This is a genomic window from Pseudomonas sp. Irchel 3A5, from assembly GCF_900187575.1.
In the GTDB taxonomy this organism is placed as follows: Bacteria; Pseudomonadota; Gammaproteobacteria; order Pseudomonadales; family Pseudomonadaceae; genus Aquipseudomonas; species Aquipseudomonas folii.
In genome coordinates, this window is record NZ_FYDU01000009.1 from 57672 (window position 1) to 115342 (window position 57671).

The 57671-nt window shown below is 58.6% G+C and carries 53 protein-coding genes and 1 pseudogene (1 of these 54 only partly in view); 26 read left to right on the forward strand and 28 right to left on the reverse strand.

What is annotated here, in order from left to right; genetic code table 11:
• Positions 1-512: the 5' end (the start) of a glutamate--tRNA ligase gene (gene gltX / locus CKW31_RS16390; protein WP_095097050.1), read on the reverse strand. Its footprint begins 970 nt before the window's first position; the window shows 512 of its 1482 coding nt (coding positions 1-512); the start codon lies at positions 510-512; the stop codon falls past the left edge of the window.
• Between the two features lie 220 nt (positions 513-732).
• Positions 733-2748 (reverse strand): excinuclease ABC subunit UvrB, encoded by a 2016-nt coding sequence (gene uvrB / locus CKW31_RS16395; protein WP_095097053.1) that lies wholly within the window; start codon positions 2746-2748, stop codon positions 733-735.
• Between the two features lie 386 nt (positions 2749-3134).
• Between uvrB and CKW31_RS16400 the strand changes: the two genes are divergently transcribed.
• The 5 genes from CKW31_RS16400 (at position 3135) to CKW31_RS16420 (ending at position 8966) form a co-directional block, all read left to right on the forward strand.
• Positions 3135-4331 (forward strand): amino acid aminotransferase, encoded by a 1197-nt coding sequence (locus CKW31_RS16400; protein ID WP_095097056.1) that lies wholly within the window; start codon positions 3135-3137, stop codon positions 4329-4331.
• 402 nt (positions 4332-4733) lie between these two features.
• Positions 4734-5483, forward strand: a complete 750-nt coding sequence (locus tag CKW31_RS16405; RefSeq protein WP_095097562.1) for a response regulator — start codon at positions 4734-4736, stop codon at positions 5481-5483.
• Entirely contained in the window at positions 5480-6538 is a 1059-nt protein-coding gene (locus tag CKW31_RS16410; protein ID WP_095097059.1) for a HAMP domain-containing sensor histidine kinase, read from the forward strand. The genes CKW31_RS16405 and CKW31_RS16410 overlap by 4 nt, the downstream gene beginning before the upstream one ends.
• A 115-nt stretch (positions 6539-6653) precedes the next feature.
• A complete protein-coding gene (gene xopAW, locus CKW31_RS16415; RefSeq protein ID WP_095097062.1) occupies positions 6654-7388 on the forward strand; it encodes a XopAW family type III secretion system calcium-binding effector in 735 nt (244 codons plus the stop codon).
• 315 nt (positions 7389-7703) lie between these two features.
• Positions 7704-8966, forward strand: coding sequence for an arsenic transporter (locus CKW31_RS16420; protein ID WP_095097065.1), 1263 nt, complete (start codon positions 7704-7706; stop codon positions 8964-8966).
• 12 nt (positions 8967-8978) lie between these two features.
• Here the strand turns inward: CKW31_RS16420 and CKW31_RS16425 are convergent, their stop codons facing one another.
• The 3 genes and pseudogenes from CKW31_RS16425 to CKW31_RS16430 form a co-directional block, all read right to left on the reverse strand.
• The gene (locus CKW31_RS16425; RefSeq protein ID WP_095097068.1) at positions 8979-10463 is read right to left on the reverse strand and encodes a chemotaxis protein CheW; all 1485 of its coding nucleotides are present in this window, start codon (positions 10461-10463) and stop codon (positions 8979-8981) included.
• The gene (locus tag CKW31_RS30395) at positions 10460-11068 is read right to left on the reverse strand and encodes a methyl-accepting chemotaxis protein (protein ID WP_371856760.1); all 609 of its coding nucleotides are present in this window, start codon (positions 11066-11068) and stop codon (positions 10460-10462) included. The genes CKW31_RS16425 and CKW31_RS30395 overlap by 4 nt, the downstream gene beginning before the upstream one ends.
• A gap of 33 nt (positions 11069-11101) precedes the next feature.
• A pseudogene (locus CKW31_RS16430) lies at positions 11102-12598 on the reverse strand (PAS domain-containing protein); the annotation flags it as partial.
• Between CKW31_RS16430 and CKW31_RS29860 the strand changes: the two are divergent.
• Entirely contained in the window at positions 12531-12899 is a 369-nt protein-coding gene (locus CKW31_RS29860) for a hypothetical protein (protein ID WP_176469902.1), read from the forward strand. The pseudogene CKW31_RS16430 and the gene CKW31_RS29860 overlap by 68 nt on opposite strands.
• 211 nt (positions 12900-13110) lie before the next feature.
• Here CKW31_RS29860 and pcaC read toward each other — a convergent pair whose 3' ends face one another.
• The 8 genes from pcaC to CKW31_RS16475 all read right to left on the reverse strand — a co-directional run bounded on the left by pcaC (position 13111) and on the right by CKW31_RS16475 (position 20799).
• Positions 13111-13509 carry a 4-carboxymuconolactone decarboxylase gene (gene pcaC, locus CKW31_RS16440; protein ID WP_087266202.1) on the reverse strand — a complete coding sequence of 133 codons (399 nt, stop codon included), beginning with the start codon at positions 13507-13509 and terminating at the stop codon, positions 13111-13113.
• 14 nt (positions 13510-13523) lie between these two features.
• Complete coding sequence (pcaD, locus tag CKW31_RS16445; protein WP_095097076.1) at positions 13524-14312, reverse strand: 3-oxoadipate enol-lactonase; 789 nt, start codon at positions 14310-14312, stop codon at positions 13524-13526.
• A 139-nt stretch (positions 14313-14451) separates the two neighbouring features.
• On the reverse strand, positions 14452-15804 hold the full coding sequence (locus CKW31_RS16450) for a 3-carboxy-cis,cis-muconate cycloisomerase (protein ID WP_095097079.1): 1353 nt from the start codon (positions 15802-15804) through the stop codon (positions 14452-14454).
• 16 nt (positions 15805-15820) lie between these two features.
• Positions 15821-17170, reverse strand: a complete 1350-nt coding sequence (locus CKW31_RS16455; RefSeq protein WP_095097082.1) for an MFS transporter — start codon at positions 17168-17170, stop codon at positions 15821-15823.
• A 162-nt stretch (positions 17171-17332) separates the two neighbouring features.
• Positions 17333-17935: a protocatechuate 3,4-dioxygenase subunit alpha gene (pcaG, locus tag CKW31_RS16460; RefSeq protein ID WP_095097085.1), complete on the reverse strand. Its 603-nt coding sequence runs from the start codon at positions 17933-17935 to the stop codon at positions 17333-17335.
• Between the two features lie 12 nt (positions 17936-17947).
• The gene (gene pcaH, locus CKW31_RS16465) at positions 17948-18667 is read right to left on the reverse strand and encodes a protocatechuate 3,4-dioxygenase subunit beta (RefSeq protein WP_095097088.1); all 720 of its coding nucleotides are present in this window, start codon (positions 18665-18667) and stop codon (positions 17948-17950) included.
• Between the two features lie 111 nt (positions 18668-18778).
• Positions 18779-19708, reverse strand: coding sequence for a pca operon transcription factor PcaQ (gene pcaQ, locus CKW31_RS16470; protein WP_095097090.1), 930 nt, complete (start codon positions 19706-19708; stop codon positions 18779-18781).
• Positions 19709-19926: 218 nt separating this feature from the next.
• Positions 19927-20799, reverse strand: a complete 873-nt coding sequence (locus CKW31_RS16475) for a helix-turn-helix domain-containing protein (protein WP_095097094.1) — start codon at positions 20797-20799, stop codon at positions 19927-19929.
• Between the two features lie 121 nt (positions 20800-20920).
• Here CKW31_RS16475 and pobA point away from each other — a divergent pair, with 121 nt between their 5' ends.
• Positions 20921-22105, forward strand: a complete 1185-nt coding sequence (pobA, locus tag CKW31_RS16480; protein WP_095097097.1) for a 4-hydroxybenzoate 3-monooxygenase — start codon at positions 20921-20923, stop codon at positions 22103-22105.
• 373 nt (positions 22106-22478) lie between these two features.
• On the opposite strand, the gene CKW31_RS16485 is transcribed toward pobA, so the two are convergent.
• The 8 genes from CKW31_RS16485 to rutR form a co-directional block, all read right to left on the reverse strand.
• The gene (locus tag CKW31_RS16485; RefSeq protein WP_095097100.1) at positions 22479-23168 is read right to left on the reverse strand and encodes a dihydrofolate reductase family protein; all 690 of its coding nucleotides are present in this window, start codon (positions 23166-23168) and stop codon (positions 22479-22481) included.
• A gap of 331 nt (positions 23169-23499) precedes the next feature.
• Positions 23500-25398 carry a methyl-accepting chemotaxis protein gene (locus CKW31_RS16490; RefSeq protein ID WP_095097103.1) on the reverse strand — a complete coding sequence of 633 codons (1899 nt, stop codon included), beginning with the start codon at positions 25396-25398 and terminating at the stop codon, positions 23500-23502.
• A gap of 232 nt (positions 25399-25630) precedes the next feature.
• Complete coding sequence (locus tag CKW31_RS16495; protein WP_256582641.1) at positions 25631-26122, reverse strand: GAF domain-containing protein; 492 nt, start codon at positions 26120-26122, stop codon at positions 25631-25633.
• Positions 26123-26250: 128 nt separating this feature from the next.
• On the reverse strand, positions 26251-27189 hold the full coding sequence (locus CKW31_RS16500; protein ID WP_095097106.1) for an ABC transporter permease: 939 nt from the start codon (positions 27187-27189) through the stop codon (positions 26251-26253).
• Positions 27189-28310, reverse strand: a complete 1122-nt coding sequence (locus CKW31_RS16505; protein WP_095097109.1) for an ABC transporter permease — start codon at positions 28308-28310, stop codon at positions 27189-27191. Before CKW31_RS16505 ends, CKW31_RS16500 begins: the two co-directional genes overlap by 1 nt.
• Complete coding sequence (locus tag CKW31_RS16510) at positions 28303-29817, reverse strand: ABC transporter ATP-binding protein (RefSeq protein ID WP_095097111.1); 1515 nt, start codon at positions 29815-29817, stop codon at positions 28303-28305. The genes CKW31_RS16505 and CKW31_RS16510 overlap by 8 nt, the downstream gene beginning before the upstream one ends.
• Positions 29814-30905: a BMP family ABC transporter substrate-binding protein gene (locus CKW31_RS16515; protein WP_095097114.1), complete on the reverse strand. Its 1092-nt coding sequence runs from the start codon at positions 30903-30905 to the stop codon at positions 29814-29816. The genes CKW31_RS16510 and CKW31_RS16515 overlap by 4 nt, the downstream gene beginning before the upstream one ends.
• A 453-nt stretch (positions 30906-31358) precedes the next feature.
• Positions 31359-32117 (reverse strand): HTH-type transcriptional regulator RutR, encoded by a 759-nt coding sequence (gene rutR, locus CKW31_RS16520; RefSeq protein WP_371856757.1) that lies wholly within the window; start codon positions 32115-32117, stop codon positions 31359-31361.
• A 447-nt stretch (positions 32118-32564) separates the two neighbouring features.
• Between rutR and rutA the strand changes: the two genes are divergently transcribed.
• The 5 genes from rutA to rutF all read left to right on the forward strand — a co-directional run bounded on the left by rutA (position 32565) and on the right by rutF (position 36317).
• Entirely contained in the window at positions 32565-33647 is a 1083-nt protein-coding gene (rutA, locus tag CKW31_RS16525) for a pyrimidine utilization protein A (RefSeq protein ID WP_095097120.1), read from the forward strand.
• Positions 33647-34387, forward strand: a complete 741-nt coding sequence (rutB, locus tag CKW31_RS16530) for a pyrimidine utilization protein B (protein ID WP_095097123.1) — start codon at positions 33647-33649, stop codon at positions 34385-34387. Before rutA ends, rutB begins: the two co-directional genes overlap by 1 nt.
• Positions 34388-34396: 9 nt before the next feature.
• The gene (gene rutC / locus CKW31_RS16535; RefSeq protein ID WP_095097126.1) at positions 34397-34780 is read left to right on the forward strand and encodes a pyrimidine utilization protein C; all 384 of its coding nucleotides are present in this window, start codon (positions 34397-34399) and stop codon (positions 34778-34780) included.
• 216 nt (positions 34781-34996) lie between these two features.
• On the forward strand, positions 34997-35776 hold the full coding sequence (gene rutD / locus CKW31_RS16540) for a pyrimidine utilization protein D (protein ID WP_095097129.1): 780 nt from the start codon (positions 34997-34999) through the stop codon (positions 35774-35776).
• Between the two features lie 13 nt (positions 35777-35789).
• A complete protein-coding gene (rutF, locus tag CKW31_RS16545; protein ID WP_095097132.1) occupies positions 35790-36317 on the forward strand; it encodes an NADH-dependent FMN reductase RutF in 528 nt (175 codons plus the stop codon).
• 134 nt (positions 36318-36451) lie between these two features.
• On the opposite strand, the gene CKW31_RS16550 is transcribed toward rutF, so the two are convergent.
• Positions 36452-36805: a hypothetical protein gene (locus CKW31_RS16550; RefSeq protein ID WP_095097135.1), complete on the reverse strand. Its 354-nt coding sequence runs from the start codon at positions 36803-36805 to the stop codon at positions 36452-36454.
• A 222-nt stretch (positions 36806-37027) separates the two neighbouring features.
• Between CKW31_RS16550 and CKW31_RS16555 the strand changes: the two genes are divergently transcribed.
• A complete protein-coding gene (locus CKW31_RS16555) occupies positions 37028-37720 on the forward strand; it encodes a hypothetical protein (RefSeq protein WP_095097138.1) in 693 nt (230 codons plus the stop codon).
• 217 nt (positions 37721-37937) lie between these two features.
• Here the strand turns inward: CKW31_RS16555 and CKW31_RS16560 are convergent, their stop codons facing one another.
• Positions 37938-38447, reverse strand: coding sequence for a ferritin-like domain-containing protein (locus CKW31_RS16560; protein ID WP_095097141.1), 510 nt, complete (start codon positions 38445-38447; stop codon positions 37938-37940).
• Between the two features lie 297 nt (positions 38448-38744).
• On the opposite strand from CKW31_RS16560, the gene CKW31_RS16565 reads away from it, so the two are divergent.
• The 6 genes from CKW31_RS16565 (at position 38745) to CKW31_RS16590 (ending at position 43770) form a co-directional block, all read left to right on the forward strand.
• Positions 38745-39338: an amino acid synthesis family protein gene (locus CKW31_RS16565; protein WP_095097144.1), complete on the forward strand. Its 594-nt coding sequence runs from the start codon at positions 38745-38747 to the stop codon at positions 39336-39338.
• 31 nt (positions 39339-39369) lie between these two features.
• On the forward strand, positions 39370-40203 hold the full coding sequence (locus tag CKW31_RS16570) for an alpha/beta fold hydrolase (protein WP_095097147.1): 834 nt from the start codon (positions 39370-39372) through the stop codon (positions 40201-40203).
• Positions 40200-41681 (forward strand): aldehyde dehydrogenase, encoded by a 1482-nt coding sequence (locus CKW31_RS16575; RefSeq protein ID WP_095097150.1) that lies wholly within the window; start codon positions 40200-40202, stop codon positions 41679-41681. The genes CKW31_RS16570 and CKW31_RS16575 overlap by 4 nt, the downstream gene beginning before the upstream one ends.
• Before the next feature lie 73 nt (positions 41682-41754).
• Positions 41755-42240, forward strand: a complete 486-nt coding sequence (locus CKW31_RS16580) for a flavin reductase family protein (RefSeq protein ID WP_095097153.1) — start codon at positions 41755-41757, stop codon at positions 42238-42240.
• A gap of 212 nt (positions 42241-42452) precedes the next feature.
• Positions 42453-43205, forward strand: coding sequence for a GntR family transcriptional regulator (locus tag CKW31_RS16585; protein WP_095097156.1), 753 nt, complete (start codon positions 42453-42455; stop codon positions 43203-43205).
• Between the two features lies 1 nt (position 43206).
• Positions 43207-43770, forward strand: a complete 564-nt coding sequence (locus CKW31_RS16590; RefSeq protein WP_095097159.1) for an NUDIX hydrolase — start codon at positions 43207-43209, stop codon at positions 43768-43770.
• A 427-nt stretch (positions 43771-44197) separates the two neighbouring features.
• On the opposite strand, the gene CKW31_RS16595 is transcribed toward CKW31_RS16590, so the two are convergent.
• Positions 44198-44485, reverse strand: a complete 288-nt coding sequence (locus CKW31_RS16595) for a DUF1330 domain-containing protein (protein ID WP_095097165.1) — start codon at positions 44483-44485, stop codon at positions 44198-44200.
• A gap of 94 nt (positions 44486-44579) precedes the next feature.
• Here CKW31_RS16595 and ribBA point away from each other — a divergent pair, with 94 nt between their 5' ends.
• From ribBA to CKW31_RS16625, 6 genes are all read left to right on the forward strand, one after another.
• Positions 44580-45689 carry a bifunctional 3,4-dihydroxy-2-butanone-4-phosphate synthase/GTP cyclohydrolase II gene (gene ribBA / locus CKW31_RS16600; protein WP_095097168.1) on the forward strand — a complete coding sequence of 370 codons (1110 nt, stop codon included), beginning with the start codon at positions 44580-44582 and terminating at the stop codon, positions 45687-45689.
• Between the two features lie 363 nt (positions 45690-46052).
• Positions 46053-47084, forward strand: a complete 1032-nt coding sequence (locus CKW31_RS16605; protein ID WP_095097171.1) for an ABC transporter substrate-binding protein — start codon at positions 46053-46055, stop codon at positions 47082-47084.
• Complete coding sequence (locus CKW31_RS16610) at positions 47069-48025, forward strand: ABC transporter permease (RefSeq protein WP_095097174.1); 957 nt, start codon at positions 47069-47071, stop codon at positions 48023-48025. Before CKW31_RS16605 ends, CKW31_RS16610 begins: the two co-directional genes overlap by 16 nt.
• A 6-nt stretch (positions 48026-48031) precedes the next feature.
• Positions 48032-48847 carry an ABC transporter permease gene (locus tag CKW31_RS16615; RefSeq protein ID WP_095097177.1) on the forward strand — a complete coding sequence of 272 codons (816 nt, stop codon included), beginning with the start codon at positions 48032-48034 and terminating at the stop codon, positions 48845-48847.
• Positions 48844-49998, forward strand: coding sequence for an ABC transporter ATP-binding protein (locus CKW31_RS16620; protein ID WP_095097180.1), 1155 nt, complete (start codon positions 48844-48846; stop codon positions 49996-49998). Before CKW31_RS16615 ends, CKW31_RS16620 begins: the two co-directional genes overlap by 4 nt.
• Positions 49999-50103: 105 nt before the next feature.
• A complete protein-coding gene (locus tag CKW31_RS16625) occupies positions 50104-51141 on the forward strand; it encodes an LLM class flavin-dependent oxidoreductase (RefSeq protein ID WP_095097183.1) in 1038 nt (345 codons plus the stop codon).
• 1063 nt (positions 51142-52204) lie between these two features.
• Here the strand turns inward: CKW31_RS16625 and CKW31_RS16630 are convergent.
• The 4 genes from CKW31_RS16630 to glnT form a co-directional block, all read right to left on the reverse strand.
• Positions 52205-53548 (reverse strand): FMN-binding glutamate synthase family protein, encoded by a 1344-nt coding sequence (locus tag CKW31_RS16630; RefSeq protein WP_095097186.1) that lies wholly within the window; start codon positions 53546-53548, stop codon positions 52205-52207.
• A 15-nt stretch (positions 53549-53563) separates the two neighbouring features.
• Positions 53564-54247, reverse strand: coding sequence for a protein glxC (locus CKW31_RS16635; protein ID WP_095097189.1), 684 nt, complete (start codon positions 54245-54247; stop codon positions 53564-53566).
• Between the two features lie 11 nt (positions 54248-54258).
• The gene (locus CKW31_RS16640; protein ID WP_095097192.1) at positions 54259-55164 is read right to left on the reverse strand and encodes a glutamine amidotransferase family protein; all 906 of its coding nucleotides are present in this window, start codon (positions 55162-55164) and stop codon (positions 54259-54261) included.
• A 127-nt stretch (positions 55165-55291) separates the two neighbouring features.
• Positions 55292-56626, reverse strand: a complete 1335-nt coding sequence (glnT, locus tag CKW31_RS16645; protein WP_095097195.1) for a type III glutamate--ammonia ligase — start codon at positions 56624-56626, stop codon at positions 55292-55294.
• Between the two features lie 291 nt (positions 56627-56917).
• Here glnT and CKW31_RS16650 point away from each other — a divergent pair, with 291 nt between their 5' ends.
• On the forward strand, positions 56918-57523 hold the full coding sequence (locus CKW31_RS16650; protein WP_095097569.1) for a helix-turn-helix domain-containing protein: 606 nt from the start codon (positions 56918-56920) through the stop codon (positions 57521-57523).
• Positions 57524-57671 lie beyond the last annotated feature (148 nt).

Sequence of the window (57671 nt, forward strand, 5' to 3'; positions counted from 1 at the left end):
CGCAGCATGTCCGGCACGACGCAAACGCCCTCGGTCGGCACTTTCATGCGGATCACGTGAGGTTCGCCGGCCGCCAGACGACGGGCTACTTCTTCTTTGGATAGCAACAAGGCGCGGCCGTCATAGCGCGGCGTTTCGCCACGAGCGGTTTGCTCGGCACGCATTTGATCGAGCTCTTCTGCGGTGCAGAAACACGGGAAAGCGTGACCCAGCTCTACCAGCTGTTGCGCGTACTTCTGGTAGATGTCGCCCCGCTCGCTCTGCCGATATGGACCATGCGGACCACCGACATCCGGGCCTTCACTCCATTCAATACCCAGCCAGCGCAGCGCGTCGAAGATCTGCTGTTCCGACTCGCGGGTCGAACGCAGTTGATCGGTATCCTCGATACGCAGGATGAACTCACCGCCGTGCTGCTTGGCAAAGCAATAGTTGAAAAGGGCGATATAAGCCGTGCCAACGTGAGGGTCGCCAGTGGGCGAAGGCGCGATGCGGGTACGAACGGTGGTCATGAAAAATCCCGAAATAGGTCAAACAAGCCGTGAATATTAACAGGCGCCGAGGATACTGTGGGAGCCGAGCTTGCGCCGGGCGATGTCGTGGGACCGGCTTTAACCGGGAAGAGGCCAGTACAGGCGCTGAAAACGGGTCGTCTGAAATAACGCCTTCCCGGCTAAAGCCGGTCCCACGTCAGCTTCTCCCACATGATCCCGGCTTCAACAGGTCGAATCGCTAAACCGTCAGCAACCGCTCCCGCAGCTTGCCGATTTCGTCGCGCATCTGCGCTGCAGCTTCGAACTCCAGATCGCGGGCCAACTGGTACATTTTCTCTTCCAGTTGCCGAATACGCTTGGTGATCTCGCTCGGTGAGCGCAGCTCGTTTTCGTACTTGGCGCTTTCTTCCGCCGCCTTGGCCATGCCTTTGCGCTTTTTGCTGCGCGAGCCCGGCACGGTGGCGCCTTCCATGATGTCGGCCACATCCTTGAACACGCCTTTTGGCGTGATGCCATTGGCCAGGTTGAACGCGATCTGCTTGTCGCGACGCCGCTCGGTTTCGCCGATGGCACGCTCCATGGAGCCGGTGATGCGATCCGCGTACAGAATCGCCCGCCCATTGAGGTTACGGGCCGCACGACCAATGGTCTGGATCAGTGAGCGCTCGGAACGCAGGAAGCCTTCTTTGTCCGCATCGAGAATCGCCACCAACGACACTTCTGGCATATCCAGGCCTTCGCGCAGCAGGTTGATCCCCACCAATACATCGAAAGTCCCCAAACGCAGATCGCGGATAATCTCCACCCGCTCCACCGTATCGATGTCCGAGTGCAGATAACGCACCCGCACGCCGTGGTCTGCCAGGTAATCGGTCAGGTCTTCGGACATACGCTTGGTCAGCGTAGTGACCAGCACCCGCTCCTCCAGCGCAACGCGCTTGGTAATCTCCGATAGCAGATCATCCACCTGGGTCAGCGCCGGACGAATCTCGATTTGCGGGTCTACCAGCCCGGTTGGCCGCACAACCTGTTCGACGATACGACCGGCGTGTTCGGCCTCGTAGTTGCCCGGTGTTGCCGAGACAAAGATCGTCTGCGGACTGACCGCTTCCCACTCGTCAAATCGCATCGGCCGGTTATCCAGTGCCGATGGCAGACGGAACCCATATTCCACCAGGGTTTCCTTACGTGAGCGGTCGCCTTTATACATGGCACCGACCTGCGGCACGCTGACGTGGGATTCGTCGATGACCAGCAGCGCATCAGGCGGCAGATAGTCGTACAGCGTGGGCGGCGGCGCGCCCGAAGGACGCCCCGACAGGTAGCGCGAGTAGTTTTCAATGCCGTTGCAGTAACCCAGTTCCAGGATCATTTCCAGGTCGAAACGGGTCCGCTGCTCAAGACGCTGGGCTTCAACCAGCTTGTTGTTGGTGCGCAGGTACTCAAGACGCTCCTGCAACTCGACCTTTATACCCTCCATCGCTTCAACCAGGGTTTCCCGTGGCGTGACGTAGTGGCTCTTGGGGTAGAAGGTAAAGCGTGGCAGCTTGCGGATCACCTCACCGGTCAGCGGGTCGAACGACGAAATGCTCTCCACCTCATCGTCGAACAACTCGATGCGGATCGCTTCCAGATCCGACTCGGCGGGATAGATATCGATCACATCGCCGCGCACCCGGAACGTGGCCCGGGCGAAATCCATGTCATTGCGGGTGTATTGCAGGTCAGCCAGGCGACGCAGCAAGGCGCGTTGATCGAGCTTGTCGCCGCGATCCACGTGCAACACCATGCGCAGATAGGTTTCCGGGCTGCCCAGACCATAAATGCAGGACACCGTGGTGACGATAATGGCGTCCTTGCGCTCCAGCAGCGCCTTGGTTGCGGAGAGACGCATTTGTTCGATGTGGTCGTTGATCGACGCATCCTTCTCAATGAAGGTATCCGACGACGGCACATACGCCTCAGGCTGATAGTAATCGTAATAAGAGACGAAATACTCCACGGCATTGTTCGGGAAAAAGGCCTTGAACTCACCGTACAACTGCGCGGCCAAGGTCTTGTTCGGCGCGAGCACCAAGGTAGGGCGCTGCACCTGAGAGATCACGTTGGCGATGCTGAATGTCTTGCCTGAGCCGGTCACACCCAGCAAGGTCTGGTGCGCCAGCCCGGCATCGATCCCTTCGACCAGCTGGCGAATAGCCTCTGGCTGATCACCAGCAGGCTCAAAACGGGTTACGAGCTGAAACTCGGACATGACGTACCTCTTTGGTGGTTTACGCGCATACAGGCTCACGCAAGTGACAACGCGAAAACCAAAGAACGGCGTGCGTCTGACCCGCTAGCGGATCAGTCGTACAGAATATGAAGTGATGAGACTACAGATGGAGTCGCCATCGCCAGCTTTCAACCCACTACTTTCAACCTGCTGAATCGGCAGGTACTAAAGCGCCTCAATGCGGAATGCCGGTGGCAATATGACCAAAGGCGGACAAACACCTGCAAAAACCCACAAAAAACCCGTCACCGGCTGTCGCCCCGGTCCGCGATGCTCTCTATACTGACTCCCCGATTGTGCACCGCTCTGGCGCATTCGGTTCAGAGCGGGTTTCCCCTTACCCCTCACACAGAGCCGCCACAAAAATGAGCCTGTTCTCCGCTGTCGAAATGGCACCACGCGATCCTATCCTGGGCCTCAACGAAGCATTCAACGCCGATACCCGCACCACCAAGGTCAATCTTGGCGTGGGCGTCTATTGCAACGAAGAAGGACGTATTCCCCTTCTGCGCGCCGTTGCCGAAGCAGAGAATATTCGCGTGGCTCAACACGCTCCTCGTGGCTACCTGCCGATCGACGGCATCGCGGCTTACGACCTTGCCGTACAAAAACTGCTGCTGGGTGCCGATTCGCCGCTGATCGCTTCCGGCCGCGTTCTGACCACTCAGGCCGTGGGTGGCACCGGCGCACTGAAGATCGGCGCTGACTTCCTCAAGCAACTGCGCCCCGATGCCGTCGTGGCCATCAGCGATCCAAGCTGGGAAAACCACCGCGCCCTGTTTGAAACTGCCGGTTTCCCGGTGCAGAACTATCGCTACTATGATGCGACCAGCCATGACGTGAACCGTTCCGGCATGCTGGAAGACCTGCAGAATCTGCCATCTGGCTCGATCGTCGTACTGCACGCCTGCTGCCACAACCCGACCGGCGTAGACCTGACGCTGGACGACTGGAAAAAAGTGCTGGAAGTGGTCAAGAGCAAAGGCCACGTGCCGTTTCTGGACATGGCGTATCAGGGCTTCGGTACCGGTATTGACGAAGATGCGGTTGCAGTTCGTCTGTTCGCTGAATCCGGCCTGACGTTCTTTGCTTCCAGCTCGTTCTCCAAATCCTTCTCGCTGTACGGCGAACGTGTCGGCGCGCTGTCGATCATCACTGACTCGAAAGAAGAGACCGCCCGCGTCCTGTCCCAGGTCAAGCGCGTGATCCGCACCAACTACTCCAACCCGCCGACGCATGGCGCAACCATCGTTGCCGCGGTACTCAACAACCCTGAACTGCGCGCCAAGTGGGAAGAAGAGCTGGGCGAAATGCGCGTACGCATAAAGAGCATGCGCAAGGGGATGGTCGAGCGTCTTGCCAACAACCCTGCGGGCCAGGATTTCAGCTTCGTGGGTCGTCAGAGCGGTATGTTCTCCTACTCAGGCCTGACCACCGAGCAGGTACATCGCCTGCGTAACGAGTTCGGCATCTACGCCCTCGACACCGGCCGCATCTGCGTTGCTGCGCTGAATCAGAGCAACATCGATACCGTGTGCAAGGCGATTATCCAGGTGATCTAAGCCTTCACCGTGGTGAAAAAAAGGGAAGCAGACGAGTGTCTGGCTTCCCTTTTTTATTTGTATCCCATTTTATTTGTATCCCGCAGGACCGGCTTCAGCCGGGAGGGCGTCGGGACATTCGACAAATCTTTCTTCGCCAGAAACACTGCTCTCCCGGCTAAAGCCGGTCCTACAAGGTCAAGGGCTGAGCAAGCGTGCAGGCAGATATGACCCCTCACAGAAAAATTAACCCAGCATAGCCACGCCACGAACCTTTGTACCAACGCCGATACATTCCAGACATGCCCCCGACACCCCCTCACGCCACCCTTTCGCCGCGCCCCCCGGCGAAGTAGCATGGCGGGTAGCGTTGATCTTCAATAGCGGCCAGTGATGGCGGCATCACCAGGCAGTGGTCGCATCATGCAATCAACCGAAACTTCAGCTGAAATCCCACAAAGCAGCGACCCGCGCTGGAACACCCGCGCCCTGATCGTCGACGACGATGTACCGATTCGCGAATTGCTCTGCGATTACCTGGCACGCTTCAACATCCAGTGCCGGGGCGTGACCGACGGCACTGAAATGCGCAAGGCGCTGGAAGAAGAAAACTTCGACGTCATCGTCCTCGACCTCATGCTGCCCGGCGAAGACGGCCTGTCACTGTGTCGCTGGCTGCGCAGCACCTCGGACATCCCGATTCTGATGCTCACTGCCCGCTGTGAACCCACCGACCGGATCATTGGTCTGGAGCTGGGTGCCGACGATTACATGGCCAAACCTTTCGAGCCTCGCGAACTCGTCGCCCGTATCCAGACCGTGTTGCGCCGCGTGCGTGATGATCGCAACGATGAGCGCTCCACCGTACGTTTCGATGCCTGGCGCCTCAACAGCGTGCTGCGCCAGTTGATCGCCGCCGATGGTCTGGTGGTGCCACTGTCCAACGCTGAATTCCGCCTGTTGCGTGTTTTTCTGGAACGTCCGCGTCGGGTATTGAGCCGTGAGCAACTGCTGGACGCCGCTCGCGGTCGCTCCATAGAAGCCTTTGATCGCAGCATTGACCTGCTGGTCTCACGCCTGCGTCAGAAGCTGGGAGATGACCCGAAAAATCCACAGCTGATCAAAACCGTTCGCGGTGAGGGTTACCTGTTCGACGCAAGGGATATTGGTTGATCCGCTCCGCTGACACCCTCTTCGCCCGCCTGTTTGGGGGCGCGTTGATTGCTATTTTGCTCGCGCACCTGCTGGCGTTCATGTGGTTTAGGTTCTACGGGTTTCCACCACCCCCGCCTCCACCCATGTCCGAGTCAGGGCAGCAGATCGAAGGACGTGCTTTTCAGCGTCCAGAGAACGGTCCGCCGCCTGGCCACAGACCACCGTTTTTCCGCGGTCCTGTCGTGCCGCTGATCTTCCAGCTGATTACTCTGGTGATCGCTGCCTGGTACGGCGCGAAGGCATTGAGCCGACCGATTCAACGGCTGAGCAATGCCGCCGAAAGACTCAGCGAAAACCTCGACAGCCCCCCCATGGAAGTCAAAGGTCCATTGGAAGCCCGGCAGGCCGCACAGACATTCAACCTGATGCAGCAACGCATCCGCGAGCAGGTGCAACAGCGCGGGCGCATGCTTGCAGCCGTCTCCCATGACCTGCGCACGCCCCTTTCGCGCCTGAAACTGCGGGTCGAGCAAATCGACGAACCCAGACTGCACGGGCAGATGACTCAGGATCTGAACGACATGATTGGCATGCTCGATGCCACGCTGACCTACCTGAATGAGCAACGTACCAGTGAAATTGTGCAGTTGTTCGATCTGCAGGCCTTGATTGAGTCCCTGGCTGAAAACGCTCAGGACAATGGCGATGACGTGCAATCCATCGGCCAGTGCCTGCCGCTGAAGACCCAGCCCATGGCCCTGCGCTCGTGCATCAATAACCTGATCGACAATGCGCTGCGTTATGCCGGTCAGGCGCGGGTCGAGATTATCGATGACGCGCAACACGTGCGCGTCATGGTGATTGATCACGGCCCCGGGATCAGCGTCGAGCACCATGAAGCCGTGTTTGAGCCCTTCTACCGTCTGGAGGGCTCGCGCAACCGCAACTCCGGTGGCGTCGGTATGGGCATGACCATCGCCCGCGACGCCGCCCGGCGCATGGGCGGCGATTTGTCACTGGCCGAAACCCCCGGTGGCGGCCTGACCGCAATGCTGGTCTTGCCGCGCTTCTGAGCGGACGACGTAACGACGCCGATACACAGCCCACATACCCTCGACACCTGCCCCCAGGAAGCTTGACAAGCCGGTGCACCGTCACCGGATCAATCAACCTGAGGGAGTCAGCCTGATGATCAGTGGCGTTAGTAACAACAGCTATTCGAGCTACACCAGCTCCAGCGCAAGTACCGCTGCGAGCAAGAAATTCCAGGAGCAATTGCTGGCCAAACTGGACACCGATGGCGACGGCAGTGTCAGTAAAGATGAGCTGAGCGCCGCAAATTCGTCCTCCGACAGCAAGGACGGCATTACCGTTACGCTGAGTGAAGCGTTCAGCAGTCTGGACAGCAACGAAGATGACAGCCTCGACGCCGACGAACTGGCAGCTCTCACCCCGCCACCGCCTCCAGGCGGCCAGCCTGCGACCGATGTCGCCGAGGACGTGCTCAGCGCGCTGGACACCGACGGCGACGGTACGGTAAGCAGCGACGAGCTGACCGCCGGCTTGAGCAGCGCGGGCAGCACCGCCGACAGCGCCCAGGTGTTTGATGCACTGGACACCAACAAGGACGGCACCATCAGCCTTGAAGAACTGACCGCCAGCCTGCAACCGCAACAGCCCCCTGCTCCACCGGCCTCGACACAGCAATCCAGCGATCAGTTGTTCAGCTCGCTGGACGCTGACGGCAACGGCAGCATCAGCGCCGATGAACTCACCAGCGCCCTTGGCGCTACCTCAAACGACGGCACAACCGCCGAAAACAAGCCCTCTGAGGCCTTGAGCAGAATGGTTGCAGCATTGACCGAGCGTTACGACACCAGCGGCAACAAGCCGGTCGGCAAGTATCTCGATACGGCTGCCTGATATGAAACATTTGCCTGATAGACCTCTGTCAGGCAAAGCACAAAACCTGTGACGCCTCCGTTGTCCAGACGCCGCGCTGTCGCGTAGAAACAAGGACCCTGTAGGAGTGAGCTTGCTCGCGATAGCTGTCGATCTGTTAAGAAGATGTCGTCTGACCTGACGTGATCGCGAGCAAGCTCACTCCTACAGATCCAATGTTTGCCAAACGAGCGCAGCGTTTCAGCAACATCAAAACGCATCCTGATTCTGCGCCAGTGGACGAACTTGTCCCCATCGTCACCGGTCTGACATTTGCCTGCCTATTGAGTACCGCAAATGCCCGCATTCGACCCCGCCATGGTTATCTGGATTGTCGCCGCCTTAGCCATCTGCGGCGTCATCATACGACCGTGGCGGGTGCCGGAATTTGTCTGGGCGATGGGGGCCGCGGTGCTGCTCACGGCGTTGGGATTCATCCCACTGCACAAGGCGCTCGGTGCGGTGGCGGAAGGCGGTGATGTCTACCTGTTTCTGATCGGCATGATGGTCCTGGCTGAGTTGGCCCGACAGCAAGGCCTGTTCGACTGGCTGGCCATGCTTGCCGCAAAACACGCGAAAGGCTCGGGACAACGACTGTTTGATCTGGTGTTTCTGGTCGGCACTTTGGTCACCGTGTTTCTGTCCAACGACGCAACCGCCGTTGTCCTGACGCCCGCCGTCTACGCAGCAGCCCGCGCCGCCAAAGCCGAACCCCTGCCCTATCTGTTTATCTGCGCCTTCATCGCCAACGCGGCCAGTTTTGTCCTGCCGATTTCAAACCCGGCCAACCTGGTGATATTCGGCAGCAACATGCCGCCGTTGGCTACCTGGCTCTGGCACTTCAGCCTGCCTTCGATTGCGGCCATTGGCTTGACCTATCTCGTGCTGCGCCTCACGCAACGTACCCACCTGCGCAAACCTCTGGAAACAGACATCACCCTGCAACCGCTTTCCAGCGGTGCACGTCTGACGGCGTTCGGAATTGTGCTGACGGGGATCGTATTACTGAGTGCATCGGCGCTGGATGTACAACTCGGGCTACCGACGTTTTGTGCAGGCATCGCTACCGCTGCACTGATCCACATACGTCAGCGGCTTAACCCGCTGCCGGTGCTCAAGGCGGTTTCCTGGAGTGTCTTGCCGCTGGTGGCCGGTTTGTTCGTGCTGGTCGAGGGTTTGGCACTGACCGGCGTTATCGATCATCTGGCCCACGCGCTGAAATCGCTGGCCGACCAATCGGCCACTCAGGCGACGTGGGCATCCGGTGTGATCGTGGCGATTGCCAGCAACCTGATCAACAATCTGCCGGCCGGCCTGATTGCAGGCTCTGTCGGCCACATCGCCCAGTTGCCCACCGAAACCACCAGTGCATTGGTAATAGGCGTCGACCTGGGCCCCAACCTCTCCATCACCGGATCGCTGGCAACCTTGCTCTGGCTGATCGCCATCCGCCGCGAAGGTGAAAACGTCACGGCGATGGGCTTTCTACGGCTGGGAGTTCTGGTCATGCCACCAGCGTTGATCGGCGCACTGGCGGCGTTGTCGATTACCACCGGCTGACAACATGGCCTGTCAGGCCACGGCACTGGCAGGTTGCAACAGCCTTGCCTCCAGTTGCCGGGCAATGCCCTGCAGGTCCATCAACGTGGCCCGCCAGCTGTTTGCGCCGCTGCCGATGCTCACCAGCGAGCGCGCCCGATCATTGACCGACACCACTTTGCCCGCATTGGTCTGCCAACCCTGAGCGAGCATCGTCGGGTCAAACTGGTTAAACGAATCAATGGCTTCCACCTGGGACACTGCAAAGCCAAACGTCAGCGTTTCTCCCCTGACGACCAGCACGCGCGACAGCGGCGTATGGGGTTGCGGCAGCGATTCGATCAGGCTGCTGAGACACAACAGTGGAAGCTGCTCGCCCCGCAGATTGAATTGCCCCAGCAAGTGATTTTCCGGCTGAGCAAGGCCGATCATGTGCGTCGGTATCGAAAGAATTTCCAGTACCTGACTGAGCGGCGCGACGAACTGGGTCGGCGACTTGAATAACAGACAGGCCTGACGCATGACCGCTTTCGCCTTGCTCGCCCGGCTTTCTGATGATTGCGGTTGAGTCTGATAAAGCGCGGCGTAGTTCTTGACTCCGGATCGCTCCAGCAGAGCCTGATGATTGATCAGTACAGCCTGCAATCCCTCACCGAGGTTCATTACACCAGCCAACAGCTCCGGCTCGCGCAAGCCATAGGCAGGCATCGGCAGCAGGCTGTGGGGGTCCCGACGCTCAATGGCAACCATTCGGTCGTAACCAAAACCGGACACCCTGCCGTCGGTGGCCGTCAGCAACAAAAGCTGGCTCTTGGCTTGCGCGTTACTGCAGTCGAAACCCAACACCTGAGACAAACTCAGGACCGGAATTTTAGTATCACGGATCACGGTTACGCCCAGGCAATAGCCATTCCCAAAATCGGTCGGCGCGACCTGGGGCTTGTCCACCAACTCGGTGACCACGCTGGCATCAATGCTGAAATGTTGCCCGTCACACTCAAACACCAGGTAATGACGCAACTGGCTTTTCGCTTGCAACGTATCGCGACTGATCGGGCCCGCCGCCGTGTCCGCGGCGAACAGCACGCCGGGCAAGCTTGCCAGAAACGCCAGATCCAGCATGTAGATCAAGCGACTGTCATCAGCGGTCATGATCAGCGTGGGGATCAACCCGCCGCCCTCGCCGCCCGGCCCCAATGGGCAGAGCTGAGCGTCGGATGCCTTGACGATGTCGCACACGGCATCAATGGCAACGCCCAACAGGCCGCCGTTGTACTTGAGAATGGCAACCAGCGGGGTTGGCGCTTGCTCTGGCATGTCGTCGCTGAGCAAAGATCGTAGATCCACCAACGGAACCGGTCTGCCCCTTAAGGTGAAGACCCCGGCCAGTACACCGCGCGTGACAGGATGGCGTTGCAGATTGGTCGGCCAATGAACGGCCTCCATCAACGAGGTGGCTTCGATGCCCAGAAACGCACCGTTTATCTGCACCACGCCATAGGCGCGCAAGGTGTTCATGCAGGCAGCCCGGAAGGCTTGCTGGTACGGGCACTGGTATTCACAACGCCCTGCTCATTGCCAACCTTGGTCTGGTGCAATTCGAAAATGAGGGTTTCTACCTGACCCGCCGAATCCATTTGCTTGGCGGTTGCGGCATTGATGCTGTCGATGGCAACGGTGGTCTCGTTGACCCCTTTGACGATCTGCTCGAACGCGCTGCCGGCACTCAAGGAAATCTCGCTGCCGGATTTAATGCGGCTGACGGTTTCCAGGATCAGTTTGTTGATTTCCTTGGTGGCCAGCGAAGACTTCTCGGCCAGCTTGCGCACCTCATCAGCCACCACCGAGAAGCCCAGGCCATGTTCACCGGCTCTGGCAGCTTCGATGGCTGCGTTGAACGCGAGCATGTTGGTCTGGCTGGCGATTTCACTGATGACCTGAATGATGTCCTGAATATCTTCAGCAGACTTGCCAATCATGGTCATGGCTTCGGCTGCCCGGACCAGCGTTTCCGAGCCCTGACTGGCCTGTTCACGGGTCAGTCTGGCCAGGTCAGTGGCCTGATCAGTGCTCTGCGCCACATAGGAAATGGCGCTCATCAGGTTTTGCACTGAAGCGTCCATGGCTCGGGTTTTGGCTTCGATGGCTTCTTCCAGTTCGACCTGTTGAGTGATGTCCGTGGCGAACTTCACCACTTTATAAGGTTTGCCATCGCTGTCGAACACGGGGTTGTAGGTCGCTTGAATCCAGATGTGCTGGCCAAACTTGCTCAAACGCATGAACCGTCCGGAGAAGAACTGCCCTTGAGACAGGTCATGCCAGAACTCCCGGTACGCGGTGCTGCGCACATATTCTTCATCGCAGAAGATACGGTGGTGCTGACCACGCAGCTCTTGCAGGCTGTAACCCAGCGACTTGAGGAAGTTGGCGTTGGCATTGAGAATATTGCCCGCCATATCGAACTCGATCACGGCTTGCGCACGATCAATCGCATTGACCTTGCCCTGACGCTCAGCGCTGCTTTCTTTTATTTCGGTGACATCCAGCGCGAACTTGACCACTTTGTAAGGCTGGCCATGGGAGTCGAGGATCGGGTTGTAAGTGGCCTGAATCCAGATTTCCTTGCCGTCTTTGCGCTTGCGTCGATATTCATTGGTGTCGTATTCGCCGCGACCGAGTTTTTCCCAAAACTCGCGGTAGCCCATGCTGGAACCGAACTCTTCGGTGCAGAACATCCGGTGCGGCTGGCCGATCACTTCGTCCAGCTCATAACCAAACACCGCGAGGAAATTAGGGTTGGCAGACAGGACTTTGCCGGTCAGGTCAAATTCGATCACCGCCTGAGAGCGCTCGATGGCGGTGACCTTGCCGACGAACTCGGCATTGCGGGCACGCACTTCAGTGACGTCGTTGGCAAACTTCACGATTTTGTACGGACGGCCATCGGGATCAAAGATTGGGTTGTAGGTGGCGCTGATCCAGACTTCACGCCCGCCCTTGCCCAGTCGCATGTACTCGCCGGAATCGTATTCACCACGTTCAAGCTTGGCCCAGAAGGCCCGATAGGCCGGGCTGTTGAGGTATTGATCATCGCAGAACATGCGATGGTGCTGGCCCAGCACTTCGTCCAGACGGTAGCCAAGAACATTAAGAAAATTTTCATTGGCCGCCAGCACGCGACCATTCAGATCAAACTCGATCACGCCCTGAGAACGCTGAATGGCTTCAACCTTGCCTTCGTACTCCGCATTGCGCATGCGCTGATCGGTAATGTCCGTGGCGAACTTCACGACTTTGAACGGCTCGCCGGCCTGATTCAGAATCGGGTTATACGTCGCCTGCAACCAGATTTCGTTGCCGCCCTTGCCCAGCCGTTTGTACTGCCCCTGATCAAACTGCCCGGCCGCCAGCTTTCGCCAGAAATCGGCATACTCAGGGCTTGAAGCGTATTCCGGGGTGCAGAACATCCGATGATGGCGGCCCTGAACTTCTTCGAGACGATAGCCCACCTTGTCGAGAAAATTGGCGTTGGCCTGCAGTATGTTGCCTTCCAGATCAAACTCGATCATCGCCTGGGAATGATTGATGGCATTCATCAAAGAGTTCAGATCGATGGCAGATTCAACAGATGAGTTTGCAGATGGAGTAGACATGGGCGGGTCTCGAAAAGGGAGCAATCGTCGGGTTCTTATTGTTGCGTTGTCGGCCCTGACTGAAACTTCCTTAATGAAACTTCACAACCATCCGATCAGCGGGTGGCTATGTGCCATTAATGACGGATTGAGCGTAACTTACGTTATTCCGCTGCCCTTGATAATCATTATTTTCAATAGATCCGATAATATTTTCCGGAACTTTTCCATTGCCGCCAAGGTCCCGCCCGCCGTGCCGTACAGGCAACAAGACCGCCCGATCGCCCTTATCTGGATTCAAATATGGATCCAATTAACCTGACGTCAAAGTGCCTTTGGGGACAAAGACAATTATTGAGCTTTTGCAGCCCTCATACTGAAAAGGCATAACGGCAGAAGGTCATATCGCAAAAAAGACCGCCCGACTCTTCAGTCTTAAAGCGGCCTTAACTTCTTCAAATCACACTGTCTACTGATAACTCAATACACGCTCTGCAAAATGCACCTTGATGCAGTGTTGCATTGAGCGTTCATCATGCCTTGTCGAGCGACTCGACGCCCATTTCATCCCAGACCTCTTCTGCCAGGTGAAACGTCGCGTTGGCCGCCGGAATACCGCAGTAGATTGCGCTCTGCATCAGCACTTCCTTGATCTCTTCGCGAGTCACACCATTGTGCTTTGCCGCCTTGAGATGCAGGCGCAGTTCGCCTTCACGGTTCATACCGATCAGCATGGCGATCGTCACCAGGCTGCGGGTGTGACGCGGCAGGCCAGGGCGAGTCCAGATGTCACCCCAGGCGTGGCGGGTGATCATTTCCTGAAACTCTTCGTTGAACGGCGTGAGTTTCTTCAGGCTGTTGTCGACATGGGCATCGCCCAGCACAGCGCGACGCACTTGCATGCCGGCTTCGTAACGTTGTTTTTCGTCCATTGCAAACTCCGGATTCAGGCTTTCAAGAAAGTCACGACACGATCACCAAACGCCCTTCCCGCTTCGATGCTGGAAAGGTGTGCAGCGTGAAATTCGGCGTACTCGGCACCGGCGATGCGCTCGGTCAGAAAACGCCCGTCGGCGGGTGTGGTAACAGCATCCTGGGTGCCGCAAACCACCAGCACCGGCAGCGTAATTGCACTGATCTGCTCGCGGAAATCCGCGTCGCGCACCGCTGCGCAGTTGGCGGCATAGCCCTGTGGTGAGGTCTGGGCCAGCATGTCCACCACAGGCTCTACCCGCTGCGGCTCGGCTTTGGCAAATTCAGGAGTGAACCAGCGTGCAACCGACGCCTCGCGCAGTGCCTGCATAGCGCCTTCGCCGTCGCGCAAGACGGTTTCAATACGCGGGTTCCAGACATCAGGAGTGCCGATCTTCGCCGCGGTGTTGCACACCACCACCCGTTGCAGACGCTGCGGCGCATTGATCGCCAGCCACTGGCCAATCAGACCGCCCATGGACAGACCGCAGAACAACACGCTCGGCAGTTGCAAGGCGTCCAGCAAGGCCAATACGTCGCGGCCGTTCTGCTCGATGCTGTAAGGCCCTTCGGTCACCAGCGATTGACCGTGCCCGCGGGTGTCGTAGCGCAGCACCTGAAAGTGCTCGGTGAAAGCAGGCATCTGCGAATCCCACATGCTCAGATTGGTGCCCAGCGAATTGGACAACAGCAAAACCGGCGCGCCTTGCGGGCCATCGAGTTGGTAATGCAGATCGCCGTCGGGGAGTTGGATGAAAGGCATTTTTGGCTCCTGTGGGTTGAATTGGAAATCATTCCCTGTGGGAGCGGTGCTTGCCCGCGATAAGGCTGGACGCGATCTAAAGTGAACCGCGTTCAGCCTTATCGCGGGCAAGCACCGCTCCCACAGTTGAAGTCCTGCGCTAAATCTTGGCCAAGGCCACCGCCCTCTCCACCCACTGCTGCGCAAGGCCTAGGTAGTTGGCAGGATCAAGCAGATGGTCCAGTTCTGCGGCAGAAAGCTCGGCACTGACCTGTGGATCTGCGCCAAGCACTTCGCGCAGGTGCAGGCCCTGCTGAACGGCTCGACGGCAGCTTTGTTCAATCAGATGATGCGCAGCGTCGCGGCCTATACGCTGGGCCAAAGCGATGCTGACCGCCTCGGCAAGCACCAGGCCTTGGGTGGAATCCAGATTGGTGAGCATCTGCTCTGCGTTAACTTCCAGCGCAGGAATCACTTGCAAAGCCTGCTGCAGCGATCCGGAGACCAGGCAGCACAATTCAGGCAAGGTTTCCCATTCGGCGTGCCACAGACCGAGGCTGCGCTCGTGCTCCTGAGGCATGGCCGCGAACATCGTTGCAACCAGCCCTGGTGCGCGCACGGAAGCGCTGATCATCACCGCCGCTCCCACAGGATTGCGCTTGTGGGGCATGGTCGATGATCCGCCCTTGCCTGCTGCCGCTGGCTCGAAGACTTCGCCCACTTCAGTCTGCATCAACAGACTGATATCCCGGCCAATCTTGCCCAGGCTACCGGCGATCAGGCCCAGCCAGCTGGCGAACTCCACCAGACGGTCACGCTGGGTGTGCCATGGCTGCTCCGGCAAGCTCAGTTGCAGTTCGCGGGCCAACGCTTCGGCAACGGGCATAGCGTGATTGCCCAATGCCGCGAGGGTGCCGGAAGCGCCGCCAAACTGGAGGCTCAACAACCTTGGTTTGAGTTCTTGCAAGCGTTGACGATGACGGGTTACCGCCCCCAGCCATCCGGCGATTTTCATGCCGAGAGTGACCGGGGTCGCCTGCTGCAACCAGGTGCGCCCGGCCAATGGCGTCGCGGCATAGCGCTGGGCCTGTCCGGAAAGCGTTTCAGCCAGCTCAGCCAGATCCCGTTCCAGCAACACAATGGCGGCGCGTAATTGCAGCACCAGTCCGCTGTCCATCACATCCTGGCTGGTAGCGCCCATGTGCACGTAGCGTTCAGCCGTTGGATTACGTGCAGCGATCTTCTTGCCCAGCGCCTTGACCAGCGGGATGGCTGAATTACCGGCGTTGCCAATCGCAACTGCCAACTCGGCAAGGTCGAACAGCTCGGCGCGGCAACTGGCCTGAATGTCTTCGACCACCTCAGCGGGAATCAACCCCGTGCCGGCCTCGGCCCGGGCCAGCGCCGCTTCAAAGTCGAGCATGCCTTGCAGCCGACCATGATCTGAGAAGATTTCGCTCATCTTCGGCTGGCTGAAATACGCGTCGAAAAGTTGCTGACTCGATCTGTTCAAAACATGACTCCAGAATTCATGTGGCATCCGAATGGCTGACCCAGCCTTTGATCAGCACCGCAATGGCCGCCAGTGCCGCGGGCACCACCAGCGCGGTCAGTACTTGCTCGAAATTCCAGCCCAGGCCCAGCAACGTGGCACCTGCCCATGCGCCGAGAATCGCACCGAAACGCCCGATACCCAGCATCCACGAAACCCCCGTGGCACGACCCTGAGTGGGATAGAACCGCGCCGCCAGCGAAGGCATTGCCGATTGCGCACCGTTGATACACATACCGGCCAACAGCACCAGAGTCGCCAACACGGCGACATTACCCAGGCTCTGCCCCACCAGCCAGGCGAACACGCCCGCCAGAAAGTACGCGCAGCCAATCACTTTGTGCGGGTTGTACTTGTCCATGGCCCAGCCCACACCAACCGCGCTTAATACGCCGCCAAACTGAAACAGAGCCCCGATAAAGGCCGATTGTTCCATGCTCGCGCCGCTGTCGCGCATCAGGGTCGGCAACCAACTCGTCAGCAGGTAAACGATCACCAGGCCCATGAAATAGGTCAGCCACAGCAATAAGGTCCCGGCGCTGTAGGTGCCGGAAAATATGACTTTCAAAACGTTACGACTGCGCACAGTTTTCTGTTCCGGCACGCTGAAGTCTTTGGCGGCGTTGACTTCCTGACGGGAGATCGGGGCCAGCACCTTGCGAATCCGGTCCACGCCGAGGTTGCGTACCACCAGAAAACGCGCCGACTCCGGCAGCCAGATCATCAGCACTACAGTGAGGATCAGCGGCAGAATCCCGCCGAGCATCAACAGGCTGTGCCAACCCATGGCAGGGATCAGCTTGGCGGAAACAAAACCGCCGCAGGCCATGCCGAGGTTGAAGCCGCAGAACATGCTGGTCACCAGCAGTGACTTGAGACGCTCCGGGGTGTATTCCGAGAGCAACGTGGTGGCATTGGGCATCGCAGCGCCAAGGCCAAGACCGGTGAGCAAGCGCAGGATCAGCAATTGATCGATGTTGCTGCTGTACGCCGACAGCAGGCTGAACAGACCGAACAGAAAAACGGCCACGACCAGCACGACCTTACGTCCAAAACGGTCAGCCAGCGGACCGGAACCCAGCGCACCGAACACCATGCCGATCAGCGCGGCGCTCATCACCGGGCCAAGGCTGGCACGGTCGATGCCCCACTCCGCACTCAATGCGGGGGCGATGAAACCCATGGCGGCCGTGTCGAGACCATCAAGAAATACAATCAGAAAACACAGGATCACCACTCGCCACTGATAACGGGACAAGGGTTGAGCATTGATAAAGGCCTGCACATCGAGTGTGCCGGCCTCGGGCACGCGAGCCGAGAGCGTCATGGTGGTTCCTTGTTATTGTTTTTTGGGGTCGCTATTTGAATATAAATACTCTTTGTAGGAGCGCACGAGCACCGCGAGGCCGCGCTGGCGGTGTATCAGGCAGACCGCCATCGCGGCCTCGCTTTGCTCGTGCGCTCCTACAGATTCGCGTGTATCTGTAAATCAAAAATCGAAAAACACCGTCTCATCTTCACCCTGCACCCGGATGTCAAAACGGTATGCCAGCTTGCCGTCGACCGTGCAACGCTTGGCAACAAGGGTCTCACGGCGGATAGGCTGTTCGATCAGGTTCAGGACCGGGTCCTTTGCATTGGCTTCAGCTTCGTCGTCGAAATACAGCCGCGTCTGCAGATGGATATTGATGCCACGGGCAAACAGCGACACGTTGATGTGTGCCGCCATGGGCACACCCGCCGCGTTATGCACGGTGCCAGGCTTGATCGTGTTCAACAACCACTGGCCATCTTCTCCCGTGGCGGTACGACCGAAGCCGTTGAAGGGTTTTTCCGGGTCGTAAATCGGGTCGTAATGACCCTTGTGGTCTGCTTGCCAGAATTCCAGAAAGGCGTCACGAATCAGGTGACCGTTACCATCGAAAACATTACCCAGCAGCACGATGTGCTCGCCCGGTGCATTGGGCAGGACCATTTCGTGAGTGATTTCCAGATCACGGGGCGGATTGCCCGCGGCTTCCAGCGCCAGGCCGATATGCACGTAAGGGCCAGCCGTTTGTGAAGGTGTTTCAGGCAGCAATTGAACCGGCATGTCATAAGCTCCTTAGCGATTTTCGAAGTGCGTCGCGCGCTGACCACGCAGGACGATATCAAAGCGATAAGCCAGGCTGTCCATCGGATTGGCCATGCCCATGTCGAGCCGGGCAATCAGACTCTGCACCGCGTCCGGATCGGCAATCGATTTGACGATCGGGCATAACGGGATCAGCGGATCACCTTCGAAATACAGCTGCGTGATCAAGCGTGTCGCAATCGACGGACCACTGATCGACACATGAATATGCGCCGGGCGCCAGTCATTGGGGCCGTTGCGCCACGGGTAAGGACCGGGTTTGACGGTACGGAAACTGTAGTTGCCATCACGATCGGTCAAGGCCCGACCTACTCCGCCGAAGTTCGGATCGATGGGCGCCAGGTAGGCATCGCGCTTGTGGCGATAACGGCCACCCGCGTTGGCTTGCCAGATCTCCACCAGGGTGTGCGGAATCGGCTTGCCGTATTGGTCATACACCCGCCCGGCCAGAATGATCCGCTCGCCAATGGGCAGACCGCCGTTATTGAAGTTCAGCAACAGGTCGTTGTCGTGCTCGCCGAATTTCAGATGGGAAAAGTCCGGGCCGGTGGCTTCGGAGACCGATTGCGGAATGCTGACCAGCGCCTGTCGCGGGGAGCGCAGGATCGAGGTCTTGTAATCGGGGGTCAGTGCTTTGGGGTGCCAGTTTCGGTCACGGACGACGAAACGGCTGCTGCTCGCATCAGACATGCGGTTCTCCCTGGTTTTTTATAATGAGGAGTCTTTGTTGATGTCGCGCAGTTTCTCCCGACTTAACCAAAACCTGAACTGAATAAATCAAACTCATCCATATCCAAATGGTTATGGATGATCTGTCTGGACGTAGGCCTTGCCCGCTTCCTGCAACACATCGACGCACCACTGCGCGGCTCGCGACAAAGGCAGCGCCGGATTGCTGCAAATGCCCACCGAGCCGCCGGGTTCGCGAATACCAAGCTCCAGCTCGTGCAGCTCACCGGTGCGCAAATCCTGCTGAACGGCATCGAAAGGCGCGATCCAGATCGCGTCGCTGCATTGCACGTAACGGCGGCTCAAGGTCAGCGACAGGGTTTCCAGACGCTGGCGTGGCGGGCTGATACCGCATTGCACGAACAGGCTGTCGGCAAACTTGCGAATGGTGGTGCCTGCCAGGGGCAGAACCATGGGGTAATTTTCCAGGCTTTCACGGCGCAACGAGCCCTCCAGCAACGGGTGGTCGCGCCGGACGACAAGGGTCATGGATTCGCTGTACAGGTGCTCAAAGGTCAGACCCTGAATCTGTGGACTGTCGGTCATTCGACCGACCACCAGATCCAGTTCGCCGACCCGCAATTGCGAAAGCAGATAGGCGCTGGGGCCCGTCATGACGCTGACGATCAATGCCGGATGACGCTCATGCAGACGGCGCACCACTTCCGGGACCAGCAGGCTTTCCACGGTCGATAACACCCCGAGCCGGGCGGTCACCGGCTCATGCTCGCCGGAACGCAGGCTGTTCACGCCTTCACGCAACGACTGCACGCTGGGCCCGGCAAAGCGCAGAAACGCCACGCCCGCCTCGGTCAACGCTGCGCCGCTTTTACTGCGCAGAAACAGTTGGGTTTCCAGCAGGGTTTCCAGCTCCTTGAGGGTTTTGGAAAGTGCTGGCTGACTGATCGCCAACTGATCCGACGCCCGCGCCAGACTGCCTTGGCGGGCAACCTCGAGGAAACACACCAGGTGACGGAATTTGATTCGGGTATCAATGTTCAATTCGGTGGCCGCCTTACTTTTTTTACGAATTCGTGATGATTTTCTTTGGTGCTCATCAACAACACACAATTACTTGAGTTGGAACACTATCCCTGTGGGAACGGTGCTTGCCCGCGATCAGGCTGGATGCGATCTAAAGTGAACCGCGTCCAGCCTGATCGCGGGCAAGCACCGCTCCCACAAGGTAATCGCATTCCAAACCCAGCCGCTGCGCGCTCTCATCGCTGCCCCCGAAACTGCCTGGGCGACTGGCCCGTGCAGCGTTTGAAGAATCGGGAAAAGTAAGCAGGTTCGGAAAACCCCAACCGGTCCGAAATCTGATTGATGGTCAGTGTGGTGTAAACCAGATCGCGCCTGGCTTCCAGCAGCAGACGCTGATTGATGATCTGTAGCGCCGACTGATCGGTCAGCCGTCGACACAGGCTGTTCAGCCAGGCAGCGCTGATATTCAGCTGTTCAGCGTAGTGCTCGATGGACCAGTGCTGGCGGAACTGCTCGCCTACCAACCGGGTAAACGCCTGCAGATGCTCGCGGCCTTTTTCATGGGAGGGCATCGCGGATGAAGACAGCGCAATGCTGCGCCGATCCAGCCAGATCGACAGTAGAGTGACCAGCGCATGCAGCATCGAGTCCCGTCCGGATTTATGCTGCGCGTACTCGTCACTGATCGAAGCAAATAACGGGTCCAGCTGCTTGCGCTGCTCACTGTCGACCCCATGGCAATGGGCGGTACTCAGTGCTGGAGACGCCAGCGCCGCACTCAATTGTTCCGCCAACGGTTGCGCCAGGCTGAGGATGTAACCCTGGATATCCGGGGAAAAACTGAAACGATGCACGCTCAATGCCGGAATTACCTGCAAGGCAGCGCTTTCCACCTGCCGGGTGACACCTTCGACATGCAGGGTTGCCTGCCCGGACTGCACGTAAAGCAACTGGACAAGGTCGCTGTGGGAGTGGGTCTGTATTTCCCAGCCATGGAGCTGACTTCGCTCAGGTATCGACTCGCAATGCAGCAGATCGGGGGTCGGCCAGAGCGCTGTTTCGCCGTAGAGCTTGAATACCGGGACGCTTTCAGCAACCGCATCACGCATGTCAGCCCTCCTCGACGAGTTATGAAAAGTCCAGAAAATGCAGCGCATAATGTCTTCTTCTCTGCTCAACAGCCACTAAAAATACAGGACAGATAAAAACAACATATAAAAAGGTTCTGCCATGAAAACCCAGATCGCCATTATTGGCTGCGGGCCGTCCGGCCTTTTACTCGGTCAATTGCTCCAGCAGGCCGGTATCGACAACGTCATCGTCGAACGCAAGAATCCCGAGCATATCCTCTCCCGAATCCGCGCTGGCGTGCTTGAACAAGGCACCGTCGACCTGCTGCGTGAGGCCGGGGTCAGCCAGCGTCTGGACAGCGAAGGCCTGCCCCACGACGGTTTCCAGGTGGCTTTCGACGGGCGCACTGAACGCATTGATCTGCAGAGTCTGACGGGCGGCAAACACGTCACGGTCTACGGCCAGACCGAAGTCACCCGCGACCTGCTGCAAGCGCGGGACGCATCAGGCGCCATCAGCTTCTTCGATGCCTGCAATGTCCAGCCTCATGATCTGAAAACCGATGCCCCTTATCTGACCTTCGAGCATGAGGGCCAGAGCATACATCTGGATTGCGACTACATCGCCGGGTGCGATGGCTTCCATGGCGTCTCCCGGCAGGCGATTCCTGCCGAAGCGCTGGAAGTTTTCGAAAGGGTCTATCCGTTTGGCTGGCTTGGCGTGCTGGCGGATACCCCGCCCGTCAGTGAGGAGTTGATCTACGCTCGTCACGAACGCGGCTTCGCCCTGTGCAGCATGCGCTCGCCCACGCGTACCCGGTATTACGTGCAGGTGGATGCAGGGGAAAAAATCGAGGACTGGCCGGATGAGCGGTTCTGGGATGAACTCAAGCGCCGTCTGCCCGCTGATGTCGCCCAGCGCCTGGTCACGGGCACATCCATTGAAAAGAGCATCGCTCCGCTGCGCAGCTTCGTGGTTGAGCCAATGCAATACGGTCGGCTGTTTCTGCTGGGTGACGCCGCGCATATCGTGCCACCTACCGGGGCCAAAGGTTTGAACCTGGCAGCCAGCGACGTCAATACGCTGTATCGCATCCTGATCAAGGTGTATCGCGAGGGCCGCACCGATCTCTTGCAACGCTATTCAGAGATTTGCCTGCGTCGGGTGTGGAAAGCCGAGCGGTTTTCCTGGTGGATGACCTCAATGCTGCATCGCTTTCCCGACAACGACTCGTTCAGCCAGCGCCTGCAACAAACCGAGCTGGACTACTTTGTCGGTTCAGACGCAGGCCGCCGCAGTATTGCGGAAAATTATGTAGGTCTGCCATTCGAAGACATCCAATAAGCTGGAGCGCTTTGAACAGCCTGAAATAGCGCGCTGCACCGCAAAGCAACTGAAAATCAAGGGAAAATCAGTATTTTTGTGGCTGTTCATTTCGTGATCATTGGCCAAAAACCGCAGCCCATATGGCTTTGGCAATGTTATCCACAGACATACCCCCACTTTTCGTGGACAACTTTTGTCTGGTTTTGTGAAGTGGATTCAGGGAGGCATATGTGCCCCCGATTGGCAATGCAAAATCTGTACGACACACCAGAAACCTGTAGGAGCTCACGAACACCGCGAGGCGGCGATGGCGGAGTGTCAGACAAACCGCCATCGCTGCCTCGCGGTGCTCGTGAGCTCCTACAGGGAATTTGCCTGACGTGAAGTCGCGTCAAGCCCGCATTTTGTACCGCAACCACACTCCACCTTCGTCCTGAACATCGGCCGACACCAGTTTCAGGTAAGCCGGTTGCTTCCAGGCCTCGGTCGATACCTCGAAAGAGGCGGGATGCTCGCCTCGGCCGTCGATCAATGGCAGCAGCAAAACGCTGACTTCGTCCACCAGCCCCGCATTCAGGAATGAACCGCTGACATGGGGTCCGCCTTCTACGATCAGACGCTTGCGGCCCAGTTCGCTGGCGAGGATGTCGACGACTTCATTCAGATCGATGTCGGTCTTGCCGCCGAAAATGTAGGACACATTGATGGATTGCAGATACGCGAGGTAATCGTCTTCCACGGATTCGCTGACCACTTCAACCACATGGGAGCCCAGCGCCTGATTGCTCTTCCAGGCCACTTTGCCGTGTGGATCGATGGAGATGGCGTAGGTTTCAGCGTTGCGGTCAGCGAAATGATGGGTGCGTGGCACCGAAGATTTGGCCAGCCCACGAGGGTAATCGTCGCCGTGAGAGATTTCCTGCATGGTCACGCGGCCGCAGATCCATGCATCGAAATTGAAAGTCTTTGCCAGCTCCTCATAGAGATCGCCAGCCGCATTCTTGAAAGGCCGCTCCCAACCATCAGTCAGGGCGTGGCCGTCCAGCGAGGACATCATGTGGCAGATGATATAAGGCTTCATGGTAGTGCTCCGGGCAGGTGACTTCGCCAAGCATGGCGTTGTAGTACCGACCCGTAGCGTTTGGGGATAGTTCGATTGCTGATGCTGCCAACGTCATCGGAGCCTTCAGCAGCTCTTATACACCCCCCCTGAATTTAAGAGCAACTTCCTGTAGGAGCGCGCTTGCCCGCGATTGCGTCAGCCCAGGCAATATATCCATCGACTGACAGACCGAATCGCGGGCAAGCGCGCTCCTACAGGTCTCCGGTCGCTGCGCGACAGCGTGGTGTCAGGGACATTGGTGTGTTCCTACAAGTCAGTTCGCGGTGCCGTGGACACCGCGAGTGACCCATCAAAGCTTGAACTTGCCCACCATGCTCTGCAGGTGCACGCCCAACCGCGCCAGCTCAACGCTGGACGCTGCGGTCTCTTCACTGGCAGCGGAGGTCTGCTCGGAAATATCCCGGACATTCAGCACGCTGCGGTTGATCTCGTCGGCCACGGCGGATTGCTGTTCGGCCGCTGCGGCGATCTGCTGATTCATCAACTCGATGGACGAAACAGAACGCGTGATGCTGACCAGAGACGTAGCAGCACGTTGAGTCAGTTCCACGCTGCTGTCGGTCAACGAGCGGCTGTTTTCCAGAATGGTTGCGACGCGCTGGGTACCGGTGTGCAGCCCGGTGATCAGGCCTTCAATTTCTTCGGTGGACGTCTGGGTACGTTGCGCCAGGCTGCGGACTTCGTCAGCTACCACGGCAAAACCACGGCCGGCTTCACCGGCACGTGCCGCTTCAATGGCAGCGTTGAGGGCCAGCAGGTTGGTTTGCTGCGCCACCGACTTGATCACGTCCAGCACGCTGCCGATCTTGTCGCTTTCGCTTTGCAGATCGTTCATGGCGACGGTGGAGTGGCCGACTTCTTCAGCCAGTCGACCAATCTGCTGCATGGCTTGGGTCACCACCTCATCGCCCTGCTTCGCTTCGCGGCTGGCGTTGACGGCGGCTTCGGAAGCCTCTTCAGCGTTGCGTGCGACTTCCTGCACCGTGGCGGTCATTTCGTTCATGGCGGTGGCCACCTGATCGGTTTCCACCTTCTGGCTATTCACGCCCGCGCTGGTCTGCTCGGTCACCGCTGACAGCTGCTCGGCGGCACTGGCGATCTGCACCACACCATCACTGATACCGCCAATCAGATCACGCAGCCCCACGGTCATGCGCTGCATGCTGGTTTGCAGCTGGCCCAATTCGTCTTTGCGAGTGACCGCCATGTTGTGGCTCAGATCACCATTGGCTACGAACTCGGCATTGCGCAGGGTTTCCATCAAAGGCCCGACGATCAGGCGAGTGATGAGCCATGCAGCCAGAATGCCGAACAGCAGCGCAGCGAGGGTCGCGCCCGCCAGAAACATGTTGGCGTTATTCACGTCATTGGTGCGCAGCACGATCTGGTTGGCGGTCATTTTCTTGCTGGCTTCCAGCAATCGGGTTACGTCGTTCGTCAGGGCAATCTGCGCCTGCTCGGCCTTGCTGACGCTATCGCTGAACTGCGCGATAGCGGCTCGAAATGCGACCAGCGCCTGGTCAATGCCCTGAACGGCTTGAGGTGAAGACTGACTGAGATTCTTCAGGTTGTTACGCGCTGCATCTACAGCGGCGAGTGCTGGTTGCAGGTATTCAGGCTTGGTGCTGTAGGTGTAAGTCTGAGCGTGGGAGCGTGCCTGCTGAATGAGGCGATTCTGTGTGGTCATGGCCCGAGCCTGCGAGTCCGCCTCGCCCGCCTCGTCCTGAATTTTTTCCAGTTCCGCGATCATCGTATCAACCTGAGCGCTGATCGAACTGCGTGCCGCCTCACGACTCTGGGTCGCCTGGACGAAATCGTTGAAATGGTTTTTGTAGACAGCCACGGCATCACTGACTTCGCCAATCAGGCCAAGGCTGGCGCCGGTGACGAAAAAGGTTTTCATGTGACGGGTCTGGGTTTCCAGCTTGCCAAGATAGCTGGTGACCGCAGCGGCACGCTCGGCATCCGGGTTAAGCATGTAACTCAGTCGAGCAATGCGCAGGTCACGCGCCTGTTCGTTGAGGGTCGCGATGGATGCCACCTTGTCACCACGCTCGGCCAACGATTGCAAACCGGACCAGCCGGTAAAAGCGATCAAACACGTAAGGATCAGCACCAGAGCGAAGCCTAGTGAAAGTTTTGCTTTGACACTGATATTCGCCAGTGTTGTGTTAATCGCTGTGAGCATAGAACCGTCCGGTTAATGATGAGGTTGATGAGGGCGGCCCTGCTCTCTTACGCGCGCATCCGTTTTGCGCGACATCAAAATGACATCACTCCATGATAAACGTTTCAGCATTGGAGGAAATAAGCTTCAAATGACAGACGGCCGGTTAGCAGGTGCTACCGGCACAAGATCTGGTTTTGCGGGGGAGACAGCGGGGCTAGACAGGTCGTTAGGTATTTATTACGGAATATTTCTACGCTGCTGCAGCAACCCGTGTCTGCAGATCGAGCGTGACGCCAATCAGGCGGGCGAAGATTTCCAACGTCTGAATCAGATCCGGATCATCCAGTCTGGCAGGCAGCGGATCCAGCGCGCATAGCGTGCCGAAAAACGCCCCGTCAGCCAGAATGATCGGTAACGACACATAGCTTTCGAAACCATACTGTTTGGGCACAGGATGATTCACGAAGCGCGGGTCCTCACTGACTTTAGAAATCACCACGGCGGCGTGATGCTGACGAATTTCCTTGCAGATGGTCGCTTCAACGTCCAGCTCATCGCCAGGGCCGACACCAAACTGGATTTCATCGTGGACAGCGCAGGCAATCCAGCGCTGGTCGGTAACCCGCGCAATGGCCGCAAAGCGTAGCGATGTCAGTCGCGTCATCAGGCGCAGAATATTGGAAGTCGCTTCGACCTCGGCGATCGCTGCGACCTCAGCATCAGTCAATTGGATGGCTGTCACGTATGTGTACTCGTATGTTTCGGATTCCAGACGTACCGTGAGCTCCTTCACAAAACGCCAGGCGGTTGCGCATCCTACGTTGGCAATCCCCTGTCGGGCAACTGCCTGTGATGCCGCACCCTGCCCGCCTAGCGTCGCTCCTCACGAATAAACGCTTCGCCCAACGCCCCCGGTTGATTGCCTGATCCAGCAGCCTTTGCGTTTTTATCCATTGCCACCCAAATCATGACCATCAGCGTGACGGCATAGGGCGTCATCAGCACGAAGTACTGCGGCAGGCGAATACCCGTGGACGCCAGCTGCGGGATCAGCGCCTCGATGCAGCCGAACAGCACGGCACCGGCCAGAGCGCGCCAAGGCGACCAGCGGGCAAAAATCACCAGAGAAACCGCAATCCAGCCGCGTCCGCCGGTCATGTCGGCAATCCACATCTTGGTGCTGAGCACCGAAATATAGCCGCCCGCCAGGCCGATCAGCGCAGCGCCCGCCAGAATTGCAGCCAGTCGATAACCCAAAACAGAGATACCCGCCGCATCCGCCGCCTGAGGATTTTCGCCGACAGCTCGCAGGCGCAGGCCGGCATTACTGCGATACAGAAACCAGACGACGCCCAAGAAAATAAGCGGCGTCAGATAGACCAGCGGGTTTTGCACAAAAATCTTTCCGACCAGTGGTAACCCGGAAAGCGGCCAAAGGGCAACTGCAGCCAGGCCGGTCACGGGTTGGTTGGTCCATTCCAGCAAGGTGCCCAGCAGACCGGTCAATCCCTGACAGAAAAACACCAGTGCAAGTCCGGCGATGACCTGATTGATGCGCATCACCAGCACCATTAGCGCGAACAGCAGCGACACCACACTGGCCGCCAGCATGGCCATGATCAGCGAAATCATCGGCGTGCCGAAGCTCAGTTGTGCGCCGATTGCCGCCAGCGCACCGACCAGCATCAAGCCTTCGGCCCCCAGCGCAAGAACCCCGGCACGCTCGGTCAGAATCAGGCCCAAAGCCGCCAGTGCGAATGGCACCGCAAAGTCAGGGGAGTTGCCCAGCCAGTTGGCAATCATGTCCATCACTGCTCTCCCCTTTGTATCAGTCGCATGCGATGACGAATGAAAAAGTCCGACGATGCCACACAGATCACGAGAATGGCCTGGATCAACTGCACCATGGAAAACGGGATCTGGTAAAAAACCTGCAAACTGCGTCCTGCCACGAACAACAGCGCAACCAGCAACGCAACGAGGGTGGCCGCCACGGGGTTGTTACGCGCCAGAAAGGCAATCAGGATTCCGGAGAATCCGTAGCCTTGATAGAACGACTGAGTCAGACGACCTTCTTGCCCGGCAGTGACGATATACCCGGCGATCCCGGCCAGTGCTCCGGAAAGCAACACCGTGCCGATAATCATCTTGCGCACCGGCACGCCGACGGCATCAGCGACTCGCGGATTGGCATCAACGAAACGCAGGTACAGGCCCGCCCGGGAAATACCGATAAACCACAGCGCGAAAAGGGTCACGACGATCGCCAGCACAATCGCCGCGTTATAGCCGTCGAGCAGATCCGGCAAGCGCTCAAAGCTTCGGAATGCCGGGGAATATGGAAAGTTGTCCCGAGGATCTTTCCAGTTGCCGTAGAGCAGATGCAGGAGGAAGTTGGCGGCGATGTAGTTGAGCATCAGCGTCGAGATGATTTCGTTGACCTTGAGGCGCAACTTGAGCAGCACTGGCGCGACGGTCCAGAGCACGCCGCAGATGATTGCCGCCGCCAGCATCAACGGCAGCCGAATCGACGGCGGGCCGACTTCGAACAACGAGACGGCGGTAGCACCAATGCCGCCCCAGATCATCTGGCCTTCCAGGCCCAGATTCCAGAATCGCGCACGAAACGCCATGCACCCGGCCAGCCCCACCAGAATCATCGGAGCCGCCTGAAACAGCACCGCTTTGAAGTTCTGCGGGTCCAGCACGGTCAGTACGACAAACTCATTGAGCAGCTCGTCAGCCGGCACACCGGCACCGACCAGAATGGCCGCCGAGATGGCCAGGCCGACCACCAAGGCCAGGGCAATCACCAGCGCCTGCCAGTACCAGGCCAGTTGCTGACGAATTTCCAGGGCATAGCGACGGGAAAGCAGTGGCTGACGCCGCGCAGGTTTATGAGTCGCGGATTGCAGTGTGACTTCAGTCATGACTCACCATGGCTTTGCCTATCGCCTGGCGATCCGCCGGGCGTTCGAATTCTGCGACGATCCGGCCGCTGTTCATGACCCCGATGCGATCAGCGAGCATCAGCACCTCATCAAGGTCTTCACTGATCACCAATACCGCCGCTCCCGCATCCCGCGCGGCCCGCAAGCGACCATGCACCGCGGCGGTCGCCTTGGCATCCAGACCCCGACTGGGGCTGTGTACCAGCACCAGTTGCGGGTCGCGGCTGAATTCCCGGGCGATCACCAGTTTCTGGGCGTTACCTCCGGACAGCAGCGCGGCTTTCTGTTGCAAGGAGCGAACGCCTTGCACGTCGAAAGCGCTGATAGCGGCGGTGGCATCCTCTTCCATGCGCTTGGTGCGCAGGCGAAAGAACGAGCCGTAACGACCGCTGTGGATCTGACCGATTCCAAAGTTCTCGGCCACGGACAGTGACCCTGCCAGCGCGGCGCCGTAGCGGTCGGCGGGAATTGACGCGATGCGCAAATCCCGGCGTTGCTCGGTGGATGCGCTGCACAAGTCGCCAAAACCCTGCAGCAACATTTCGCCCTCTACCGCCTGAGGCAGCCCCATCAAGGCATTGGCCAACTCACTCTGGCCGTTGCCCCCGACCCCGGCGATGCCATAAATCTGCCCGGCATGCAGGGTCATGTCGACGCCAGCCAACGGTCCCTGACCCGCTACAGAGCGCAGATTGCGCACCACCAGTTTTGCCTCGCCCGCCGGGGCTTGGGGATGCTCGGCAAGGGTCTGCGATTCACCCACCGTCAAGCGTACCAATTGCTGGACCGATACGCTTTGTGGATCAAGGGTTTCCACGGTCCGGCCGCCTCGCATCACCGTCACGCGGTCCGCATAGCGTTTGACGTCAGACATTTTGTGCGTCACCAGAATCACGGCCGCACCCTGCCGTGCGAAAGACTGTACGGTCGCCAGCAAGCGTTCGGCTTCCTGGTCGGTCAGTACCGCGGTGGGCTCGTCGAGAATCAGGATCCGCGCACCGGCCAACAACACCTTGAGAATTTCCACCCGTTGCTGCTCGGCAATCGACAGATTTTCGATGGTCTGGCGCGGATCAATGGCAAAGCCCAGCTCCTGAGCCTTGGCGCTGATCTGCTGTTCGAGTGTTTGCAGACGTTTGCTGTAGCTGCCCTGCCCCACAGCGTCGGGCAAGCCCAGCAGAATGTTCTGGGCAACAGTGAACGGTCGCACCAGCTTGAAATGCTGGTGGACCATGCCGATGTGGTAGCGGCTCGCGTCCTTGGGGCCGCTGAGCAGCACCGGGTTGTCATCAATCAACAGCGACCCGCTCTCCGGTGCATACAAACCGGCGGCGATGTTCATCAGCGATGATTTGCCCGCTCCGTTCTCTCCAAGCAAGGCATGCACTTCCCCCCATTTGCCAGTGAAGTGCGCGTCAGTCAAAGCCTTGAAGCCGTCGAAGGATTTGCTGATGCCGGTGAGCTGGATCGCGTTCGCCTGGCTCATTGCTGAGAAGCCACGCCTTTGACGAACCAGTCCATCTTCCACAAGTCGGCATCCGGCATGTTCGTGCCCGCCGCTATCCGCTCCTTGCCATCACGATCACTCATCGGCCCGCTGTAAATGATCTTCTGCCCCTTCATCAACTGCTCGCGAGCGGCCTCGATCTTTTGCTTGTTCTCGGCAGAAATATGCTCGCCAGCCGTCAGCGTAATGTCTGTGCCGCCTTGCTCCATGGACAGCAGAGCGCCTTTGGGATCGGGCACCCAGTTACCGGCGATGATCTTCTTCAGCTCAGGGGCAAGAAAGCGATCCCAGACCCAGGCCGAAGAACACACGGTGGCCTTGGGCGCGAACTCACTCAAGTCACGGTGATAACCGGTGCCCAGCACGCCGCGCTCCTGCGCAACGATTTGTGGCGTCGGGCTGTCCACGTGCTGGCCGATCACGTCCGCGCCGTTATCGATCAGGGCCATGGCGGCTGCGCGTTCCTTGACCGGGTCGTTCCAGGCACCGGTGTAAATCACGTTGACCGTGGCATTGGGGTTGATCTGCTGCGCTCCCAGCGCGAAGGCATTGACTGTCCAGTTGACCTGGCCAAAGGGGTTGGCGGCGACGAAACCCAGTTTGCCGGTCTTCGATGCCGCGCCCGCCACCATGCCGCACAGGTACTGACTTTCGTAAGTACGGCCGTAGAAGGATTCCAGATTTGGCGCATTGGTCGTGCCGGAACCGTTGAGGAAGGCGATCTTCGGGTACTTCTTCGCCAGATCGAGGAAGGTATCGGAGTAGCCAAACGCGGTGCCAATAATGACGTTGGCGCCCCGGGCGATCAGTCGATCAACCACCGGGGTAATTGCCGCTGCGTTCTCCGGCACGCTTTCCACGTACTGGATTTTAGTACCCAGCTCTTTCTCCAGCTTGACCCGCGACTCATCAAACGCCTGAGTCCAGCCACCATCGTTGCGTGGGCTGATATAGACCATGGCGATCTTCGCCGGCTTCTCCAGGGTCAGGCCTTCTGCCGAGGCGCCGTGCGCCAGACCCAGCAATATTGCCGCACACAAGGTTCGCTTAAGAAATCTGTTGAGCATTGTTGATCATCCTGATGGTAGGCCAGCAGCGGGATAAGGCTCGCCCGGTCAGGATCCCCGACCGAACAGCTGCTCTGGGGATAGCAGTAACTGTGCCAGTCTTTGAATAGCTATAGGTTTCAGATGGTTAGCTTTTAAGGCACGCAAAAACAGATCAAATGGTCCGAAGCAGAGCACTTGGTTTGGGCGGGGGAGCACGAAAAGCGGGCATGGGGGTTGAGATGGGTCAATGGTTCGGCTCGTGCGCAGGGCAAACGGTGAGCCTGATTGCGAATTAGCAGGCCAACACAGAATCTCCTGCAGCGGCCGCGATTTTCCGTAGGACTGGCTTTAGCCGGGAGGACTTAGTGATATCCGCTAAATTTTCTTCCGCAGAAACACTGCTCTCCCGGCTAAAGCCGGTCCTACGGATTTCAGGCCAACCTGGGATTTTCCACAGAAAAGCGTTCCGCGTTATTGCTGTGAGTCTGCTGCTTGAACTCGCGGCCGGATGCCGTTGAGGACCAGCGCCTGCAGGTTTTCTAACGTGTGCGCAAAGAACACCGGATCATCAAGCGTCTTGCCGGTCACCGCATTGATCTGGCTGGCAAAGTCCGCATAGTGCTGCGTCGTGGCCCACAGCGAGAAGATCAGGTGATGGGGTTCAACCGGTGCCAGTTTGCCCGCCTCTATCCAGCCCTGGATCACCGAGACCTTGGCCTCGACGATATCGCGCAGTGGCTGCTCCAGCTCTGCCAGCATCAACGGCGCACCCTGAATGATCTCCAGACAGAACAGCCGCGACTCAGCGGGATGGTCACGGGACAACTCCAGCTTGACCCGGATGTATTCGCTGATTGCCTCAATCGGATCCTGCTCTGCACTGAACCCGCGCAACGGTTTCAGCCAGACATCCAGTAACTGACGCAGCACACTGGTGTACAGCTCTTCTTTGCTGGCGAAGTAATAAAGCAGATTGGTCTTGGACACGTCGGCCATGCTCGCCACCTGGTCCAGGCTGGTGCCATGCAGGCCGAAGCGCGAGAAGATTTCCAGCGCAGCTTCCAGAATCGCGGCACGCTTGCCTTCTACCAGACGCATCCGCCGCTTGACCGTCGAAGCACTGGCCTCGCGCGTGCCTTTGCCTTTGACCACAGGCTTGGCTTTAGCCTTGAGCGCAGGCGCCTTAGGTTTCACCACACGGCTGCGTTTGACGGATTTGGGAGGCGTCACTGGAGGTTCGTTGTTCACATTTACGACCGCATCAACATTGAGTACCGGGGCACTTTACCTTGGTGGATGGGGGCTGGGTAAAGCACTCATGCAGAAAACACGAAACCTGTAGGAGCGCACGAGCACCGCGAGGCCGCGATAGCATTCTGTCTGATACACCGCTATCGCGGCCTCACGGTGCTCGTGCGCTCCTACAGCCCGGTGTTAACTGCGAGACAGCGCGGCACAATTAAATCCAGGCCCCTGCCCCGTCTGCGTGCACCGCGCACAAACCAAGTGCTCTAATCCAGACCAAATGGTCTGAAACACATACCTAAATTCAGTCAACCCTTTGTTTTAAAACAACAATAAAAAGCTGGCCTGCTTCATGCAAAACGTCCTGTGTAGCGTGCTGCCGGACTTCGCCGGGCGCACCGTTCATTGCCACCGCATGCAAGAGGCCTTCACATGGATATTGGAATCTTCATCCCTATCGGTAACAACGGCTGGCTGATTTCCAGCAACGCACCGCAATACATGCCGACGTTCGAACTGAATAAGACAATCGTGCAGAAGGCCGAGCATTACGGCTTCGAGTTTGCCCTGTCGATGATCAAGTTGCGCGGGTTCGGTGGCAAGACCGAGTTCTGGGAACACAACATGGAGTCCTTCACGTTGATGGCAGGACTCGCCGCTGTCACCAGCCGCATCCACCTGTTCGCCACCGTTGCAACCCTGACGATTCCTCCGGCCATCGTCGCGCGCATGGCGTCGACCATCGACTCGATTTCCGGCGGCCGCTTCGGGGTGAATCTGGTAACGGGCTGGCAAAAGCCGGAATACGAGCAGATGGGCATGTGGCCGGGAGATGACTTTTTCTCGACCCGTTATGAATACCTGGCCGAATACGCTCAGGTACTGCGGGACTTGTGGAGCACCGGGCACAGCGATCTCAAAGGCAAGTACTTCACCATGAACGACTGCCGCGTCAGCCCCAAACCCCAGGCAGACATGAAAATCATCTGCGCAGGCCAAAGCGAAGCGGGCATGGCGTTTTCTTCGCAATACGCCGACTACAACTTCTGTTTCGGCAAGGGCGTGAACACCCCGATGGCTTACGCGCCGACCGCTGCCAAGCTGATCGAGGCCAACGAAAAAACCGGCCGTAATGTCACTTCCTGCCCGCTGTTCATGATCATCGCCGACGACACCGATGAAGCCGCTCGCGCCCGCTGGGAGCACATCAAGGCCGGGGCCGATGAAGAAGCCATCGCCTGGCTCAGCGAAAAAGGTTCAGCCGACAAGAGTCCCGGTTCCAACATGCGGCAGATGGCCGATCCGACCTCCGCCGTGAATATCAACATGGGGACGCTGGTGGGTTCGTGGGCCTCGGTAGCCCGCATGCTCGATGAAGTGGCCAGCGTACCCGGCACCCAAGGCGTGATGCTGACCTTCGATGACTTCGTTAAAGGCGTGGAAGATTTCGGGCAGAAGATTCAGCCACTGATGACCAGTCGCCAACACATCAATCTGCTCAAGGAATCTGCCTGATGAATGCAATTGCCCCTGTATCAGGCTATGCACCGCCCCAGTCCGCAGAGGCTGCTCGCCAACTCCCCGCCAGCCCGGAACCGCTGAGCATGAAAGCCTGCGAGACGGCCTTGATCGTGATCGACATGCAGAACGCCTATTCAACACTGGGCGGCTATCTGGACCTCGCGGGTTTTGATGTCAGCAGCACCGGGCCGGTGATTGCCAGCATTCAGAAGGCGCTGGTCACGGCCCGTGCCGCCGGCATGCCGGTGATTTTCTTCCAGAACGGCTGGGACCCGGATTACGTCGAAGCCGGCGGTCCGGGTTCGCCCAACTGGCATAAATCCAATGCGCTGAAAACCATGCGCAAACGCCCCGAGCTGCAAGGCCAACTGCTGGCCAAAGGCGGCTGGGACTATCAGTTGGTGGACGAATTGCAACCGCAGCCGGGCGATATCGTATTGCCGAAAACCCGCTACAGCGGCTTCTTCAACACCAACTTCGACAGCGTGCTGCGCAGCCGTGGCATTCGTAACCTGGTGTTCACCGGGATCGCCACCAACGTGTGTGTCGAGTCGACCCTGCGCGACGGCTTCTTCCTCGAGTACTTCGGCGTAGTGCTGGCCGATGCTACGCATCAGGCAGGTCCGGCGTTTGCGCAGCAGGCGGCGCTGTTCAACATCGAAACGTTTTTCGGCTGGGTGTCCAGCGTTGAAGATTTCTGCAGCACCTTCACTCCAAAAACCTCCACTCTCTGAGGAAAGCCCATGACCAAGAAAGCGATCATCCCAGCTGGCACCACCAAGCCCATCGCCCCGTTTGTTCCAGGCTCCATGGCCGACGGCGTGCTTTATGTATCCGGCACCCTGCCCTTCGACAAAGACAACAACGTCGTGCATGTGGGCGACGCGACCGCGCAGACCCGCCACGTGCTGGAGACCATCAAGAACGTGATTGAAACCGCAGGCGGGACCATGGACGACGTCACGTTCAACATGATCATGATCAAGGACTGGGCCGACTACGCGAAGGTCAACGAGGTCTACGCCGAATACTTCGCCGGGGAAAAACCTGCGCGTTATTGCATCCAGTGCGGCCTGGTCAAACCCGAAGCACTGATCGAAATCGCCAGCATCGCCCACATCGGCTGATCTCACAGGATACGGAAGCTGCGCTGTCACATTGAAACATTGGATCTGTAGGAGCGCACGAGCACCGCGAGGCTGCGATGGCGGTGTATCAGACAGACCGCCATCGCAGCCTCGCGGTGCTCGTCAGCTCCTACAGGTCCAGCGCTTGATAGCGGCAACGCGGTGAGAATCCCCCCTTAACAAGCAGACGCTTGAGCGCCTGTAATGGAGTCTTGCATGCACTACGAAATCCTCGGCAACCAGGCCGCCGATGCACCGACGCTGGTATTGAGTTCAGGCCTGGGCGGTTCCGCCCGGTTCTGGGCACCGCAACTGCCAGTGCTGACTGAGCATTATCGGGTGGTAGTTTACGATCAGGCCGGGACTGGCCGTAGCCCGGCGATCCTTGCCGAAGATTATTCGATTGCGACCATGGCCACAGAATTGCTCGCGCTGCTCGACAGCATTGAAGTGCAGCACTGTCATTTTATCGGCCACGCGCTGGGTGGATTGGTAGGTCTGGAGCTGGCGTTGCAACGCCCGCCACTGTTGCACAGCATGGTGCTGATCAACGCCTGGAGCAGTTCGAATCCGCACAGCGAACGTTGCTTTGCCGTGCGCAAGAATCTGTTACGCGACAGCGGGCCGGAGGCTTACGTCCAGGCCCAGGCGCTGTTTCTCTATCCCGCGGACTGGATCGCCGAGCACAGCGCGCAGCTGGCCGAAGATGAAGCCCACGCGCTGGCGCACTTTCCCGAAACCAACAACCTGCTGCGCCGGATTGCCGCGCTGCAGGCGTTCAATGTCGAAGATCAATTGCACAAGATCACCACGCCGACCCTGCTGCTCGCCAACCGCGATGACATGCTGGTGCCGTGGCAGCGCTCGCAGCATCTTGCTAACACGCTTTCGGCCGGGCAACTGACGCTGCTCGAATACGGCGGTCATGCGTCCAGCGTCAGTGACGTCGAGCCTTTCAATCGTGTAATTCTCGATTACCTGGCCAGCCAGGCCTGAGCGGAGAACCCCCATGCAAGCATCCGAACTTCTCGCCGTCGCCCAGACGTTGCTGCCGATCCCGCAACAGGATTATCGCAATGCCATGGCCGGACTGGCAGCTGCGGTCAACGTGATCACCACCGACGGCCCGCACGGTCGCTGCGGATTTACCGCAACGGCGGTGTGCAGCGTTACTGACACGCCGCCGACCTTGCTGGTCTGCCTGAATCGCTCGGCGTCGGTGCATGCAGCGCTGACCGCCAATGCGACGCTATGCGTCAACACCCTGACCTGCGGGCAGCGTGATCTGTCCAATCTGTTTGGCGGCAAGACTCCCATGGCTGAGCGTTTTGCCGCAGCGCAATGGGAAACCTGGGTAACCGGCTCGCCGGTGCTGGAAGGTGCCGCGGCATCGTTCGATTGCCGGGTCAGTCAGACCGTCAGCGTGGGTACGCATGACATTCTGTTCTGCGAGGTTCTGGCGCTGAGTCGACAGCAGGATGCTGCGGCGCTGGTCTACTTTGATCGGGGGTATCACGGGTTGAGTGCAGTGGGGTGACAGTTATCTTTACCCGCCGCATAACCGGTAGGAGGCAACTTGTTGGCGAGGCTTTAGTCGAGTTAACACAGCGCAAAAAGCCTCGCCAACAAGTTGCCTCCTACCAGTAACGTGTTTCATCTGAAAAAATCCTGTTACTCAACCCGCTTGATCGACACCACTTCAAAATACTTGTACTTCTCTTTCGCAGCGGCTTTGCGGGCTTCCTGCTCGGCGTCGAAGGTGCTGAGGGTTTTGGCTTCGTGGACGAACAGCGTTTCTTCGCCTTCAAACTCTCTGGTCACCCGCAACGTTACCAGCAGTGCCGGTGACAGACGCTTGGCTTTCGGCCGCGGTGCCGGTGGTGGAGCCTTGGCCACGGGAGCAGGCGCTGGCGTCGGCGTCGGCTCGGGTTTGAGCTCGGGTTCCACGGGAGCGGGTGCTGCCGGTGAAGGTACGTCCAGGCCCAGCGCTCTGCGCATATCGTCTTCAGTCAACCCTGTGCTCATGTGCCGCTTTCTCTGTTGGTCAGTGGTTCAAGGGCGCGATGATCAACAGACGCAAGAGAAAACACAAGTACGGCATTGTACGGTTTTGCTATCACTTGCCTGAAGGGCTTGAAATAGAGGGCTCAGGCATTGGTCCGTGACAACGTCGTCCGCGTCCACTAGATTATGCGCCCCGAAAGGCCAGTGACTTTTCGCGCCTCAAACCTGAAATAGTGAAATTCAATGCTTGATTCCCAGACAACTGAATCCGTGAACTCCGCCAAGCTCGATTACGAAAACGCCATCGGTCTTTCACAGCACGCACCTCAGGCCAAGACCATCAGCGAGATGGTGCTTGATGCGTTCCAGACCGCCAAGGAAAGTGACGAAATCCGTCAGCTACGTGCCGCGATCCGTACTGCGCAAGACAGTTACGACGATGACAAGGCCTATGAACTGATGGGAGAACTCAAGCGCCTGAAGGACGCCGAAGCGGCCGACAGCCTGGCACTGGCCGACTTGAGCACGCAGTTCCCCATCAGCCGGATCCTGTCCAGCTATAAAGACGACCCTGCCTTTCAAGAGCTGGTCTACAGCCTGGCGCTCAAGGTGCTGAACCAGACTCATCAGGCGATCAGCAACCCGAGCACAGGCAAAAGCAAAACGGCCCGCGCCAAGAAAGAAGCCGAGGTCTACACCATCAGCAAGGACGGCCAAAGCGTCAGCCTGCCTTTGCGCACCCCGCGCTCTAACCTGAATGTCGACCGTGAAGCCTTTGAATTCCTCGGTTTCACCTTTGTAGGCGAAGGCGACGAAGCCACCCTGCAGAGCGAGACATTCACCGATAACGAAGGCAACGAATTTCCGGTCAACCGCAAGAATGTCGTCACTGCACTGCAGCAGGGCAAGGCGTTTGAGGGCTACAGCATCGCTTGATTGAGGATGTATCTCCTCAAACATTGATTTGAAACGCCCTCGCTGTAGGGATGAGCTTGCTCGCGATAAGAACACCGCAATTCCATTTTAAACCGCGTCGCCCTTATCGCGGGCAAGCACCGCTCCCACATTGATATCTGTTTGCTGCGCGACAGCGCGGCGTCAGTGACACCGGGGCGGCTCCTGCAGATGCTCGTTTTCTGCGAGACGACGCGCTCTACGAGGCTATGGTCGCAGCCTGATTCCCGCCTTGCTCGGCAATGGCCGACAGCTTTTCATCCGCGGATTTTTCCTCCGCAAGCGTTTCGCTCAATAGCTTGGCAGCGTCTTTCATGCCCAGCTGTTTCGCCATTGCAACCAAAGTGCCGTAGGCAGCGATTTCGTAGTGCTCGACCTTCTGGCAGGCACCAATCAATGCCGCATCCAGCACCTCGCCTTTCTCGATCTCCTCAAGCAGCTCCTTGCTTTCCTCGACCAACCCTTCCATGGCTGCGCACTTCATGCGCTTGAGCTTGAGTTCGCCCTGCTCCACCAACTGATCGATACGTTCGATCTGCCCATAGGTTTCTTCAAGGTGCGCTTCAAACGCTTCCTTGAGCAGTGGATTGGTTGAAGCCCGCGCCAGACGAGGCAAGGCTTTGGTGATCTGTTTCTCGGCGCTGTAAACGTCGGACAGCTCATGAATGAACAGGTCGGCAACAGTCGTTCTGGTGTTTGTCTTGGCCATGCGGCACCTCGTAAATCGGTTATGGATCGTCTTGGATTCCTGGGACGTAAACCGCTGCGAAAACACCTGAATGACGCAACCGTCAGTTAGGTGGAGTGGCCCCCTCGCTGAGCCGTTCAGGGAATCGAAAGCAATGCCGACGAAATGCATTTACGGTTCCGATCTGCTGATCAAGTGTCAGGCCGATTCATCCTCTCCCAGCTACTCCACACCTGACGCAGAAAAAATTTGCACGACCAATATTATGGTATACCATCAGACGCAATACATTCAGTCACCCTATCCGGGAGCCCGTCCATGAGTTTCGAAATTCGCAAAATCGTCTGCTATTCCGAAGAAACCCTTATCGAAGGCGGTAAAGCCAGCGACAAGCCGGTGACCATGGTGGGTCTGGCGGTAGTGATCAAAAACCCCTGGCTGGGTCGTGGTTTCGTTGAAGACCTGAACCCGGAAATCCGCGCACATTGCTCGGCACTGGGCGAATTGATGGTCAAGCGTCTGACAGATGCGATTGGCGGTGCTGACAAAATCGAGGCTTACGGCAAGGCCGCAGTCATTGGGGCCGACGGTGAAATCGAGCATGCCTCCGCAGTGATCCATACCCTGCGCTTCGGCAACCACTATCGCGAAGCGGTCAAAGCCAAAAGCTACCTGAGCTTCACCAACAAGCGCGGCGGGCCTGGTACTTCGATTCAGATCCCGATGATGCACAAGGACGATGAAGGCCTGCGCTCGCACTACATCACCCTGGAAATGAAGATCGAAGACGCACCTCGCGCCGACGAAATCGTAGTTGTGCTCGGTGCTGCCGATGGTGGTCGTCTGCATCCGCGCATTGGCAACCGCTACATCGACCTGGAACAGCTGGCAGCCGAAAAGGCTCAGCAGTAACCGTCCGCATAACACAGGCCAGGAGCGCTCCATGATTCGGCTTACCGCTGAACGCACCCCGGCCGGGACCAGTTATCTGGCAACCGGCGAAGGCCATCCCGTGGTGTTGATTCACGGCGTGGGTCTGAACAAAGAAATGTGGGGCGGCCAGGTCGTGGGGCTGATGCCGCACTATCGAGTGATTGCCTACGACATGCTCGGCCACGGCGCCAGCCCGCGTCCCGCTGCTGATACCGGGCTGCTGGGGTATGCCGAACAATTGCATGAACTGCTGGAGCATCTGGGCCTGCCGCAAGCTACCGTCATCGGTTTTTCTATGGGTGGGCTGGTGGCCCGCGCCTTTGCCCTGCACTTCCCGCAGCAGTTATCGGGGATGGTCGTCCTCAACAGCGTATTCAATCGCAGTGCCGAACAGCGCGCCGGGGTCATCGCGCGTACCGCTCAGGCGGCTGAACATGGACCGGATGCCAACGCCGCCGAAGCACTCTCGCGCTGGTTCAGCCGTGAATACCAGGCCGCAAACCCGGCGCAGATCGCTGCCATCCGCAAGATACTCGCCGAGAACGACCCGCAGGGTTACCTGACCACGTACACCCTGTTTGCCACGCAGGACATGTACCGGGCAGACGATCTGGGCCATATCACCGCACCAACGCTGATCGCCACCGGCGAACTGGACCCTGGGTCGACTCCGGAGATGGCCCGCCAGCTGGCCTCGCGCATTCCCGGTGCCGAGGTTGCGATACTCGCTGAACAACGACATATGATGCCGGTCGAGTCGCCACGACTCGTCAATCAGGTCTTGCTGGACTTCCTGCGCAAGGCCGAGACTCAACACAATCAAGCAAAGGGGATCGTTGCATGACGCTCACTCGCTTTCAGATGTGCATCGACGGGCAATGGGTCGACGCCCTTTCGGGCAAGACCTTCCAGAGCCTGAACCCGGCGCTGGCCCAACCCTGGGCCGAATTGCCCGACGCTGATGAAAGCGACGTGGACCGTGCCGTTCAGGCGGCCCAGCAAGCCTTTGAGAGCCCGGCCTGGCGCAAATTGACGGCCACCGCACGAGGCAAGTTGCTGCGCCGTCTGGGTGACCTGATTGCCGAAAACAAAGAGCAACTGGCTCAGCTGGAAAGCCGGGACAACGGCAAGTTGATCCGCGAAACCCGGGGCCAGGTGAGTTATCTGCCGGAGTTTTTCCACTACACCGCCGGGCTGGCCGACAAACTGGAAGGCGGTACTCTGCCGCTGGACAAGCCGGATCTGTTCGCCTACACCGTTCACGAACCCATGGGCGTGGTGGCCGGAATCATTCCCTGGAACAGTCCGCTGTATTTGACCGCCATCAAACTGGCCCCGGCACTGGCCGCTGGCAACACGATTGTTCTCAAGCCGTCGGAACACGCCTCTGCAACCGTACTGGAACTGGCGCGTCTGGCCCTTGAAGCAGGCATCCCGCCGGGCGTCGTCAACGTTGTGACCGGCTACGGCCCAAGCACCGGTGCCGCCCTGACCCGCCATCCGCTGGTGCGCAAGATTGCCTTCACCGGCGGCGCAGCGACTGCCCGACATGTGGTACGCAGTAGCGCTGAAAATTTCGCAAAACTGTCGCTGGAACTGGGCGGCAAATCACCGAACATTATTTTTGCCGACGCCGACCTGGACAGTGCCATCAACGGCGCGATTGCCGGGATTTACGCCGCCTCCGGGCAAAGCTGCGTCTCGGGTTCAAGGTTGTTGGTGCAGGACGATATCTATGACGAGTTTGTCGAGCGACTGAGCGAACGCGCCAAACGCATTCGCATCGGCAATCCTCAGGACGACGCCAGTGAAATGGGCCCTATGGCCACGGCGCAACAACTGGCGGTAGTCGAAGCGCTGGTCGCCGACGCCCTGGCTGAAGGCGCAACATTACGCACGGGCGGCAAACGTCCGCAGATGGACAGTGACGGCTGGTACTACGAACCCACCTTGTTCGAGTGTGATCGCAACTCGATGAAAATCATGCAGGAAGAAGTGTTCGGCCCGGTCGCCTCAGTGATTCGATTCAAGGACGAAGCCGAAGCGTTGGCCATCGCCAATGACTCGCAGTTTGGCCTTGCAGCAGGCATCTGGACCAAAGATCTGGGCCGCGCTCATCGCCTGGCCCGGGACGTGCGCTCGGGTATCATCTGGGTCAATACCTACCGCGCAGTCTCGGCCATGGCCCCCATCGGCGGTTTCAAAAACAGCGGTTACGGTCGCGAGAGCGGTATTGATTCGGTGCTGGCCTATACCGAGCTCAAGACTGTCTGGATCAACCTGTCGCAAGCGCCGATGCCTGATCCGTTTGTCATGCGCTGAGCTTAGTCGCCCGCTCGCACACCTGAATTGATTGCCTGCCAGAACCCGGCAAGCCCAACAAGAGAACCCTCACATGATAGAACCCGGCATATACAAAGAAGTCATGGGCTCCTTTCCGTCAGGCGTCACGGTGGTTACCACCCTGGATGCACAGGGCGGAATCGTTGGCATCACCGCTAGCGCTTTCAGCGCGCTGTCTATCGATCCGGCGCTGGTGCTGTTCTGCCCCAACTACGAATCGGACACCTACCCTGTCCTGCGTGACAGCAAGCGCTTCGCCATCCACTTGCTGTCCGCAGGGCAGAAGTCGGAAGCCTACGCGTTTGCGGGCAAAGGCAAGGACAAGGCGGCGGGTATCGAGTGGCACTTGAGCGAACTGGGCAACCCGTTATTGCGCAATGCGACCGCCATTATCGAATGTGAGCTGTGGCGCGAATACGACGGCGGTGATCACGCCATCATTGTCGGCGCAGTGAAAAACCTGATCCTGCCAGAGCAGACCGTCGCACCGATGATCTATTACCGGGGCAAACTGGGCGCGCTGCCGGATATGGTCTGATCTGTATCCGTCCCGTTTCGTCGCGGGGCAAACAGCCCATGATAAACTTCGCAACGTTTTGCACTGCATCGGCTGTCGGCTATCCCGGCAGCTTGCGCAACGCAGCATAGCGTGCGCAAATACACACCAAGCTTCACAACGGCATACGGCATGCCGTATACAACACTGATCGTGCATATTTTCAGTCAACTGCCACATCCAGAGTCAAACCCATGAAACGCCTGCCAATCGACGACTCCTTCAAGGTCAATCGCAATCCCATTACCCTGCGCGAAATCGTGCTGGACAAATTGCGCAGCGCCATCATGAATTTTCAGCTGCTACCCGGCGACCGCCTGGTGGAGCGCGACTTGTGTGAACGCCTCGGGGTGAGTCGTACCTCGGTCCGTGAAGCCCTGCGTCACCTTGAGTCCGAGGGGCTGGTGGAATTCGCCGACGCCAAGGGCCCGCGCGTTGCAATCATCACCCTGGAAGACGCGTGTGATATCTACGAACTGCGCTGTGTGCTCGAAGGGCTGATCGTTCAGTTGTTCACCCTGCGGGCCAAGGCCAAGAACATTCGCGCGCTGGAAAAAGCCCTCGAAGAGAACCGCAAGGCCCTCAAGGAAGGCGAGCTGCAACAAGTGCTGGATTCGGTGCAGAGCTTTTATGACGTGCTGCTGGAAGGTTCGGGCAACCACGTCGCTGCCACCCAGTTGCGCCAACTGCAGGCGCGTATCAGCTATCTGCGCGCCACATCGGTTTCGCAGGAAAACCGACGCAGCGCCAGTAATGAAGAGATGGAACGTATCGTCGAAGCGATCAAGAGCGGCGACCCACTGGCAGCCCATCAGGCTTCCGTGGACCATGTGCGCAGCGCCGCCAAAGTCGCGCTGGACTACCTCAAGTCCAAGCAGAATGACGGCAGCAAGGTGCGCGAGCTATTCGCCCCCATGGCCCTGAAAGAACCGCGCATAGGCCACTGACATGCCCGCCCCGCGCTTTTGCCCGCACTGTGGCAGCGCTGACCTCGTTCAGCGCGTGCCAGCGGGCGATACTCATCAGCGATTGATGTGCGGGGGCTGCAACTACATTCACTACGTCAATCCGAAGATTATTGCCGGCTGCATCATTGAGCAGGACGGCAAATATCTGTTGTGTCAGCGTGCCATTCCGCCCCGCCCTGGCACCTGGACGTTGCCCGCAGGATTCATGGAAAGCGGCGAAACCACCGAGCAGGCAGCCTTGCGCGAAGTATGGGAAGAAAGCGGCGTCAGGGCTGAAATCCTCTCGCCCTACTCCATCTTCAGCGTGCCGGCGATCAGCGAGGTGTACATCGTGTTCCGCGCCCTGGCGCTGGAAATCACCGGCCAGTTCGGCCCGGAAACCCTCGACTACAAATTCTTCGCCCCGGAAGATATTCCGTGGGACAGCATCTACTACCCGGCGATCCGGCAAATTCTCGAACGCTACATCGAAGAACGCCGGACCGGTTCGTACGGGATCTACGTCGGTAACGATGACAGCGGCAAGGTGCATTTCATTCGTTGAGTCAGAAATGACACAGATATCCTGCGGGGGCTGGGCTAGGTCTGGGCGGCATTCCGACGATAAACGATGACGCGGTGTGTCTTCTGGCTGCGTCTCCTGTATCGCGGGCAAGCCCGGCTCCCACAGGGTCAACGCTGTGTCTGGGGGCATCGGGGAAGCCATTAAAGCCTGCTGACAATGGGTCTTCGAAAATGACGCAGATATTCTATGTTGGCCTGCAAGCTGATTGACGACGTGGGACCGGCTTTAGCCGGGAAGGCGGCGTTTCTGCCGATGAAGATTCAGCGTCTGTCACGGCCTCTTCCCGGCTAAAACCGGTCCCACGTCATCGCGCTAATATTTGGCATGGCGCAGAATCTGTGGGAGCCGGGCTTGCCCGCGATACAGGCGCTTGGGTGTATCAGGTAGACCGCGCACCTCCTCTATCTTAAATCCCTTCCACGATCACAATCTCCGCCCTCGCAGCCCCCGCGCGGTAGCTCATTGCGTCCTGATACTCAGGGCTGTTGTAGCAGGCCACTGCCTGATCGTAGGTATCGAATTCTATGATCACCGTGCGTTGCGGCGTGGCTTTGCCCTCTACCGCCTGCGAGCGACCGCCACGTGCGAGAAACCTGCCGCCGTACAGCTTGAACGCCGCCGGGCCGCGTTGCGTGTACTGGGTGTATTGCTGTGGATCATTCACATCGACTTGCGCAATCCAGTAAGCCTTCATTCAAACCTCCACTGAAAAATATCTGTTCTTTACCCGAACAAACTGTCTTATGGTATACCACAAGTCAAACACATCATGACAGCGGGAGTCAGGTATGCCGTTCAACAGCATCGAAGAAATCATCGAGGATTATTGCCAAGGCAAGATGGTCTTGCTGGTGGACGATGAAGACCGTGAGAACGAAGGTGACTTATTATTGGCGGCCGACTGCTGTGACGCTCAGGCCATCAGCTTCATGGCCCGGGAGGCGCGCGGCCTGATCTGCCTGACGCTGACCGATGATCACTGCCAGCGCCTGGGTCTGGAGCAGATGGTTCCCAGCAATGGCAGCGTATTCGCCACCGCGTTCACGGTGTCCATTGAGGCGGCCGTGGGCGTCAGCACCGGCATTTCTGCGGCCGACCGGGCGCGAACCGTCGCGGCAGCCGTTGCCCGCGATGCGCGACCGGAAGACTTGGTGCAACCGGGGCATATTTTCCCGTTGCGCGCCCGGGAAGGCGGCGTCCTGACCCGGGCCGGGCACACTGAAGCCGGTTGCGACCTGGCACGTCTGGCCGGTTTTACACCCGCTTCGGTCATCGTCGAAGTAATGAATGACGACGGCACCATGGCCCGCCGCCCGGACCTGGAAACCTTCGCCGCAAAACACGGCATCAAGATCGGCACCATCGCCGATCTGATTCACTATCGCCTGAGCACCGAGCACACCGTCGCCCGCATCGGCGAGCGCGAGCTTTCCACGGTGCACGGAACGTTCCGCCTGATCAGTTACGAAGACCGCATCGAAGGCGGCGTCCATATGGCAATGATCATGGGTGATATCAAGCGCGACGAACCGACGCTGGTGCGGGTGCATGTCATCGACCCGCTACGGGATCTGGTCGGCGCGCACTACAACGGCCCCAGCAACTGGACCCTCTGGGCAGCCCTGCAAAAAGTCGCCGAAGCGGGCAGCGGAGTCGTTGTGGTGCTGGCCAATCACGAGTCATCCCAGGCGCTGCTTGAACGTATTCCACAACTGACTCAGCCGCCGCGTCAGTTCAGCCGGTCGCAGTCGCGCATCTATTCGGAGGTCGGTACCGGGGCACAGATCCTGCAGGACATCGGCGTCGGCAAACTGCGTCACATGGGCGCCCCGCTCAAATACGCAGGGCTGACCGGATACGACCTCGAAGTCGTCGAAAACATCCCGTTTTCGGGCTGACGAGCACGTCTAAAACACCTGTTTTCAGTATTTATTCACTAATAAAAACGCTTTTCAGACTCCGTAACTGAGGCGTAAAGCTCGTTTGAAAATAAACGTTTAGCCCCGTAATTACTGGGATTTCCATCTGTTAATTTCAAATTGACGCCTCAACGAAGACGCGAAACTCTTGCAGAAAGTTTGGAATACCATAATATGATATTCCGTAGGCCGAACGATCGTCAGGTGCGCCCGGACAGGGACAGCACAAATAACAGCATCTGACTCGGCCGCACTGTTTCAAAAGGCCCCAATGGACCTACTGCTCCCGATAAGCGGGCAAGCAACAGCCCGCTCAAAAACACAACAAATGAGGGCGTACACATGGTGTTGAGTAAACGTGCAATTGCAGTGCTGACTGCAGGCGTCCTGTCCCTGTCGGGTGCTGCGGCAGTGGCGGCAGAGAGCGTCAACTTTGTCAGTTGGGGCGGCTCGACTCAGGATGCTCAAAAGCAGGCCTGGGCCAACCCTTTCAGCAAGTCCAGCGGCATCACCGTTGTTCAGGACGGGCCGACCGACTACGGCAAACTCAAGGCAATGGTTGAAAGCGGCAACGTGCAGTGGGACGTGGTAGACGTGGAGGCGGATTTCGCTTTGCGCGCTGCCAGCGAAGGCTTGCTGGAACCGCTCGATTTCAACGTCATCAAGAAAGACCGGATTGATCCGCGTTTCGTCTCGGAGCACGGTGCCGGTTCGTTCTTCTTCTCCTTCGTTCTTGGTTACAACGAAAGCAAAACCGGTACCGGTGCCAAAGCCCCGCAGGACTGGGCCGCACTGTTCGACACCAAAACCTATCCCGGCAAGCGCGCTTTGTACAAATGGCCAAGCCCGGGCGTGCTGGAACTGGCACTGCTGGCCGATGGCGTCGCGGCTGACAAGCTCTATCCGCTGGATCTGGACCGCGCCTTCAAAAAGCTCGACAGCATCAAAAAAGACATCGTCTGGTGGGGTGGCGGTGCGCAGTCTCAACAACTGCTGGCCTCGGGCGAAGTGTCCATGGGGCAATTCTGGAACGGCCGGGTGTTCGCCGTACAACAGGATGGCGCTCCAGTGGGCGTGAGCTGGAAGCAGAATCTGGTCATGGCTGATTTCCTGGTGGTTCCAAAAGGCGCGAAAAACAAGGACGCCGCAATGAAGTTCATCGCCAACGCCACCGACGCCAAAGGCCAGGCCGACTTCGCCAACCTCAGCGCCTACGCACCGGTCAATCTGGACAGCGTGCAACGTCTGGATTCGACCCTGGCACCCAACATGCCCACCGCGCATGCCAAGGACCAAATCACTCTCGACTTCGCATACTGGGCCAAGAACGGTCCGGACATCGCGACACGGTGGAACGAATGGCTGGTCAAGTAAAAATGACGGCGGTTGTCCCCCGTCAATCCAGCCCGGCCGGTGGTGCTTCCAGCACCGCCGGTGCGGCATCGGCCCAGGCGGTGACGATGAATCGCTCGATACCCTTCTCACAGCGCTGGCGCGGCAGCCGCAATCTGCTTCCTGCGCTGATCTTTCTCGGTCTGTTTTTCTTCGCGCCGCTAATCGGTCTGCTGTTGCGCGGAGTGCTGGAACCCACTCCGGGGCTGGGCAATTACGAGCAACTGTTTGCCAACTCGGCGTATTCACGGGTCTTGTTCAACACCTTCTCGGTGGCCGGTCTGGTGACACTGTTCAGCCTGCTGCTGGGCTTTCCGCTGGCATGGGCAATCACTCTGGTGCCACGCGGCTGGGGCCGCTGGATGTTGAACATTGTCCTGTTGTCGATGTGGACCAGCCTGCTCGCCAGGACCTATTCCTGGCTGGTGCTGCTACAGGCTTCCGGGGTCATCAACAAAGCATTGATGGGCATGGGACTGATCGATGAACCCCTGGAAATGGTTCACAACCTGACCGGCGTGGTGATCGGCATGACCTACATCATGATCCCGTTCATCGTTCTTCCGCTGCAGGCCACCATGCAAGCCATCGACCCGATGGTGCTGCAGGCGGGTTCGATCTGCGGTGCCAGTCCCTGGAGTAATTTCTTTCGGGTATTCCTGCCGCTGTGCCGACCGGGGCTGTTCTCCGGTGGCCTGATGGTATTTGTCATGTCGCTGGGGTACTACGTCACGCCTGCCCTGCTGGGTGGCGCGCAGAACATGATGCTGCCCGAGTTCATCGTGCAGCAGGTGCAATCGTTCCTTAACTGGGGTCTGGCCAGTGCCGCTGCGGCGCTGCTGATCGTGATCACTCTGGTGCTGTTTTACTTCTACCTGAAGCTCCAGCCGGAATCCCCGGTCGGCGCCAGTGACGCGAGGTAACCGTTCATGCTCCTGACTCCCAATGCCATGAGCCCGCGGCTGCGCTATGGGCTGTACCTGACCACGGGCCTGATCGCGCTGTTCCTGTTGCTGCCGATCGTGTTCATCGTGCTGCTGTCGTTCGGCTCGTCACAATGGCTGGTGTTCCCGCCGCCTGGCTGGACATTCAAGTGGTACGGGCAATTCTTTTCCAACCCTGAGTGGCTGGATGCAGCAATGACCAGCCTCAAGGTGGCGCTGCTGACCACGATCTTTGCCGTCTCACTGGGCCTGCCCACCGCATTTGCGCTGGTGCGCGGACGCTTCCCGGGTCGAGACATGCTGTATGGCGTGTTCACGCTGCCCATGATCGTTCCGCTGGTGATCATTGCGGTGGCGGTCTATGCGCTGTTTCTGAAACTGGGCTACACCGGCACGCTGTTTTCGTTCGTGGTCAGCCACGTCATCGTCGCCCTGCCCTTCACCATCATCTCGATCATCAACTCGCTGAAACTGTTCGACCAGTCCATCGAAGATGCAGCGGTCATCTGCGGTGCATCGCGGCTGCAAGCGGTGTTCAAAGTGACCTTCCCTGCGATCCGTCCCGGCATGATCGCCGGTGCCCTGTTCGCGTTCCTGGTCTCGTGGGACGAAGTCGTCCTGAGCGTGATGATGGCCAGCCCGACACTGCAAACCCTACCCGTCAAAATGTGGACCACCCTGCGCCAGGACCTGACCCCGGTGATCGCCGTCGCCTCGACGCTGCTGATTGGCCTGTCCGTCATGATCATGGTGATCGCAGCGACCCTGCGCCGACGCAACGAAGCGAGGAGTACCTCATGAGTGCCGTGATAAAAGAAGCCGGGCAACAGCAAAAGAACACGCTGGTGAGCTTGTGCAATCTGAACAAGCACTACGGCAACTTCGCAGCCGTGGACAATATTTCCCTGGATATCCAGGACGGTGAATTCCTCACGTTCCTTGGCTCCAGCGGCTCGGGCAAAAGCACCACACTGTCCATGCTCGCGGGTTTCGAGACGCCCAGTTCCGGCGAGATTCTGGTCAACGGCCAATCGCTGGTCAACGTACCGCCTCACAAGCGCGATATCGGCATGGTCTTCCAGCGCTATTCGTTGTTCCCGCATCTGTCGGTGCGCGACAACATTGCCTTTCCGCTGGCGATTCGCAAGCTGCCCGCTGCCGAACGCGAGAAGCGTGTCGATGCAATGCTCAAATTGGTGCAACTGGAGCAGTTTGCGCACCGCCGCCCCTCGCAACTGTCTGGCGGTCAGCAACAACGTGTCGCCATCGCCCGGGCACTGGTCTACGAACCACGCATCCTGCTGATGGATGAACCCCTCGGCGCGCTGGACAAAAAACTCAGGGAAGATTTGCAGGACGAACTTCGCCAACTGCATCGCCGTCTGGGCATCACCATCGTCTATGTGACCCACGATCAGGAAGAAGCCATGCGCCTTTCCCAGCGCATCGCGATTTTCAGCCATGGCAAAATCGTCGGTCTGGGCACCGGTTACGACCTCTACCAAAACCCGCCGAATGCCTTTGTGGCGTCCTTTCTCGGTAACTCGAACTTCCTCAAGCTCAAAGCTCAGGGCAATGCCGTTGCGACATTCGAAGGCCAGAACCTGTCGATCCGCCTGACACCCGGCCTGCAGGCAGGTCAGGAAGCGCTGCTGATGATCCGTCCGGAAAAGGCCCAGGCACTGAGCATCGCACAGGCCGGCCAGGAACCGTTGCCCAGCGGTTGGAACGAGGTCACGGCCAAGGTCGGCGAAGTGCTGTTCCTGGGCGAAAGCCAGACCTGCTCAGTCATGACCGCCGAGGGCACCGCGATGACCGTCAAGGCGCTGTCCGCCACCGGCATGCCTATGCAGCCCGGTGACACCGTCCGGGTGCGCTGGGCCACCGGCGATGCGTGTGTTTACACCGAGTGGACTGAAAGCGACCTCAACAAAGCGGCTGGCGCTCATTAAACAATCGCTGCGCAGCCAGCCCCTGTCTGCCTGGCTGCGCCATCACTATTGAACTCGCCAGGTCGCCGACATGAGCCTGGAGCTGAACAATCCGAGGAACGCGTCATGAAGTTTTCATTATTCGTACACATGGAACGCTGGGATGAACAGGTTAGCCACCGTCAGTTGTTCGAGGACCTGACCGAGCTGACGCTGATGGCCGAAGCTGGCGGTTTCAGCACCGTCTGGATTGGCGAACACCACGCCATGGAATACACCATCTCTCCCAGCCCGATGCCGTTGCTGGCCTACCTGGCTGGCAAAACCACGACGATTCATCTGGGCGCAGGCACCATCATTGCACCGTTCTGGCATCCACTGCGCGTGGCCGGTGAATGCGCATTACTCGACGTGATCAGCAATGGGCGCATGGAAGTCGGTCTTGCGCGTGGTGCCTATCAGGTGGAATTTGATCGCATGGCAGGCGGCATGCCTGCGTCTTCCGGCGGCCTCGCGCTACGTGAGATGGTGCCGGTGGTACGCGCGCTGTGGCAAGGTGACTACGCCCATGACGGCGAAATCTGGAAATTCCCCACCTCGACCAGCGTCCCGAAGCCGATCAAGACACCGCCGATGTGGATCGCCGCCCGCGACCCTGATTCGCACAACTTCGCGGTGGCCAACGGCTGCAACGTGATGGTCACGCCGCTGATGAAAGGCGATGAAGAAGTCGTCGATCTGAAGAACAAGTTCGAAGCCGCACTGGCCAACAATCCGGACGTGCCACGCCCGCAATTGATGGTGCTGCGTCACACTCACGTCCATGCGGTGGATGACCCCGAAGGCTGGAAAATCGGCGCTACGGCCATCTCGAAGTTCTACCGTACTTTTGACGCCTGGTTCGGCAACAAACAGACCCCGGTCAACGGCTTCCTCGCGCCAAGCCCGGAAGAAAAGTTCAAGGAGCGTCCGGAGTTCGAACTGGACAATATCCGCAAGAACACCATGATTGGCACCCCGGAAGAAATCATCACCCGCATCAAGTACTACCAGGAACTGGGCGTCGACGAATTCAGCTTCTGGTGCGACAACAGCCTGCCCCATGCCGAGAAGAAAAAGTCCCTGGAGCTGTTTATCAAGCAGGTGGTTCCGGCGTTCAAGTGAGTGTGTTGCCCCCCTTCCGGCAAATGGGCCTAGAGGGGGATTCTGTAGCGGCCGGGTGTGTGGGAGCGGTGCTTGGTCTGGGCGGCATTCCGACGATAAGAACACCGCGGTTTTACTGCAGACCGCGTCGCTCTTTCGCGGCATAGGTATCTACACAACTTTCATGCAGCAACCTTGTGTACATATCCATTATCTTAGTCACGGCTGATATTGGTTGCGCCCTTACGGCGCCTCACTTTTGAGGCGCAAAAGTAAGCAAAACGCTCTTACCCCACCACTTGGTACCTCGCTGTCGCTCGGCATACCCGTAATCCGACATTGCTGCGTGGGGCCGCCGCCACCGGCCATCCATGGCCTGAGGCGGCTAAACCGGCATCCCTGCCGGTTTACCCCACGCAGCAATATCGAATTCCGGCCGGCGTGGTTTAACGGGGCGCCTAAGATCAAAATCAAAAGCAGATCAAAAGCAGATCAAAAGCAAAAGCGTCGCTCATGTAACGCTCATTTCATCGCTGATGACTATCGCCAGCATGCCAGCGCTTACAGCGCGGTAAGTTCACACATAAGGTCGGCTGTCAGGCCGCCGCGCTTTTGATTTTGATCTTGGGCGCCCCGTTAAACCACACTGGCCGAACGCAGATTCTGAAGCGTGGGGCGCTCTTGAATTAAAGAGGGGCAGGACGCCGGGTTAGCCGCACCGGGCCATGGATGGCCCTTTGCGGCGGCCCACGGTTCAGGATCTGCGGGCGGGTACACCGAGCGACAGCGAGGTGCCGAGTGGTGGGGCAAGAGCGTTTTGCTTACTTTTGCGCCTCAAAAGTGAGGCGCCGTAAGGGCGCAACCAATATCAGCCTTGGCTCCGGTAACGGAAATGTACACAAGAATTGCTGCATGAAAGTTGTGTAGATACCTATGCCGCGAAAGAGCGACGCGGTCTGCAGTAAAACCGCGGTGTTCTTATCGTCGGAATGCCGCCCCGACCAAGCACCGCTCTCACAGGAAACCGAGTTCGCCACGCGACAACGCGGTGCCCAAGGACACCGCGCCGTCTAACACATACCTCTCAATACCCCGTAACTGCCCCCGGAATCCACGAAGTACCTGCCAGCGGCACCCGCGCCATCGCCGCCGATTCAACTGTCAGCGCTACCAGGTCCTCCGGATCAAGGTTGTGCAGGTGAGACTTGCCGCAGGCGCGGGCCATGGTCTGAGCTTCCAGGACCAGCACACGCAGGTAGTTGGCCAGACGACGACCGCCCTCCACCGGGTCCAGACGCTTGGACAACTCCGGATCCTGCGTGGTGATGCCCGCCGGGTCGCGTCCGTTCTGCCAATCGTCATAGAAACCAGCCGCCGAGCCGATCTTTTTCAGTTCCTCGTCCAGACGTGGATGGTTGTCACCCAATGCGATCAACGCCGCAGTGCCGATGGCAACGGCGTCAGCACCCAGTGCCATGGCCTTGGCCACGTCGGCACCGTTACGGATGCCGCCGGAAACGATCAATTGCACTTTGCGGTGCATGCCCATTTCCTGCAGTGCCTGAACGGCTTGAGGAATGGCCGACAGAATCGGGATGCCGACATGTTCGATGAACACCTCTTGCGTCGCCGCCGTACCGCCTTGCATGCCGTCGAGCACGATTACGTCGGCGCCGGCCTTGACCGCCAGCTTGACGTCGTAATAAGGGCGACTCGCGCCAATCTTCACGTAGATCGGTTTTTCCCAATCAGTGATTTCACGAAGCTCGGCAATTTTAATCGCCAGGTCATCCGGACCGGTCCAGTCCGGGTGACGACAGGCCGATCGCTGGTCGACGCCAATCGGCAAGGTGCGCATACCGGCCACACGTTCGGTGACTTTCATGCCGAGTAGCATGCCGCCACCGCCCGGTTTGGCGCCCTGCCCCAGTACGATTTCGATGGCATCGGCCTTGCGCAGGTCATCGGGGTTCATGCCGTAACGCGATGGCAGGTACTGATAAACCAGGTGCTGAGACTGACCGCGCTCTTCCGGGGTCATACCGCCGTCACCGGTGGTGGTGCTGGTCCCGGCGATGGAAGCGCCGCGACCCAGGGCTTCCTTGGCGTTGGCCGACAATGCACCGAAGCTCATCCCGGCAATGGTCACGGGAATCTTCAGGTGCAATGGCTTCTTGGCAAAACGGTTGCCGAGGATCACGTCGGTGCCGCACTTCTCACGATAGCCTTCCAGCGGATAGCGAGACACGCTGGCGCCCAACAACAGCAGGTCATCAAAGTGCGGCAGCTTGCGCTTGGTGCCGCCGCCGCGAATGTCGTAGATGCCGGTTTCGGCGGCCCGCTGGATTTCCTGAATGGTCAGCCGGTCGAAGGTCGCCGATTCGCGTAATACGGGAGTCGCTGCTTTCGGGTTAAGAGAGTCGCTCATGGTGTGGCTCCTGAATCAGTACGCGGACGCGTTATCGACTTTGAAGTTGTACAACTGACGGGCCGAGCCATAGCGCTTGAAATCAGCGGCCTTGTGCTCGAAACCGGCGCGATTGAGCAACCCTTGCAGTTCTTCCAGATGCTCGGCGCGCATCTCTTTCTCGATGCAGTCCGAGCCCAGGGATTCCACGGTGCCTTTGACGTAAATGTGGGTTTCGTACAGCGAGTCGCCCAGCGCATCGCCCGCGTCACCGCACACCACCAGTCGCCCGGCCTGGCCCATGAAGCAGCTCATGTGGCCGATGCTGCCACCGACCACAATGTCGATGCCTTTCATGGAAATGCCGCAGCGCGCCCCGGCGTCGCCCTCAATGACCAACAAGCCGCCGTGGGCCGTGGCGCCTGCAGCCTGAGACGCACTGCCTTTGACCCGCACGTAACCGGACATCATGTTCTCGGCGCAACCCACGCCGACATTGCCGTGCACAGTGATCGAGGCCTTCTGGTTCATGCCCGCGCAGTAGTAACCGGCATGGCCCTGAATATCGATGGACACCGCTTCGTTGACGCCGACCGCCAGGTTGTGTGCGCCGTTGGCGTGAGTCACCACCCACTCGCGGTCCTGCACGTTGTTCACTTGATCGTGCAACGCCTGGTTCAGCTCGCGCACGGTGGAGGTGGAAAGATCGATGGTTTTCATGTGTGCGCTCCTTAAGCCGACTCGCGTTCCCAGATGTACATGGTGGCCGGGACCGGTTCCCAAACCTTGGCGTTTTCGATGCCCGGCAGGCTCGACAGCGCCTGATATTCCGACGCCATGGCCACGTAATCATCGGTTTCCGCGAGGATGGCTGGCTTGCAGGCAATTGGGTCACGGATCACCGCGAAGCCGTTGCGGGTGCCGATGGCGAAGGTGAAAAAGCCGTCCAGTGCTTCCAGCGAACTGTCCAGGGCGGTCTTCAGGGAATCGCCCTGTTGCAGACGCCAGGCCAGGTAACCGGCAGCCACTTCAGTATCGTTTTCGGTATCGAAATGGATGCCTTCGCGGCGCAATTCCTGACGCAGGCGGAAGTGGTTGGACAGTGAACCGTTGTGCACCAGACACAGGTCCGCGCCCGTCGAAAACGGGTGGCTGCCTTCCATGGTCACCGCACTTTCAGTGGCCATGCGGGTGTGGCCAATGATGTGGCTGCCCTTCATGTTCGCCAGACCGAAGCGTTCGGAAATCTCCTTCGGCAAGCCCATGCCCTTGAGAATCTCGATGCTCTTGCCAGCACTCATGATCCGCACGCTGGGTGCCAGTTCAGCAAGAGCAGCACGCACCACGGCCTCTTCGGCCTTGACCTTCAGGACGATGGCGCTTGCGTTCTGAAACCAGTCCAGCGACGCGGCCAGACGACCTTCAAGCGCGGCGACCAGGGCCTGAAAATCGTAGTCTTCAGTGGTTGCCTGCAAGGTCAGCTTGATCCAGCCGTCCCCCACTTCATCGCCATAAATCGCAAATCCTGCGCTGTCCGGGCCACGATCCGTCATGGCTGCGAGCATCGGTTCAAACAGCTTGCCGAGCTGGGATTCCAGCGCCGGATTTTTCAAATACAAACCAACGATTCCGCACATAGCCTCACCTTGTTCGGGAGCGGTAAGCTGCAAGCTGACCGGGTAGATAAATAGTGTTGTGTCGTTGCCGCAGACTGCTTTTCCTTGCCGCTTACAGCTTGAAACTCGCAGCTGCCGCCCAGCCAAATCAGAAAAACTCGGTGTAACGCTTGATCTCCCAATCACTTACATGGCGGCTGTACTCCACCCACTCCATGCGCTTGAGCTTGATGAATTCGCCAACGATTTCCTGCCCCATCACTTCAGCGAACAACGGGTCCGCTTCCAGGGCATCGCAGGCTTCCTTGAGGGACTGCGGCAGCGTCTTGATGCCGCGCGCGGCAATTTCTTCAAGGCTCAGGCTGTAAAGGTTTTCGTTGCAGATCTGCTCGGGTTCCAACTGACGGTCGATGCCGTCCAGGCCCGCAGCAATAATCGCGGCGCTGACCAGATAGGGATTGCAACCGGCGTCCGGCAGACGGAATTCCAGGCGGCCGTAAGGCACGCGAACCATGGCCGAGCGGTTGTTGGCACCAAAGGCAATAAAGGCCGGTGCCCAGGTCGCGCCTGACAGCGAATTACCCACAACAAGCCGCTTGTAGGAGTTGACGGTCGGTGCGGCGAAGGCACACAGCGCTGGGCCATGGGCGAGCAGCCCCGCCGCGAAGTGGTAAGCCATTTTCGACAGGCCCATACCGTGCTTGTCGCTGGCATCGAAGAACAGGTTTTTGCTTTCGGCGCTGCTGATCGACAGGTGAAAGTGCATGCCGTTACCGGCGCGCTTCGGGTCCGGTTTTGGCATGAAGGAGCAGATCATGCCCATGTCATTGGCGATCTCGCCGGCCGCCATGCGGAAGAACGTGAAGCGGTCCGCCGACTCCATGGCATCGCTGTAGGTGTAGTTGATCTCGAACTGGCCGTTGGCGTCTTCGTGGTCGATCTGATAGATCTCGAAGCCCACCGGCTGCAAGGCTTCGGTCAGCCGTTCAAGAAAAGCCCGGGAACGGGACAGGCCTTTGTAGTCGTAGCAGGGTTTGTCGAGGCTATCGCTGGCGTCGACCAGTTGCAGCGTGCCGCTGTCATCGCGGCGCATCAGATTGAACTCAGGTTCGAGGCCGGTATTAAGCGTCCAGCCTTTGTCTTTCAGACGCTGCACTTGTTGTTGCAGCACATAGCGGCTGTCGTAAGGGTGTGGCTGGCCATCGACATGCCCGATGCACACCACCCGTCCATAACCGGGTTGCCATGGCACCGGGATCAGTGTCGACAAATCGCCCTTGGCCATGAAGTCCGGCCCGTGTGGCTCCATGCCCATGCCGCAGATAGCGAAGCCTGCGAACCCTGCACCCGCCTCGGCCACCGCCTCCAGCCCGCAAATCGGCACCGATTTGGTTTTCGCGGCGCCATGAATATCAACGAATTGCGCCAGCACGTATTTGATCCCGTGCTCCTCGATCAAGCGCTGTGTTTCTGGTGGCAACATGAGTGATCACTCCTCGCGATAGGCAAGCGTTGTAGTAGGGATGACGGCTTCACTTTCCATCGAAATAATCAATATTCCGAAAGGGAAAGTTAATTTCCCAGCAGGAATGCAAGCTACTTGCCAACTTGGTATGCCAGCGGCCGAAAGGAATGCAGGGGCGAAATTCTGCTGTATATATGGGAAACTCGTTTTCCCACGAGGAATAATCAACCGCCGCAACATGAAGAGCGGAGAAAAACGCACATTCACAGTGCGAAATTAAATTTCATGAACGGAAAACGTGCAGAGCTGATGAACACGCCGAACGAACCTGAACCGAAGTTGAAGCTTGAGCAGTACCTGGGCATTCAGATCAAACGCCAGCGCCAGGCGCAGGAGCTGAAACTGGCAGACGTTGCGCGTATCGCGGGCATCAGTCAGGGCATGCTCAGCAAGATCGAAAATGCGCAGGTCTCCACCAGTCTCGATAACCTCAGCCGCTTGTGCGACGTGCTGGGCATGCCCATGTCCAAGCTGTTCGCCCAGTACGATCAGAAAGGCAGCAGCGCGCTGCTGGTCAAGGCCGCTGAAGGGCTGGAGGTGGTCCGCCGCGGCACGGAGAAAGGTCACACCTATCACCTGCTCAACCACACCCGCGGCCCGAAAAAGAGTTTCGAGGCGTACATGGTGAGCATGGACGACGCCAGCGAAGAATTTCCGACCTTCTCCCACCCCGGTACCGAGTTTCTGCACCTGCTGGAAGGCGAACTGGTGTATCGCCACGGCAATCAGCTCTACCGCATGGAAGCTGGCGACAGCCTGACCTTCGACGGCGACATCCCTCATGGCCCGGAAGAACTGGTCAAGGTGCCAATCCGCTTGTTGTCGATCATGAATTATGGGGCGCAGGGGGAGTAAGAGCGGCTCGCTTCTAAATCCGAGCCCATTGATGAGCTGTTCCCTTGTAGGAGCCAACTTGTTGGCGAGGCATCATCCTGTTTAGGCAGGCCTGGCGTCTCTCGAACAAGTTCGTTCTCATCAAACAACAGCAAAATACTGGATTGAA

Bases quoted from the DNA above. Each gene is read 5' to 3' on its own strand.
- CKW31_RS16475 (WP_095097094.1), bottom strand. From the start codon at position 20,799: ATGCGTGATGCGGTTGCTGAAAGCGTCCCGGTATTCAAGCTCTACGGC.
- CKW31_RS16610 (WP_095097174.1), top strand. From the start codon at position 47,069: ATGGCTGGTCAAGTAAAAATGACGGCGGTTGTCCCCCGTCAATCCAGC.
- CKW31_RS16590 (WP_095097159.1), top strand. From the start codon at position 43,207: ATGCCCGCCCCGCGCTTTTGCCCGCACTGTGGCAGCGCTGACCTCGTT.
- CKW31_RS16620 (WP_095097180.1), top strand. From the start codon at position 48,844: ATGAGTGCCGTGATAAAAGAAGCCGGGCAACAGCAAAAGAACACGCTG.
- CKW31_RS16455 (WP_095097082.1), bottom strand. From the start codon at position 17,170: ATGACGCTCTCGGCTCGCGTGCCCGAGGCCGGCACACTCGATGTGCAG.
- CKW31_RS16515 (WP_095097114.1), bottom strand. From the start codon at position 30,905: ATGCTCAACAGATTTCTTAAGCGAACCTTGTGTGCGGCAATATTGCTG.
- CKW31_RS16425 (WP_095097068.1), bottom strand. From the start codon at position 10,463: ATGAACACCTTGCGCGCCTATGGCGTGGTGCAGATAAACGGTGCGTTT.
- CKW31_RS16580 (WP_095097153.1), top strand. From the start codon at position 41,755: ATGATAGAACCCGGCATATACAAAGAAGTCATGGGCTCCTTTCCGTCA.
- rutB (WP_095097123.1), top strand. From the start codon at position 33,647: ATGAATGCAATTGCCCCTGTATCAGGCTATGCACCGCCCCAGTCCGCA.
- pobA (WP_095097097.1), top strand. From the start codon at position 20,921: ATGAAAACCCAGATCGCCATTATTGGCTGCGGGCCGTCCGGCCTTTTA.
- CKW31_RS16570 (WP_095097147.1), top strand. From the start codon at position 39,370: ATGATTCGGCTTACCGCTGAACGCACCCCGGCCGGGACCAGTTATCTG.
- pcaG (WP_095097085.1), bottom strand. From the start codon at position 17,935: ATGCCGGTTCAATTGCTGCCTGAAACACCTTCACAAACGGCTGGCCCT.
- CKW31_RS16650 (WP_095097569.1), top strand. From the start codon at position 56,918: ATGAACACGCCGAACGAACCTGAACCGAAGTTGAAGCTTGAGCAGTAC.
- rutF (WP_095097132.1), top strand. From the start codon at position 35,790: ATGCAAGCATCCGAACTTCTCGCCGTCGCCCAGACGTTGCTGCCGATC.
- rutC (WP_095097126.1), top strand. From the start codon at position 34,397: ATGACCAAGAAAGCGATCATCCCAGCTGGCACCACCAAGCCCATCGCC.
- CKW31_RS16565 (WP_095097144.1), top strand. From the start codon at position 38,745: ATGAGTTTCGAAATTCGCAAAATCGTCTGCTATTCCGAAGAAACCCTT.
- CKW31_RS16505 (WP_095097109.1), bottom strand. From the start codon at position 28,310: ATGACTGAAGTCACACTGCAATCCGCGACTCATAAACCTGCGCGGCGT.
- CKW31_RS16510 (WP_095097111.1), bottom strand. From the start codon at position 29,817: ATGAGCCAGGCGAACGCGATCCAGCTCACCGGCATCAGCAAATCCTTC.
- pcaH (WP_095097088.1), bottom strand. From the start codon at position 18,667: ATGTCTGATGCGAGCAGCAGCCGTTTCGTCGTCCGTGACCGAAACTGG.
- CKW31_RS16550 (WP_095097135.1), bottom strand. From the start codon at position 36,805: ATGAGCACAGGGTTGACTGAAGACGATATGCGCAGAGCGCTGGGCCTG.
- ribBA (WP_095097168.1), top strand. From the start codon at position 44,580: ATGCCGTTCAACAGCATCGAAGAAATCATCGAGGATTATTGCCAAGGC.
- CKW31_RS16585 (WP_095097156.1), top strand. From the start codon at position 42,453: ATGAAACGCCTGCCAATCGACGACTCCTTCAAGGTCAATCGCAATCCC.
- glnT (WP_095097195.1), bottom strand. From the start codon at position 56,626: ATGTTGCCACCAGAAACACAGCGCTTGATCGAGGAGCACGGGATCAAA.
- rutD (WP_095097129.1), top strand. From the start codon at position 34,997: ATGCACTACGAAATCCTCGGCAACCAGGCCGCCGATGCACCGACGCTG.
- CKW31_RS16635 (WP_095097189.1), bottom strand. From the start codon at position 54,247: ATGAAAACCATCGATCTTTCCACCTCCACCGTGCGCGAGCTGAACCAG.
- CKW31_RS30395 (WP_371856760.1), bottom strand. From the start codon at position 11,068: ATGGACGCTTCAGTGCAAAACCTGATGAGCGCCATTTCCTATGTGGCG.
- CKW31_RS16420 (WP_095097065.1), top strand. From the start codon at position 7,704: ATGCCCGCATTCGACCCCGCCATGGTTATCTGGATTGTCGCCGCCTTA.
- CKW31_RS16615 (WP_095097177.1), top strand. From the start codon at position 48,032: ATGCTCCTGACTCCCAATGCCATGAGCCCGCGGCTGCGCTATGGGCTG.
- CKW31_RS16485 (WP_095097100.1), bottom strand. From the start codon at position 23,168: ATGAAGCCTTATATCATCTGCCACATGATGTCCTCGCTGGACGGCCAC.
- CKW31_RS16575 (WP_095097150.1), top strand. From the start codon at position 40,200: ATGACGCTCACTCGCTTTCAGATGTGCATCGACGGGCAATGGGTCGAC.
- rutA (WP_095097120.1), top strand. From the start codon at position 32,565: ATGGATATTGGAATCTTCATCCCTATCGGTAACAACGGCTGGCTGATT.
- uvrB (WP_095097053.1), bottom strand. From the start codon at position 2,748: ATGTCCGAGTTTCAGCTCGTAACCCGTTTTGAGCCTGCTGGTGATCAG.
- CKW31_RS16500 (WP_095097106.1), bottom strand. From the start codon at position 27,189: ATGGACATGATTGCCAACTGGCTGGGCAACTCCCCTGACTTTGCGGTG.
- CKW31_RS16625 (WP_095097183.1), top strand. From the start codon at position 50,104: ATGAAGTTTTCATTATTCGTACACATGGAACGCTGGGATGAACAGGTT.
- CKW31_RS16630 (WP_095097186.1), bottom strand. From the start codon at position 53,548: ATGAGCGACTCTCTTAACCCGAAAGCAGCGACTCCCGTATTACGCGAA.
- CKW31_RS16595 (WP_095097165.1), bottom strand. From the start codon at position 44,485: ATGAAGGCTTACTGGATTGCGCAAGTCGATGTGAATGATCCACAGCAA.
- xopAW (WP_095097062.1), top strand. From the start codon at position 6,654: ATGATCAGTGGCGTTAGTAACAACAGCTATTCGAGCTACACCAGCTCC.
- CKW31_RS16640 (WP_095097192.1), bottom strand. From the start codon at position 55,164: ATGTGCGGAATCGTTGGTTTGTATTTGAAAAATCCGGCGCTGGAATCC.
- CKW31_RS16490 (WP_095097103.1), bottom strand. From the start codon at position 25,398: ATGCTCACAGCGATTAACACAACACTGGCGAATATCAGTGTCAAAGCA.
- CKW31_RS29860 (WP_176469902.1), top strand. From the start codon at position 12,531: ATGGCATTCATCAAAGAGTTCAGATCGATGGCAGATTCAACAGATGAG.
- pcaC (WP_087266202.1), bottom strand. From the start codon at position 13,509: ATGGACGAAAAACAACGTTACGAAGCCGGCATGCAAGTGCGTCGCGCT.
- CKW31_RS16555 (WP_095097138.1), top strand. From the start codon at position 37,028: ATGCTTGATTCCCAGACAACTGAATCCGTGAACTCCGCCAAGCTCGAT.
- pcaD (WP_095097076.1), bottom strand. From the start codon at position 14,312: ATGCCTTTCATCCAACTCCCCGACGGCGATCTGCATTACCAACTCGAT.
- CKW31_RS16405 (WP_095097562.1), top strand. From the start codon at position 4,734: ATGCAATCAACCGAAACTTCAGCTGAAATCCCACAAAGCAGCGACCCG.
- CKW31_RS16400 (WP_095097056.1), top strand. From the start codon at position 3,135: ATGAGCCTGTTCTCCGCTGTCGAAATGGCACCACGCGATCCTATCCTG.
- CKW31_RS16560 (WP_095097141.1), bottom strand. From the start codon at position 38,447: ATGGCCAAGACAAACACCAGAACGACTGTTGCCGACCTGTTCATTCAT.
- CKW31_RS16605 (WP_095097171.1), top strand. From the start codon at position 46,053: ATGGTGTTGAGTAAACGTGCAATTGCAGTGCTGACTGCAGGCGTCCTG.